Origin of the sequence: Bacillus cereus group sp. BfR-BA-01453, assembly GCF_022662915.1 — a bacterium.
Classification (GTDB): Bacteria; Bacillota; Bacilli; order Bacillales; family Bacillaceae_G; genus Bacillus_A; species Bacillus_A paranthracis.
This window is the reverse complement of the sequence record NZ_JAKUEN010000013.1, coordinates 1-57671: the sequence shown is the minus strand read 5'-3', so window position 1 is coordinate 57671 and position 57671 is coordinate 1. Positions and strand designations below refer to the sequence as shown.

Genomic DNA, 57671 nt, shown 5'->3' with positions numbered 1-57671 from the left:
AAAATGCTGAAACATTCCCAGTAAAAATTACTTATGACGGACAAGTATATGAAGACGAAGCTGTCCTTGTCATGGTTGGAAATGGTGAATATCTTGGTGGTATTCCATCCTTTATTCCGAACGTAAAATGTGATGACGGAACACTTGATATTTTCGTAGTCAAATCAACAGGTATTCAAGCATTTAAAGATTACATCGGAAAGAAACTATTTGAAGACTCAAATGAAAATGACATCTTCCACGTAAAAGCGAAATCCATTCATATTGAAACGAAAGAAGAAAAAGAAGTAGATACAGATGGAGAAAGCTCGCTTCATACACCTTGTCACATTGAATTATTACCAGGACACTTTACAATGATTTATAATCCTGCGGTTGTGTAAAGCAAAAACGAGTGCTAGCACTCGTTTTTTCTCTTCTAATCTAGTTATGTCGTTGAATCATTTCCTCTATTTCTTTAACTCTCTCTAAAGTAATTCCATTTCTTTGTTCGATCGCTAAAGGATGCTCGGTTGGCTCTAATTCAACATACGGTGCCATTCCAACTTCTCTTATATGTACATTTGTTTTTAAATTTAGTGTTTCTGGATAAACTGGTATTTCTACAGATAACCAACCAAAATAAGGATCACTATTTTCTCGGCCTCTCTCATCCCACTTTTCTAATACTTCATCATAACTTTCTTTACTAAGTGATACCCACACAGTCCATATGAATTTTTCGTGATAATCAGTGATAGGGATCTCTAAACATCCTCTAATAAAATAATGTTCATCATCCATTACACAAAGATCTGATGTTAAATGGAAGCGTTCCTCTCTTTCGTGGGGCGCTACCTCGTAATAATAATATGGTGCTTCACTTCCGTAGCATAGAGGTAGTGCAAAACGATGCATTTGTACTTTTTCTCCGGATTTTCTTCTTCTTTTCATTTGTTATTCTTTCTCCTATCCTTTTCAGTCACAATCAAACTCTATCCAATTTCTCCAATGCGTATTAGCATTTTCATTCACAATAACACTTGGATCTTTCTTCTCTATTGCAGCGGCTACTGATTGGAAGAATTCATTTTCACTTACTTTTTCGTCTTCAACATGTTTCCATTCTTCCGTTTCATACGCTACTTCCCAGTCGCCTTCTAAACCGAACTCTTCTAAAATTTCTTCTTTGTCCCACCACAATAATTTTTTAGCTTCCTCATTAGTAGCAAGCATACGCATGAAGTATGTTGGATAATGCTCTGTCGTTTGTACTTCTATTCCATTATTTATATAATCCTCTTCTGTAAATTCATATTCAAAATGATGCTCGCGAATTTTGAAACTGCCGTTATAAATATTCGGTATAAATTCACCTTCATCATCAAATAATTCATAATCTCCATCATTTAATTGCAAAATTCCATCATCACCAATTGAATGGTTTATTCTATCTCCATATACTTGAATATCATTACATACACCTAATGAACCTACACCGACAACCTGAAATACCATTAACCAATCTTTATTATCTTTAAAGAAAAGAGAGAATTTCACTTGTGAAATATCCATATATTCATTATCAAAGGCAGAAAATTCATAGTTACTTTGCTTTTTATCTAATAGTTTTAAAATATCTTTTTGCATATGTATCATCTTCACCCCGATATAAACAAAAATATTTTTTTAATTTCACTAGAGTATAACATAACCATACTTACCTGTGACATTCTAATAAAACTACTAAAAAATAGAAGAATGGCTTGTTTGCATACTCTAGTTCTTTTTATGTACAATGAAGGAAAGAAGTACCTTCATATAAGGGAGAGGACAAACTTTGTTCAACCAACAGTTAGTTAATTTACGCATTGATTTTGCATTTAAACAATTGTTTGGTACGAATGGTAGCGAAGATATTCTAATTGCATTTTTAAATGCTATGTTACAAGAGTCTTTAGAGTCGCCCATTGCTTCTCTACAACTAGAAGATCCACATTTACACAGGGAATATGAAGAGGATAAGTTATCTATTTTAGACATTTCAGCAACATTAGACACAGGAACAAAAGTCAATGTAGAAATACAACTCAATAATAATCACGATATGGTTAAACGCAGTTTATATTATTGGGGAAGACTATACACATCTCAACTACAAAAAGGGATGCCCTACAGTGCACTTCACAAAACCATCACCATAAACTTACTAAACTTCGTAATGTTTTCGGAACACCCAGCCTTCCATACAACAAGCATATTATGGAATACACAACAACAAAAACTCCTGAGTGACGACATTGAAATCCACATTGTAGAAATTCAAAAGTTAACAGAACAATGGCATGAAGAAAAAGTAAACCCGTGGAAAGATCCATTTGTTCGTTGGCTTTTATTGCTTTCAGCAAATGAGGATGAACACTTAACTAAACTATTGGAGGATATTGCTATGAACCAAGACCCTATTTTACAAAAAGCAATAAACAAGTGGGAACGTATGAGTCAAGATTCCTCTTTCCGACAAGCCTATGACGCAAGGGAGAAAGTTTTAATGGATGAAGCCGCAAAATTCGCCCATGCAGAGACAGAAGGAATAAAAAGAGGAATGGAACGAGGAATGGAACGAGGAATGGAACAAGGAATGAAAAAAGGACTTGAACAAGGTATTGAACAAGGGCGAAAAGAAGGAGTTCAACAGGGAAAAATTCAAATGATTAAAAGTATGTATGCCCTTGGTATACCACTTGAAACGATTGCTAAGGCAAGTAAATTAAGTGTACATGATATTGAACGAATTTTAGAAAATAAATAATGATAAAAAGGGGAAAGAGAACATAATTTTCACTATGTTCTCTTTAAGCAACAGAATTCAATTCAGTATAGATACATTTTCTTAATAAATAGTGCTAGGGTTTCTTAATGTTTTCTTAAAAAGAAGTTCAATAATCATAAAAAAAGCCTGCAGTTGTTCCACATTCCGCCTTTCATTATGTTTTCTTGAGAACATTTCTAAGTATAGAGCGCATTTCTTAATAAAAACTCGTACGGTTTCTTAACTTTTTCTTAATGTAGAGGAAACGTGGCACCACATCTAGGTACATGAAATTATATCGACAATTTTTTCAATATATCGACTTACCAACAAAAACTGACAGTAGAACCGCACAACAAAAGAGGCTGTTCCAAAATGTATTTTGGAACAGCCTCCTCTACTTACTAACTACCGCACTTCTTTTTACATAAAACAAACTGCCAATTAAAACGACAATTACGCCAAAATACACGCCATACTCTATCGCAACTGCTACAATTCTTTCAATATGTTGTCCGAATAAAGAACCGAGCACGAAATAAATGAGTGTCCAAACAAATCCTGTCGTATAAGAATACAAAGCATATATCCGAAATGACATGTTATTCATTCCAACTACATACGGTACAATATGTCTTACAACTGGTATGAAGTAACTTGTAACTAACGCATAATGACCATATTTCTCTACCATTTGTTGAGATTTCAAAAGATATTTCGCCTTTTTCTTTTTCATTAGCTTATGAAGTACTTTTGCACCAAATATTTTTCCTAATATATAACCCAAAGATAGCCCTGATACAACGCCTAAATACGTTAATAAAAATGCAGGAATGACACTTAATATTCCTAGTGACGATACAAATCCACCACTCATTACAATCATTTCATCTGGAATTGGCATACCGATAATACCTAACCATAAACAGAAAAATAATGCCCAATAACCGTATTGTTCAATATAAGATAATAATTCATGTAATTCCATTATGCATATGCTCTCCTTAGCTCTTTTTTACAGCTAAAGATGTAAGCTGGCGGGAAATTGAGCCACACTTTTTCTAGTGTAATTTTAGGAAAGAAGTGCTGGATAAATCCTTTTTTCACAAGTGAATATTGAAATGTAATAAATTCCCCATTCTCATGTATCGCTTCCATTACATTGTTTAAAATGCGTTTTGAAACTTCTTCTGGCAAAGAAGTGAAAGGCAATCCCGATAAGACGTAATCAACGCATTCTATATGGAACTCTTCCATATACTTCTTTATATTTTCAGCTGAACCGTGTACAACAATGACGTTCTGCTCATCTTTAAACTTTCTCTTTAACTCTTTGCAAAACACTTCATTAATTTCAATAAGAAGAAATATTGTGTCCTGCTTCTTTCTCTTCATAATCTCTTTCGTAAAAACCCCTGTACCAGGCCCTAACTCTACGATGCACTTCGCCTTATTAAAATCAATTACATCTACCATTTTCTTTGCTAATATTTTTGAACTTGGCGCAATTGCACCAGTATGTTTCGGATGTTTAATAAATTCGTGTAAGAATGTTATGAGTTGCATATAAACCTCTCCTCATTCGTTCGATAGTTTTTAACTTGTTTTTAAGTATAACTATCGTTTCTTAACAAAAATTGAGGAGATTTCTTAAGATTTTATGAAGAATAAAAAAACAGCTATCGCCTATAGCGATAGCTGCCCCTTTATTACTTCGCACTCACAATCTTATAATAAGAACGAACCGTTAAGAAGTAATATCCAATATAAATCGCGCCGTATACTCCGATACTAATTAGAAGCGGAATCATAATTTCAAATGGTAATATATTTGATAAACCTTTTAGTGCAAATAAGCTGTGTAAAATACCGATTACTAACGGAATCGCAAAGATAAAGCTTACTTGTTTTGCGATAGCTTTCTTCATTTCTTGCTTCGTTACCCCAACTTTATGAAGGACAATGTAACGATCACGGTCAGCGCTTGCTTCTGTTAATTGTTTAAAGTAAATGATTGAGCCTGTCGCTAATAGGAAGACTAATCCTAAGAATAACCCAATAAACATCATTAAGCCTGTCGTTTCAAGCCCCATTTGGAATCCTGTATAGAAATCGTTAAATGGTTTTAAAACTTCTGATTCAGCAGCTGGCATAATGCTTGCTAATTTTGTTGTTAGCTCTTTACTATTTCGCTCACCTTTTACATCAATATTTTTTACAGTGCGCGTTTCGTTTACTTGTTTCACTTGCTCATATGTTTTATCAGGAACGATTACAAATAATTCATTTAAATTTGTAAGGCTTCTATTATTCACACCTTTAATTTTTAATTCTTTTGCCTCATTTCCAACAGGGATTACAGCTGTATTTCCTGTATAAAGAGGACCAAAATCCAGTTTCTCAATATATAAGCTATCATATACGAAAGCTTCATTCGCACTTAAATTTACAGGTTCTACATCTAAATGTTTCACCTGTTTATTAAAGCTTGATTGAGAAATAAGCTGGTACTGATTCGTAACATTATAGTGTGTGTTCAGAACTTGATCAGCTCTTTCACCTTTAAATGTTCCTTTCACAGGAATCATTTCAACTTCTGATTCATATGTGACTGGATGATTATTCTTCTCTCCAGCAAGTATTTCATTTACTTTTTTATCTAATGCTGCATCTTTTTTCTCATAGGAATAACTATACGGTGCAGCAACTTTTGATTGCGTAAATGTGTTGTAATACATCGTAACTGACGTACCAACCGCTGTTAATGTAACTGCACTTAAAATAGCGATTGTCGCCAGTGATTTCGCATTTCCTTTAATACGATATAGTAACTGCGATGTCGTTACCATATTCATACCATTATAAAATGCTGACTTATTATTTCTTGCACGTTTCAATACAAATACTGTGAAGAACATGAACAGTAAATAAGTCCCTGCTACTGTCGCTAATAAAATATATAATGCAACGACCATAAAGTCTGCATACATAACTGCTTTCATGTACATTAGCGCTAAAAAATAACCTGAACCGATTAAGAAAACTGAAATGAATGCCATAATGACAGATCCTTTTGGCATTGTTTCTCCTTCACGTTCTGCACGGAAAAGTTCAATTAACTTAAAGCGATAAATTAAACGATATCCTTGAAGTGATGTATATAAAATAATCACAAAGAAAATAAGTGCTGTATCAATAATGGCAGCTATCGGTACTTCAAAATGAACATTTAAATTTAATCCCATCATATTTACTAATAACTCAAGGAATAATTTTGAAAGGACACTACCAATCGCAATCCCGATTACTAATGACATTAATCCCATTAACATATTTTCATAAAAGAGCATTTTACCAATTTGTCTTTTACGAATACCTAATAAGGAATAGAGTCCAACTTCTTTTTTACGTTTTCTTGTAAAGAAACCGTTCGAATATATAATAAACACCGCTACGAAAATAATAAGCATCACACTGGAAACTTGGAATGCCCCGCTAATTTTTTTAGAAGCTTCCGCTGCTTTTTCCATTTGTGAATTATATTGCAGTGCTTTAAATGTAAAGTAAATAACGATACTAAAAATCATAGATGCAAAATATACAAAGTAGTCTTTAAAGTTCCGCTGTATGTTGCGGAGGGCAATGCTAGATAAGGTCATCAGCCATACCTCCGGAAATAGAAGACATTACATCAACGACTTGTTGGAAGAACTGTTTACGCGTTAACTCGCCGCGGTGCAATTCTTTATATAACTCACCATCTTTAATGAAAATAACTCGTTTACAATAACTTGCCGCAAATGCATCGTGCGTTACCATTAAAATTGTAGAGTTATCATACTCATTTAACGACTTCATACTTTCAAGTAAATCTGTTGCTGATTTCGAATCAAGCGCTCCGGTTGGCTCGTCCCCGAAAATCATACTTGGGTTTGTAACGATTGCACGTGATGCCGCACAGCGCTGCTTCTGTCCGCCTGATACTTGATATGGGAACTGACTTAAAATATGATCAATACCGAATTTCTTTGAAATTTCAAGAACGCGGCGATCAATCTCACTCGCTTTCACTTTTGATAACGCAAGAGGTAACGCAATGTTCTCTTTTACAGTTAACGTATCTAATAAGTTATAATCTTGGAAGATGAAACCTAAATGATCGCGGCGGAATAACGCTAACTTATCATCATTCATTTTCACAATATCTTTTCCATCAATTAAAATTTCACCGTTCGTCGCATTATCAATTGTAGAAAGAACATTTAGTAAAGTCGTCTTACCAGAACCAGAAGGTCCCATAATTCCAACGAACTCACCTTCTTTTACTTGTAAGTTAATACCTTTTAACGCTGCAAATTTATTACCACCTGTGTCATATACTTTTTCAATATTTTTTGCTTCTAACACTGTTTTCATCTCGACATCCCTCATTTCATCTATTCTCTATTTTCACTATATACACTCTCTACTCTTGCCACTATCGATGTTTCTTACACAAACATGACAGTTATGTAAGACCAGTAAGCAAAGAAATCAAAATTTAACCTAATGAATCAAAGTACTTTGTTACTATAACATTGGGATATCATGCCATCCATTCATTCTCCTTACAGGAACATTACAATTTTGTAAGGTACAAAATGTACCCTACAAAGTTGTGCACGAAATGTCGGATGGAGCTATTTCGTTCCTGCTATTCTATGTACAGAGGAGGTCATCATATGGATTCACTTAAAAATATGAATGCTGCAATGCACTATATTGAAAACAACCTAACAAATGAAATTAATTTTAAAGAAGTTGCGAAGCTAGCTTACTGCTCGGAATATCATTTCAAAAGAGTGTTTTCTTTTCTAGCTGGCATATCACTATCAGAATATATTCGTTGTAGACGTCTTACTCTCGCTGCTTTTGAACTAAAAAATAGCGATGCAAAAGTCATTGATGTCGCTATCAAATATGGGTACAACTCACCAGATTCTTTTGCGCGTGCCTTTCAGAACTTGCACGGCATAACACCTTCAGAGGCCCGAAATAGTAGTCATTCCCTAAAAGCCTATTCACCAATGACCTTCCAATTATCCATTCAAGGAGGAAATGAAATGAACTATCGAATTGAAGAAAAAGAGCCATTTCGAATTATAGGTATTACAAAACGAGTACCGATCGTTTTTAACGGTGTAAATGAAGAAATCGCTTCTATGTGGAAAAGTTTAAACCCAGATTCTATTCAAACATTAAAGTCCCTTTCAAATATGGAACCTACTGGAATTATTAGTGCTTCTACTAATTTTTCTGAAGGAAGAATGGAGGAAAAAGGAGAACTCGATCATTATATTGGAGTAACCACAACAAAGGATTGTCCAGAGCAGTTTAAACAACTTGAAGTTGCTGCTTCAACGTGGGCTATATTCGAAGCTGTCGGTCCATTTCCTGATGCACTACAAAATGTATGGGGACGTATTTATTCTGAATGGTTCCCTTCTTCGAACTATGAACTAGCGGAAGGACCGGAGATATTGTGGAATGAACAGAAAGATACATCCTCTCCAAACTTTAAAAGTGAAATTTGGATACCGGTTTTGAAGAAGTGATAAAAAAACAAAGCTGCTCTTCCCTAAAAGGAAAAGCAGCTTTATTTACATTTTCAACTCTTCTTTATAAATGCTATATGACTTTATTGTTGATACGATAATACATATTAATATGATTCCAATCCCCATAAAAATATTAAATGGATCTGGAAGCAAAGCCCCGGCATATATACAAAGTGAACCTATTACAAATACCCTCGAAGCAAATCTATGTGTTTTTCTCCAAACTACAGGATTTTCTAATGTCCAGTCCATTCGAATGCCTACTAACCCGTTCGGCTTCGTTTGTTGCATGTAATTACCTAATACAAGAAACAATGTTCCAAGTCCAAAATTAAATGCAATTGAGCCCGATGCAATATAATTAGACGCTGCTAATAGTGCAAATATGTTACATCCAAATCCGATAAAGAGAATAGCATAATTAATCGCTGAAAGAACTTTGGATTGCTGTATAGACTTATCTTTTATGAATCCAAAAACTAGCCATATCATATAGAGCACTACCATACTACCTATCGAGAATGAACTTGCTTCTATTTTAGAAAAATATCCATCTACTACTCCTGCAGCATTATAATGGCGTGGAATTTGTTTTGGTAAATATGGCCATACAATATACCATCCAATTGCAATGCCACTAATTAAACTCCATGGTAATACGTGTCTTTTCATCCTCTCTCCCCCATAATTTTTTATTAGGCCCCTATTTCTTTTTTATAAGCAACATATGAATATCCCATCGTTAATCCTACTGCCCCGACAATAATTCCAATGATTAGGAAACCTTTCCACGCTACGGGGGCAAAAATACTTAAAATCATAATAACCCCTAATACAACAAACACTTTTCCGCTAAAACGGTGTGTCTTTCTCCATACTTCTTCGTTACTTAACGTCCACGGTGTTTTTATGCCTACAAAATAATTCGGTTTACATTGTGGTAAATAGTTGCCTATAACTATAAATAAAAGACCAACAAGAATATGCGGTGTACTATTCATTGGAATGTCATAGCCTAATCCAGCTCCAATTCCAATGATATTTACTAAAAATAATAAGATTAATACACTATAATTTATTACATTATACCCCTTAGAAAACTTATCATAATTCTTATACTTCGGATCTATCTTAGGCAATACAGTCAATAAAGCATATATAAAAACCATAATTGCCACATCAAAAATCATACCTCCCATTTTAGACATATGTCCATCTACTTCACCCGAAACATTCCAGTGACTCGGAACTTCTTCTGGTAAATTCGGCCAAGCAACGCACCATGCAATAATCGTTAAAGCAATTAATAATAACGGAAATACATGTTTTCTCATTTCCCCTCTTCCCCCTTATTCGTAAACGTAAACACCCAAGTTAACAAATCTTGAAAGACAGTTGTGTTTAAAGAGTACACAACGAATTGGCCTTTCTTTTCATCTTGAATAAGTTCAGCATTTTTAAGTGCGTTTAAGTGGTGTGAAATACTTGGTTTTGTCATATTGAAATGTTCAGCGATTTCACCAGCGGTTAGATCACCTTCTTTTAATAATTCCAAAATTTTTCGCCTTGTTGGATCTGCTAATGCTTTGAACGCTTGATTCAATGTCTTTCTTCCTTTCACTAATTAAACATTTAGATATTTATCTAAATGTTAAAATGATTTCAGTTGATTGTCAATTATATACGAGGCCCTTTTTACTTTTTACGCTTTTGCCCTATACTGTTTATTAGCTTATCTTTCAACATAATGAAAAGACTTGAAACACATGATACACTATAGCTACAATTGTTTTTTTAGGAGGAATATACATATGTATAAAATTTTAATCGTTGAAGACGATCCAAATATTTCATCATTACTGCAATCTCACATTCAAAAGTATGGCTATGAGGCTGTTGTTGCGGAGAATTTCGATGATATTATGGAATCGTTTAACGCAGTGAAACCACATCTTGTGTTACTTGATGTAAACTTACCGAAATTCGATGGGTTCTACTGGTGCCGCCAAATTCGTCATGAATCTACTTGTCCAATTATTTTCATTTCAGCTCGTGCTGGTGAGATGGAACAAATTATGGCGATTGAAAGCGGTGCGGATGATTATATTACAAAACCGTTCCACTATGACGTTGTAATGGCAAAAATTAAAGGTCAATTACGCCGTATTTACGGTGATTATGCGCCAAATATTTCTGAACGTATCGTTGAAGTAGAAGGTTTAAAACTATTCCCAGAACGTCCTGAAATTCACTTCGGATCTGAGCAAGTTCTTTTAACGAAGAAAGAAGCTATTTTAGCAGAAATGTTATTATCTAAATTCCCTCGTACAGCGAGCCGTGAAGATTTACTAGCTGCCCTTTGGGATGACGAGAGCTTCGTTGAAGAAAACACATTAAACGTAAACATTACGCGTCTTCGTAAAAAGTTCAATGAGCTTGGTATTGAAAATGCTATTGAAACAGTGCGCGGACTTGGGTATCGTTTTAACGCAACTTGGAGTGAATAAGCATGAAGCTATTTTTACGTGATCATTTTGCATTTTTTCTACTGTACATATTAAACTTCGGTATCATCTTCGTTCTTTATGATGCAGTAGATGGATTCCAAAACAATAAATTTTACTTCGTCGTTTTAAGCTTATATTTATTTATTTGTTTCCTCGCTTATCGTTACGTTCGCAATCGTAGAATGTACCATAGATTAAGTGAACAACCAGAAAAAATGGAAGATGCGTTTATTGAAAGAGCAACTGCTCCAATGCCTCACGGTGTAAATGAACTTGTGCGCACGCAATATCGTCTATTCCAAAAAGAACTACAATCGTATGAAGTAAAACAACAAGAACATCAATTATTCATTAACCATTGGGTGCATCAAATGAAAACACCCGTTTCTGTTATGCAACTTATGGTGCTCGAAATGGAAGATGAACATTTAATTCCGAAATTCAAAAAAGAATTAGAACGTCTAAACCAAGGACTGGATATGGCTTTATACATGGCAAGGTTAAATAACTTCCATGAAGACTTCCATGTTGAGACGATTTCATTAAAAGATACGGTAACGAAAAACATTAATGGATTAAAAGAACTATTTATCCGAAACGGAGTCTTCCCTGTTTTAGAAGTTCATTCTGATTTACAGGTTGCTTCTGATGCGAAATGGCTAAAATTTATCATCTATCAGTTAATGACAAATGCCGTTCGTTACTCTGGTGAGCGCGGAAAGAAAGTATTCTTATCCGCTTATCGAAACGGAAAAGATATTATTTTAGAAGTTCGTGATGAAGGTGTTGGTATTCCGCAAGAAGATATTCGACGAGTATTCGAACCGTTTTACACTGGGAAAAATGGTCGTACATTCGGAGAATCTACTGGTATGGGACTTTATATCGTAAGTAAAATTTGTGATTATTTAGGTCACTCTGTCAAACTAGATTCTGAAGTTGGGAAAGGAACGACGATTAAAATCATCTTCCACAACGCTGCAAATAATCAATCAGAACATGCGGAGAAGGTGACCGAAGCATGATCGTAACATATGCAAGCAAAATGTATGAGAACTCACTCTCATACATTTTTTGCAATAAAACTACTTCTATATCTTCTAACCGGAGGTATAATTTATGACCTTTTGGCAATTTGCATTTAAAAACGTCACGCGCAACTCGAGAGCTTATTTTGCTTACTTTGTAAGTAGTTCTTTTTCGATTGCCGTTTTCTTTTCATTTGCTGTTTACTTATTCCATCCGAAATTACAAAAATTTGGCATGGTCTCTGAAATTTCAGGATTAATGATATTTTCAGAAGTAGTAATTGTATTTTTCTCTTTCTTCTTTTTACTATATTCCATTGGTACTTTTTTAAAAGTTAGAAAAAAACAATTCGGCGTCTTGACCGTTTTAGGAATATCTAGAAAACAATTACACCGTCTCGTCTTCATGGAAAATATGTTAATCGGTATTTTATCTATCTTTTTCGGCATGCAGTTTGGACTTGTCTTCTCGCAATTTTTCTTATTAGTGACAGCAAAAATTACGCACGTACCGGGCATATATTTATACTTGCCTATTAACGCGTTTATTTTAACGACAATCGTCTTCCTTAGTCTTTTTATCGTTGTATCTACATTGACACCGATGCTCATTCGTACAAAAAAAGCGGTACACCTTTTAAAAATAAATAGTAAAAAACGAAAAGAAAGAAAACCGTCCATACTTATTTCTTTATTTGGTGCGATTTGTTTATTTGGTGGCTATGCGTTAGCTGGAAATCCTAAATATTTCGTATCAGTAAGCCCACAAATAGGTGTTATATATATGGTTTCAAGTATTTTCGTCATTCCAACGCTCGTTACAATCGGTACATATTTCTTCTTTTCACAAATTAGTTTCTTACTTATTTATATTTTAAAGAAAAGAAGAAAGTTTTATATGAAACAGATTAATATGCTTTGGATTTCTGATTTAGCAAACCGTATTCGAACGAATATTAATATGCTTTTTATTGTAGCAATGCTATCTACTATCGCTTTCACAATGATTACGTTTCTATATGGGTTCGGAAAATTTATTAAGCTAGACGTTAATCGAACTTCGCCTTTCCCAATTTCTTATTTTTCTTATGATGCGAATCCTTTTGTTACAGAGCATTTAAATTGGCTTGAGCAACAATTACAAAAAGAACATTTTCCTTATAAGAAAATAAAAGCTGATATATATAAAACACCACTAAAAGAAGATAAAGATGTAGCTATTTATGATGATGTATACGCAATTAAGCAAAGTGACTATAACAAGCTTGCGAATTCTTTACGAATGAAACAACTATTTATAAATGATAACGAAGCATATGTTTTAACGGGGACGTCTTATATCACTATATTCAATGAATTTGAGCAAAGCTATAAAAGAGATTACATTACACTCTCTAGTACAAATACGAAATTAAAAGTAAAAGGCTATGAACATATCAGTGCAATTCCATCTGACTTTTCATATCAAACGATCGTATTGCCTGATATTGTCGTGAACAACTTACCTAACACGGTAAAGCATATATCAGCATATAATTACAAAATTCAAAACTGGGAACAGACGTATGAGATTGCTGATAATTTTATAGAAAAAGTGCAAAAAGATCGAAACAAATTCCAGTATGAAGGACCTCTTATTCGATCCTTTGAATCAGCAGGATCGTTATATAGAATAACATCTGGTAGTGCTGCATACTTCTTAATCGGTACATTTTTAGGAGTTATTTTCTTCATTGGTGCTGGTAGTGTTCTTTATTTTAGAATGTATACCGATTTAACGAACGAACAAGAGAAATATATAACGATTTCTAAGATCGGTGTGACAGATAAAGAGATGAAACGATCTGCAACCATTCAGCTTAGTATTTTATTTTTCGTTCCGTACATTATGGCATCCATTCATACAATGTTCGCAACGAAAATGCTGCAAGATGTAATTGGCTTATCGTTGTTCAAAGAAATTTCAGCCGTTCTTATTATTTTTGGATTCGTTGAAATCGTATTTTTCTTATTCATTCGTTCACTTTATATGCAAAAGCTATCACAATATACTAATACACATTAAAAAGGTTATTACATAAAAAAGGTGGGATCTCTTCCCTCCTTTTTCATGCTCATTATATTAGGAGGTTTAGGTGAATGACATTTTGGCAGTTTGCATTTAAAAACGTCTCGCGGAACGCCAGAGCTTATTTCGCCTATTTTGTAAGCAGTGCGTTTTCCATTGCTATTTTTTTCTCATTTGCAGTTTACTTATTTCATCCTAAATTGCATATGACAGACGTAAATTATGCTCTGAACATATTAATGACAATTTCAGAAGTTGTCATCGTATTCTTTTCATTTTTCTTTTTACTATATTCAATCGGTACTTTCTTAAAAGTACGAAAAAAGCAATTTGGGATTTTAACAGTACTTGGCATCTCTCAAAAACAATTAAAACGACTCATATTTATAGAAAACATGTTAATTGGTGTTCTTTCTATATTTTTTGGCATTCAACTTGGACTTGTCTTTTCACAGTTCTTTTTATTAGTTACCGCCAAGATTACACATGTACCTGGCTTATATTTATATTGGCCTACAAGCGCCATTATTTTAACTATCATCATCTTTCTCGGACTCTTTATTCTCGTATCATCTTTTACACCGATGCTCATTCGTACGAGAAAAGCTGTACGTCTTTTAAAAGAAGGAACAAAACAAAAAGAAAGAAAAGCATCTGTGCTCATCTCTCTATTTGGTGCAACATGTTTAATATCTGGATATGCATTAGCCGCAAATCCATTATATTTTCTGTCGCTAGGTGATATCATTGGACTTTTATATGCCGTCTCTAGTATATTTGTCATCCCATCGCTTATTGCAGCTGGAACATATTTTTTCTTCTCGCAAATTAGCTTTTTACTCATTCGTATATTAAAAGCGCGAAGAACGTTTTATATGAAACGCATTAATATGCTTTGGATTTCTGATTTAGCATCACGTATTCGGACAAACATTAACATGCTTTTTATTGTAGCGATGCTATCAACACTCGCTTTTACAATGATTACATTCTTATACGGTTTTGGGAAATTTACAAAGTTTGATGCGATAAGGGAAAACCCTTTTCCTTTTACATATTTATCACATACTGAAAATACGTTAGCGGATGAGCATTTAAACTGGTTAGAGCAGAAGTTTAATGAAGAACACTTTACTTATACAAAATTTAAAACGGATATATATGAAGTATCTTCAGCTGAAAATAATACGCAACTCTATTACGCAATTAAACAAAGTGACTATAATGTACTTGCTAAAGCATTAAATTGGGAAAAACTCACGGTGAATAAGAATGAATCTTATATTCTTATGAAAGACTTAGATGATCAAGTTATTGGAACACTTCACAATAAAGAACAGAAAAATACTCTTACACTTACTCAAAACAATTTACAACTACACGTGAAAGAATATAAAAGTTATAGTCCATTCCCAAACAGCTTAATATACCAATTACTTATACTATCTGATGAAAATGTAGAAGCCTTATCGACCGTTTCCAAGCAAATGAGTGTATATAACTTCAAAGTTACAGATTGGGAAAAAGCACATAATATCGGTTCATCGTTTATAACAAAAATCCATAACGACAATGCAGCAATTCAAGCAGAGCACCCGCCTTTCCATGCAAGTGAAGCGAGCGATTCTCTATATAAAACAAAACTAAATGTCGCTTCATTTTTCTTAATTGGTACTTTCTTAGGTGTTATTTTCTTTATCGGAGCTGGCAGTGTTCTTTACTTCCGGATGTATACAGATTTAACAAATGAGCAAGAAAAATATATAACGATTACGAAAATTGGTTTAACGGAAACTGAAATGAAACGTTCAGCGACAATTCAGCTTGCGATTCTTTTCTTCGTGCCTTACATTATGGCATCCATCCATACGATGTTCGCGACAAAGATGTTACAAGAAGTTTTACATCTCTCGTTCTTCGCTGAGATTACAGTCGTACTTATGATTTTTGGAACAGTTGAAATTTTATTTTTCCTTTTAATTCGTTCCTTTTATATGCAAAAATTATCACAACACATTAAGTTTTAAAAGATAGAAAGGTGATTACTATGGAAGAAGTATTACACATAAAAAACGTCTCAAAAGTATATGAGGGAAAAGTCCCTCATACAGCTTTAAAAAATATAAATTTACATGTAGATAAAGGTGAATTTGTCGCTATCATGGGACCATCTGGTAGCGGTAAATCTACATTTTTAAATGTTATCTCAACAATTGATTCCCCTACTTCTGGTGATGTCGTTATTAACGGAAAAAAACCACACACATTTCGTAGGGAAAAGTTAGCTATTTTCCGCCGACAAGAGTTAGGCTTTGTTTTCCAAAACTTTAACCTATTAGATACACTAACAATCGGTGAAAATATCGTACTACCTTTAACATTAGATAATATTCCATTAAAAGAAATGGATGAAAAGCTTGATAACATTTCAAAAAAGCTTGGCATTGATCATATTTTAGACAAGCGTATTTTTGAAGTTTCTGGAGGACAAGCACAACGTACCGCAGTAGCACGTGCTGTTATTCATCATCCGTCACTTCTACTTGCCGATGAACCAACAGGAAACTTAGATTCAAAAGCGGCAATTGACGTAATGGAGCTATTTACAAAATTAAACAAAGAAGAAGATGCAACAATTTTAATGGTTACGCACGATCCGTTTGCAGCAAGTTATTGTAACCGTGTTATTTTCATTAAAGATGGAGAGCTTTACAACGAACTGCACCGCGGGCTATATCGCGAGAAGTTTTATCAAGAAATATTAGATGTTTTAGCATTATTAGGAGGAAGACGTGGATGACATTTTGGCAATTTGCATTTAAAAATGTCTCGCGTAATTCTAAAGCATATTTCGCTTATTTTGTAAGCAGTGCTTTTTCTATCATGGTTTTCTTTTCATTTACTGTGTACGCGTATCATCCGCGCTTACAAAATGTACAAAGCTTTCAAGATCGGGATCCTCTAATGAATTTAGCTAGTACAGCACAGCTTGTGATCGTTATGTTCTCGTTCTTCTTTCTCTTATATTCAATTGGAACATTTTTAAATGTACGGAAGCAGCAATTCGGGATACTCACGATTCTCGGTATTTCACAGAGACAATTAAAAAGACTGTTATTTACCGAAAACATGATAATTGGGATATTGTCTATCTTTATCGGAATTCAAGGTGGCCTAGTATTTTCTAACTTTTTCTTATTAGTCACTTCGAAATTAACAAGTGCGAAAGGTCTCTATTTATATTGGCCAACAGAGGCGATTATCGTTACAACCGTAACCTTTATCATTTTATTTTTAATCGTTTCTACGTTTACGCCGATGTTTATTCGTACTCGTAAAACGGCGCAACTCATTAAAGGTAACAAAAAAATGAAAGCTGAAAAACGGCCATCTATACTCATTTCTTTATTCGCTTTAATTTGTTTAGGGCTATGCTATTATATTGCTGGTTACCCGCAAGGCTATGTAACAGAAAAAAATGTGCAAAATGGATCTGTCTTTCTCATTATGTTGTCTATTGTACCGCTCGTAATAGTCGGGACATATTTATTCTTTTCACAAACATTTCTTCTTTTCATCTATATTTTAAAGAAGCGTAGAAAGTTTTATTTGAAACAAATAAATATGTTATGGATTTCAGACTTAGTTGCTCGTACTCGTAGTAATATTAATGTACTCTTTATCGTTTCTATGCTATCTGCACTTGCATTTACGATTATTATTGGATTATTTGCTGCTAATAATAATACGAAAGCATCGGTACTAGAGCGGTATCCAGTCCCCTTCACTTATACATCAGAAGGTGACAATTCCCTTGAACAAAAACATATTACTACAATTGAAACTGAGCTTACAAATAGCAATTTCGATTACAAAAAATATAAGTTTACAGTATTAAAAGATACAGCTTCAAAAGAAGATATTATGCTTATGAAGATGAGTGATTATAACGCAATTGCTAAACAATTGAAAAGACCGGAAATAACACTTGATTCTACACAAGTTTATATTATTTCTCGCTACTCACCAGAACTTCTCAATCTCGTATCTAATCCATTTGCAAAACAAAATACGATTACACTTGGATCTAATAAAAAAGAATTTCATATTAAAGGGTTTATTAATAAGGGGATCGAGCCATCCTTTGCATTCCCACATTTAGTTGTCTTACAAGATTATGTATTTAATAATATGATTCCTCATATTGAAACGACTATAATTTATAACTATTTCGTAGAGAATTGGGAAAATGCAATCGTTCCGACGAAAAACATTTTACGTACGATTAGTGATGATGCAAATGATTTCTTTGAAAAAACCAAAGAAGAACATGCCCAAATTCCTTTTTACATTCATACAGCTACGGATGAACTCATGTACGGTAAAGGAAATGCAGTTGCTCAATTCTTTATTTGGGCATTTCTCGGGTTTATTTTCTTTATCGGTGCGGCTAGTGTTTTATATTTCCGTATGTATAATGACTTAACAACTGAGAGACAAAAGTATATTACGATTACAAAACTTGGCTTAACTGAATCAGAAATGTTTCGCTCTGCAACGATTCAATTAGGAATTTTATTTTTCGTTCCTTACATCGTCGCTGGTGTTCACACGTTATTTGCGGTTAAGTTTTTACAAAGCATGTTTTCTTTCTCATTACTAAAAGAAACATGTATCGTACTCACCTTTTTCGGGATTATCGAAATCATTTTCTTCTTCTTAATCCGCTCTCTGTACATTAATAAATTATCACAGCACATAAAAATATGAATAAAATGGCCTTGTGCAATACGCACAAGGCCATTTTCAATAGTTTTTAATTAGCAGCAATATCCACCGTAGCCGCCAGCATAACCGCCGTAACCACCATAACCACAACCGCCGCCTCCGCCGAAGCAGCTAGCACCGATGATGATTAATAAAATAAACAATACGATTAGAAGCGCAAAACCGCCGCCGCACCCATGTCTGCGGTTACAATCATCATGTCTGTGTTCACACTTTTCGCTCATTACTCTATTCCTCCTTTAGTATCATTCATAACAAGTTCACCTTGCTCTAAATGAGGGGATTCCATTTATAGTATGTTTTCAGGGCGAATAGGAAGCTTGGCTTACTTAAAAACGGGCTTGTTTTGGCAATTGGGCTTCATCAAAAAAAGATACCAATTAAGGTATCTTCTAAATAAACATATTGAATAAAAGCGCAAAACAAAATGCAATAAATGATAACAATGTCTCCAGCACTGTCCACGTTTTAAACGTTTCCTTCACCGTTAATCCTAAATACTCTTTTACAAGCCAGAACCCTGCATCATTTACGTGAGAAAACATTAATGATCCCGCGCCTGTTACTATAACGAGCAATTCTAAATTTACACCTGACATATGCTGAATAACTGGTGAAACAATTCCTGCTGCTGTCGTTAATGCTACTGTTGCTGAACCTGTTGCGATTCGAATTAATCCAGCTACCATGAAAGCTAATACGATTGGTGATAACGATATATGTTCTGCCATTTGCGCAATCGCTGTTCCAACGCCGCTTTCAATTAATATTTGTTTAAATCCACCGCCTGCACCGATTATTAAAATAATGGAACCGACAGGTAATAAGCTTTCATCCGTTAATTTTTTAATCATCTTTTTATTAATACCTTGTCTCATGCCAAGTAAATAAAATGCTGCAAAACATGAAATTAGTAAAGCGATTACTGGACTTCCAATAAATACAAAAAATTCAGTCATCTTTTTCGGTAATGAAATATATGGTGCAACGACTGATAAAATCATCAAAACTACTGGCAGTAATATAATAAAGAATGAAACTTTACGACTCGGCAAATCAGTTGATACAGTCGTAACTCGAATAAGCTCTGGCTCATTCTCAGGTATAACCCTTTTATGTACCCACTTTGCAAATATCGGTCCTGCAATAATAGCCGTTGGTAGCGCGATAAGTAATGAATATAAAAGTACCTTTCCTAAGTTCGCGTTATAAATACCGATTGCTGTCATCGCACCTGGATGCGGAGGCACGAGCCCGTGAACAATCGATAATCCAGCAATGACAGGTAACGCAATTAATAATATATTTTTCTTCGTCGTTTTTCGGATGGAAATAACGAGTGGTAATAAAATGACAATCCCCACTTCAAAAAATACCGGAATCCCTATAACAAATCCTGCAAATAACATAGCCCACGGTAGTTTCTTCACACCGAAAAATCGAATAAAGAAATCTGCCACTTGCATGCCGGCCCCTGAATCGGACATCATTTTTCCTAAAATTGTACCGAGAGCTAAAATACCAACTAAATGCCCTAGTACACTACCGACGCCAGTTTCATAGGCAGTCACTATTTTCGTCAAATTCAATCCAGACATGATAGCTAAAAATAAACTCGCAACTGTTAAACTAATAAATGCATGCCACTTCCACCATGATACCCCTAAAATAACAATCGCGATTGCAAGTAATGTGACGATTAATAAGTATATATCCATCTCCCATTCCCCTTACTTTATAAAGTGAAACTTTAATCAGTGGGGGTTTTGTTCATCCCCACTGATTATTAGTTGAACCAATCGGACGTTTATGGACAGCCCGGCTCCCACCTAACTTCTTTGCTCCAACTGAATTTTGAGGTGGGAGTTTTACTGTCCGTTAATGCGGGATAAAAAAAGAGGGCGAATACCCTCTTTTTATACGTCATAATTCACTACATAATGCTGCATTTCTGTATTGTAGTAGCCTTCGCTATATTCAATTACTTCGCCAACTTCATCGTAAGAATAACGCATACGTTTTAATAACGCTGTGCCCTCTTTTTCACCTAACGCTTCTGCAACGAAACTAGGCGCAAGTCCAACAGCAAATTCATCTCTGAAGTTTTCTAAATGAATACCTCGGTCCTCGACTAAATCGTAAAGCGATTGCAAATCAAAATCCGATAAATCTGTACTTGCCATTTTCGCTGAGAAATAGTGCGTATAATGAATATACGGTGCATCATTTAACGCATATAAACGTTCAATACGAAAACTCTCTTTACCGAATAATCGAAATGGCACTGTTCCTTCTTCATTCTGAACGATTTCTGCTTTTAGCAATTTCTTCTGTACTTTATATCCTTCTTCCACTAACACTTCAGTAAATTTCTTACCCTTTGACAGTTTTGTCGCAGACGTGTTACGGATGACTTTCGTTCCTTTACCGCTTTTCTTTTCTAAATACCCTTCTTGAGCGAGTTCTTTAATCGCATTTCGTACTGTAATTTTACTCACCTTGAACTCTTCTTCTAACTGCGGTTCGGAAGGAATATTCGTATGAATTGCATATACACCATGCAATATTCGATCACGAATAATGTTTTTTATTTGTAAATATAATGGTCCTTTTTTCCTCGTTACGTTCACCGTTACACCCACTACCTTTCTACATCACCTACTGATGCCGTCATTGCCCGAAGTATATCCTTCTCTGATGACATTGGCGTATCACCGACGATTGTATGTGCAAGCATTCCAGCTGCTGACGCAAATGAAACAGCTTTCTCTGGTGCAAACTCTTCTATCTCGCCATGAATAATCCCGCTCGTATAAGCATCTCCAGCACCTATTCTATCATATACAGAAAACGTAAGTGTTTTTGCAAAAGTGAACGCACCATCTTTACATATAAATCCGCGAAGCGAGTGTGTATTATCGCTATTAATAGAGCGATGTGTACCAGCGATTGTAGCAATACTATACGTTTCAGCTACCTTTGGAATAAGATCAACAAGTTGCGCCTCTCGCTCCGTTTCGTCTGTTTTCATTCCTAAAACAAACATCGCATCTTTTTCGTTCATCATTACAATATCAGCTAGCCCTAACATTTCTTCATAATGCGGTTTCGCCTGCTCGTACCCATCTTTTCCCCAAAGTGATGGACGATAATTGCAATCAAAGACGACAGTTCCTCCGTTTTCTTTCACTGCTTTCGCTAAAGATTTCATATGATGACGCACCGTATCATTCATCGCAAGTGTAATCCCGCAAAAATGAACAATATCAATTTCCTTCGCGATTTCTTCAAATTGATACATTTCTTCACATGCCGTATTGAAGCTACTTTCTAATCGATTTGAATATGTAACGCGGCTTGCACGTGCTCCAAATCCATTTTCTAAAAAGTACATGCCGACATATTTGCCAGCTCTTGAAACAAGCGAGGTTTGCACGCCTAATTTTTGAATGTAAGATAATGCAGCATCTCCAACCGAGTTTTCCGGTAAAGTAGAAATAAGAAGCCCTTCATGCCCGAGATGAGAAAGTGCTGCAGCAACGTTCACACCTGTACCAGAAAATGAGTATTTTAATGTATTAGCTTGCGATAACAATTCATATCCTGGTACTTGCAGGCGCATCATTACTTCGCCGAATGCTGCAATTTTCTTACGCATATTGATCAACTAACTTCTTCACGACTGCTAATAATTCACGAACATCTTCTACTTTCGTATTGCCAGTTTCTTTATCAATAATAGAAGAGTACACATGCGGGATCACTTGCTCTACATTTGCTTCAAGCGCAATACGTACAATTGTTTCAAAGTTTTCTTTATCGATTCCGCCCGTTGGCTCTAATGCGAATCCTTCTTCCGCACAAGCTTTCGCAACTGCGCGATATTCTTCTTCATGAGCTAGCCCTTTCATCGGGAAGTATTTCAATGAATTTCCGCCCATATCACGTACAAGTGCGATCGCTGTTTTAATTGGAACGATTGCTTTTTCTTCTCCAGCTGCACTAATTGGACCAGTAGAAATATTTACGTACCCTACTTTTCCTGTTGGCGATACTAAACTATTAATCCAGCTATCTTTTCCGCCAAGATTTGCACGTGTCGCTCCAACTGAAGGGAATACTTGGTTAATATGGCTACCTGGATAATGTTTCGCAATTTCAGCTACAACTGCTGCTTGGCGATTATCTCCTGCTCCTAGTCCGATTGATACAGCGTCATCAATTTCTTTTCCATATGCTTTCATCGCTGTAACAGCTTCTTCTACTGTTGGATAATCTTTTGATAATACACCTACTACTACATAACCTTCTGCTGCTTCAAAAATATCTTTCGCATTTCGGGTATTGTTCGCTAATACATTTAATGCTACGCGGCCTTTATAAAAACGTTTTTGAATGTTTGTCATTTTAGTTTCCCCCTACAATTTCTCTCAATTTTTCTTCAATCACATGTATGTCATCACCTTGAAGTGGACGTGGATCGATATCAAAGAATCCTTGTCTTACTCCGTAATCACGTGTATAAATGGCAATTTCCCCTTCGCGTAATGCTGTTACGACGTCTTTTGCTGATTTATTTAACTCATTCTCGTTAATGTGAATGCGTGCTCTAAAGATTGCTCTTCCCGCTTCATCTTGAACGATCGTTACATTTACACCGTTTAATTCTTTTAGCGGCATAAGTACTTGTAACAACTCTTTTTCTTGCTCACTCTTATCTTCTTTTACTCCGTACTCATCAAGCGCTTGAAGTAAGCCAAATGTTGTTTCTTTCCCAACTTTCATACTTCTTCCGATGCAATGTAATTGCACTTTCAGCCACTCAATATATTTTCGTTTCCCGCCAACAATACCAGAAGTAGGTCCTTCAATCGCCTTTGAACCGCTATAAATGGCAAGGTCTGCATACTTCACATATTTTTGAATGTCTTCTTCAGCTGCCGCATCTACGATAAGCGGTACGTTATTTCGCTGCGCTACTTCCCATGCTTCTTCAACAGAAATCATATTTTTTTGCACGGCATGATGTGATTTTACATACAGAATCGCTGCTGTATTTTCACCAATCGCATCTTCAATATGCTCTGCTTTCCCTTCATTTGCGTAGCCAACTTCTACAAGTTTTCCTCCGCCTAAGTAAATCATCGTTTCAACAGGAGCACCATACTGAACGTTATGACCTTTTAACATAATCACTTCATTTTTCGCGATGACCTCTTGATGAAGTCTTTCACTTTTACGGCGATTTCCTTCTGTCACGATACCAGCGATAGAAAGTGCAATTCCGCTCGATGCTGAATTCACAACGACAGCTGCCTCTGCATCTAGAATTCTCGCAATATGGTCTCCCGCTTTATCTACTAAATCAGCAATTTCCACATAATTTTGTCCCCCATGTTTCATCGCATCCATAACTGTATCTGTCGGAGCGGATACACCTAAAATACTCATTCTACCGCTCGCATTTATTACTCTTTTTAATCCGTACTTAGCATTCAATGAATGACCCATTGACTACAACCCCTTTCGTATCAATTCTTCTTTCAGCAATGCGCTGATCCCCTTCTGAATCTATTAACGTAATCTTCTCATCTTTCACCGTAAATAAAGTTAAATTTGCAATATCCCCTTCTTGAATACGGCCAAGCTCAGGTTTCTTAAGCCATTCTGCCGCATGTTTCGTCACCGCATGAATCACTTCTTCTAGCGGATAACCTAAGTAAAGGAATTTCGAAAGAACATGAGCCATACTATACACTGGACCGTGCACGCGATTCTTCCGGTAAATATCTGTACTAATTGTATTAAAGGCAATATCGTGACGCTTTGCTGCCTCTGCTACTTTAAAAGAAAAACTAGCATTACCATGCCCAACATCTAAATGAACACCGCGCTTCACTGCATCTAGTAATACAGGTAGCGGTTTGCCTTCTTCATCAAATAAATTATTTTCTTTCCCGTTTAAGTAATGTGTAATCACATCGTCTTTTTCTAAAAGAGGTACAACTTCCTCAATGCGAGGAGGTGCTGAACCGATATGTACCATAATCGGTAATGATGTTTCACGGGATAAAGAGCGCGCTACATGTAGCGGTTCAATTCCACTATCACAAACGACGCTTTTACTCATTCTCGCCTTTAACCCAACGACTACATCTTTATACTTTTCTACTGCTTCTATTACTTTCTCTTTATCTATCCATTCCATGTTGGATAATTCATCAATTCGTTTCAAACCGATGCGAGAAATATTTAAAAAGGCAAATAAATTCGTTTTTGCCTGTTCTCTACTTTTTACTAAATCTGCAATGCGATCAGCACCGCAGCTGCCTGCATCAACAATTGTCGTTACCCCTTGCTTAACGCCAATTTCATCCACCTCATCGCCATACGGATCAAACTCTGGAAAAGCATGAACGTGCAAATCAATCCAACCACTCGATACGTAAGTACCTGAGTAATCAAGAACCTTTCCACCCTCGCCAGCACCAGCTTTCGTCACCTGTGCGATTTTATTATTTTCAATTACAATGTCAATCTCTTCCCCGTTCACACGTTTCACATTACGTAGTACGAATCGTTCTGTCATTGTACTTCCACCCTTTTCTATAAGAAGCCATAAGAATACGCTTACATTAAAGTTTCATTTTTTATATCTCTTTCACACGTTTAGCGTAACACAAAAAAAGGGAGAAGTAAATATAACGTTATAATGTTTAAAATTAAATAAAAAGATGCACCTCAAAAATGCTGATAGTACAAGAAATTATATCAACGATTCGACAAGGAATATTGATTTACCGACAAAAATGCCCATCCCTTTCTTATATACGAAAAGGCTGCTCCAAATCGGAACAACCTCTTTATCTATTCCTGAACCGTCACAATAACCCCATCCATATTATTCCCTGAAATTTCATACTGCTTATTCGCTGGAACATTCACTTTCCTATTCCCGGACACTTTATAATAAGAAACCGTATATTTCTTACCTTCCACATCCGTTGTGATTTCTTTTTTCTCTTTTAAGAAGTCCAAATATTCCTCTAATGTAATTTTCTCCTTTTGCATAATAGCACTATGCGGTAATCCTACATAACGTATATGCCACGGCTCATATTGAATGCCTGTAATATGACTTTTATTTTTCGGATAACGTAAAACAAACCCGTGCTTCCATACGTTCTCTTCAATCCATTTTCCTTCAGGCGCTTTTTCCATTTTCTTTTGCGTTGATCCAACATCGAGTGATAATCCTAAATTATGTTCACTGTATCCTGCTGGAAGTGCATAGTCTGATCCCATTTCTTTATATAACTTACTTTGCTCTTTAAAATCTCGATATCCGCTATTCATTAAAAAATGTTGTACGCCATCTTTTCCAGCTGCATCGACAACGTTCAAAAACTTTTTTACAACATCCTTTGATAAGCGAAGATTTCTATCAAATATGACGTAACCTCTTACTAATTCACTATTGTGATTTACATTTATAATATCAGACCTAATACTATCTTTTTTAACTGGGTAGTCTTTATTAACTAATAATAGATCCCCTTTATAAATTTGTTCTTTTGTAACCTCTACCTTTTTCATATTTTCATTCTTTACTGCACTATTTTCCCCGCCGATTTTCACATCAATTTCTTTTTGAAATAACGGTGATATATAAACGCCTACACAGATTGTGCATGCGATAAAAAAAGAAATAAATACCCACTTTTTCATTTCTAGTTCCTCCTTAACGTAACTTACGTCTAGAATAGAAAAAACTATTAAAATAAAAAGTGGGGTAAAGTTTAAATTTTTATTAAATTGTTACGTTCTCGTCTTTTGGCAATCGCACTTCAAACATTGTTCTAACTACATTACTTTCAGCAGAAATCATACCGTTATGCTGTTCAACAATATTTTTCGCAATAAATAGCCCAAGGCCTGTCCCGCCACGGTTCTCTGACCTCGATTTATCACCTGTATAAAACATATCAAAAAGATACGGTAAGTCTTCTTCTGGAATGCTATCTCCGTAATTCATAACTTGTACGACAACTTCTCCATTATCGATATACCCATTCAGATCAACAAATTGCCCATCATATCCGTAACGAACGGCATTTGTTAACAAGTTTTCAAATACTCTAGCTAACAATTTTCCATCACCGTTAATCGGCAAATGAGGATCAACATTCAATCTAGCTTCTAAATGATGTTTTTCTAATAACGGATACAATTCCTCCTCTAACTGTATAAGTAGCTCACTTATATCAATCGGCTTTTTATCCAGCTTTAACATGCCATAATTCATACGTGTAATTTCAAATAACTCATCAATTAAACTTTCCAGCCTTTGCGATTTCGTATACGCAATTGTGGAGAAATGTTTAATTTGTTCTTTTGTTAAATTCTCATCTTTAAGAATTAAATCTAAATACCCTAACACGGATGTTAATGGCGTTCTTAAATCATGAGCTAAGTTTACAACGAGCTGGTCTTTACTACTTTCAGCAAAGTCTCCTCTTTCCACCGCTTCTTTTAACTTTTCACTCGCAACATTTATTTCACGTGCGATCTCTCCAAACTCATCGTTTGATGAAATGCGCACTTCATTTGAAAAATCTCCGTTCGCCAAATGATGAATCCCGCTTGAAATCTCATCAAAGTATTTTAAGTATGGTTTAGTAAGGAAGAAGAAAAATATAATGGATAGCGGGATGAAAATAATTAAAAAGAAATTAACATCCCCAATTTGTTTTATCATGAAACGCACTTGAGCTAACGGATCCTCATAACGAACGACTAATTTGTAATAAATCCGTAACCCTTGATAAATGATATACGTTACGCCACCAGCAAATATCATACTTAACGCAAATAGCATAACCATCTTCGAGCGAAAGCTTCTCATCTTTTTAGCCATTGAAAGTATAACCTACTCCCCACACTGTTTTGATTAACTTGTTCTTTCTTTTATCTTCCCCAAGTTTTTTCCGTAACGTACGAATATGTACCATAACTGTATTTCCGCCTTCATAATAATCATCTGCCCATACTTGCTGAAAAATATTTTCTACATTGTACACTTTCTTCGGATGGCTCGCTAATAAATATAAAATATCAAACTCTTTCGGTGTTAATTCAACTTGTTCTCCGTACACATTTACCGTTCTTCGCTCAGGATCAATAGTAACTCCGCCTACCTGTAAAGCAGATTTATTCTCTGCTACTTTCGGCTGATTCAATGTAAGAAATCGGCGTAATTGTGCATTTACACGTGCGACTAATTCAATCGGTGTAAAAGGTTTCGTCATATAATCATCTGCACCTAATACAAGACCTGTCACTTTATCAAAATCCGAAGTTTTCGCACTCAAGAAAATAATTGGCATATGATGCTTCGCGCGAATTTGACGCGTCACCTCATACCCATCCATTTTCGGCATCATAATATCTAAAACCACTAAGTCGATTGGTTGCGTTTCAATAATATGAACAGCCTCTTCTCCATCAGCTGCTTTCACGACGTGGTACCCTTCTTTTTCTAAATGTATCTCAATTAAATCAGCAATTTCTTCCTCATCATCCGCTATTAAAATGGAAATGCGCTTCATTTTACTCCCCCTTTTCCCCCGCTATTTGCGGGCAGTAAGACTCCCACCTCAAAATTCGGGTGAATCAAATAAGTTAGGTGGAAGATCAACTGCCCATAAAAGCCCGATTGGTGCGGGCTAATAATCAGTGGGGATGCCCCACTGATTAAAGTTTCACTTTATACGCTCGATTGTAAACTAGTCTATCTAATTTGTACAATACGAAAAGGTTACTCGTGGGAGTAACCTTAGTAAATGAAATTTATATCAGCGATTATTGAAATATATCGACTTACCGACAATTAACGACAAAATTCGCCCGCTATTTGAAAGACTCAACCTACCGCTCCAAAACAATTCGCTGCTTCGTAATTTCAGCCAACCTTCCGCCGTCAACTTCATACTCAGTATCAACACTTTGCGGCACCATCACTTTCCCGCGCTCAAGCGTCACTTCCGGCGAAATAATATCCCTCTCCCAGTGCCTACTAGAGGCAGATATATCACCTGGAATCGTAAAGTTAGGCAGTGAGGCGAGGGCAACATTTTGTGCTCTTGAAATCCCCATCTCCACCATACCGCCGCACCAAACGGGTATGTTATGCTCCATACAATAATTATGAATTTGGATTGATTCTGTTAATCCGCCCACTCGCCCTGGTTTAATGTTAACGATTTGGCAGCTGCCAAGCGTAATCGCAACGCGTGCATCTTCTAAACTATGGATACTTTCGTCCAAACAAATTGGCGTTTCTATTTTCTTTTGCAACTGTGCATGATCAAGAAAATCGTAATCCGCTAGCGGTTGCTCAATCATCATCAATTGGAATTCATCTAGTCGTTTCAGACTCTCTGTATCCGCTAATGTATACGCTGAATTTGCATCAGCCATTAACGGGATATGCGGGAACTCTTTACGAATCTCTTTCAATAATTCATAATCATGCTCTGGCTTTATTTTCACTTTAAAACGCTCGTATCCTTCTTCCGCGTACTTTTCAATTTGTTTTAACATAACCGGAATTGTATTGATACCAATCACAACACCCACTTCAATTTCAGCCTTCGTTCCGCCAAGCACTGTCGCTAACGATTTGTTTTGACGCTTCGCATATAAATTCCAAACAGCCCCTTCAATTCCCGCCTTTGCCATTCGGTTTCTTTTTATATGCTGGAACAAACTTGGCACTTCATTCGGATGAGAAATTTCAGCCTTTAATAAATCCGGTAATAAAAAGTCTTGCAGTACATGCAGCGCCGTCTTCACTGTTTCTTCCGTATACCACGGTTCAGAAAACGCAACAACTTCGCCAAATCCAATGTACCCGTCCTCATCTTCTAATTCAATGACGATACTCTCACGCTTTTCATACGTTCCGTAGCTTGCAGCAAACGGGATGACGAGTGGCATTTCCGTTATATGAAGTGTCGCTTTTTTTATTTCCACTTACATCTCCTCCACTAATTGTCTTAACTCTCGTCTTAACAATTTTTTCGAAGCATTTCGTGGTAATTCCTCTAAGAACCACGCTTTTTTCGGCACTTTATATTTCGCTAATTTCTCCTGGCAAAAATGAAGAATTTCTTCTTCTGTTATCTCTCCGCTTTTTACAACAAAAGCAGCGGGTACTTGTCCCCATTTATCATCAGTCATACCGACAACACCAGCTTCCGCTACCGCCGGATGAGAAAGCAACACTTCTTCAATTTGAGCTGGATATATATTCTCTCCGCCAGAAATAATTAAATCACTGCGGCGATCTAATACGTATAAAAATCCTTCTTCATCTAAATAACCGAGGTCTCCAGTATGAAGCCATCCGTTTTGAATTGTCTCACGCGTCGCATCTTCACGGTTAAAGTAACCGCCTGTTACGTTCGGTCCTTTTACTACGATCTCGCCTTCCGCAAATGGCGATACTACGACGCCATCTTTTTCAATACGAAGTTGGCACTGAAATAGTGGTTTTCCAGCTGATCCTACTTTCGTTAACATATAATCTGCGGACAACGTACAAATTTGCGACGACGTTTCTGTCATACCGTACGTTTGATACACAGGAATTCCTTTTTCTACACACGTTTCTAATAATGGTTTCGGCGCTGGTCCTCCTCCAAGTAACATACATCGTAAAGAAGATGGATATGTCTCTCCTCCTAGTCTCTCTAATAAATCAGTTAACATTTTAGAAACGACAGAAATAATCGTTACACCTCTCGTTTGAAGTGCTTTATGAATAAAATCAGCATCATATTTCGGAACGAGTAAAATGCGCATGCCGTACATAATGTTTTTCATTAAAAGAGATAGCCCGCCAACGTGGAACATCGGCATACAAGCCAACCAGCAATCATCATCACGAAGCCCTAAATTAAGCGAAGAGCCAACCGCGCTTGCCCAATGATTGCCGTACGTTAAAATAACGCCTTTCGGTTTGCCTGTCGTCCCAGACGTATAAATAATCGTCATCGCTTCTTCTAAAGAGAACTCTTCTTGTATAGAGGCTTCCTCTTTTGGTCCATTCATTATGTTAGTGAATGAATAGACAGGAATATCTTTAGCCTCAAAATCTTGATCCGTCACTAAACAAATAACTTCAGCATCATCCATTTGCCAAAGTAGCTCTTCTCTTGAAAGACGCGTATTTAAAAGCACAGCTACTGCACCTACGTACGATAGGGCGTGAATAACTGTAATCATCTCCATACCATTTTTCATCAGAACAGCCACCTTTTGCCCACGCTTCACTCCTACATGCGTGAGGTGTCCACAAACAGATACTACTTTTTCATGTAGCTGCATAAAAGTAACTTTCTCTTCCTCTATTTCAATTGCAGTGCGATCTGGTGTTAAAAATGCACGTTGCATTAACCAATTTGGCATCGTCTCCATCATTCATTCTCCTTTCATGAAAGAAAGAGACTTGATATGACATCAAGTCTCTTAGTTGTTTTGTTTCCGGTTTGATCTTATCCAGCTGCTCCTCCTAGCCCCTTCCGTCTAAGAACCTTCCGCACGAGAAAGTAAAAAACACTTTCTGTGCGAAAGAACCTTAGCCTACGAGGCTAAACAGTCGGCTCCGCTTTTAAAACATCCAGCTACAGCAGCTAGAATGTTCGGTGGCTTCACTTCTTCCTACGAGGCAAAAAGCGCCTCTACGTCAGAAGCTCCATCCCCCTCACATTCTGAACGAGCTGCTTCCGCTTTTAGTTTGATCACGGGAAACGAGGGAATTGACCGAAGTCCGGACTGCGTTTTTCTTTGAATGCGTCACGACCTTCTTTTGCTTCGTCAGTTGTGTAGTACAATAACGTTGCATCTCCAGCTAGTTGTTGAATACCAGCTAGACCGTCTGTGTCTGCGTTGAATGCAGCTTTTAGGAAACGAAGTGCCATTGGGCTGTTTGCTAAAATTTCTTGTGCCCATTGTACTGTTTCTGCTTCAAGTTGTTCTAATGGTACTACTGTATTTACTAAGCCCATATCAAGCGCTTCTTGCGCGTTGTATTGACGGCATAGGTACCAAATTTCGCGAGCTTTCTTGTGGCCTACCATACGAGCTAAGTAACCAGCTCCGTATCCACCGTCAAAGCTTCCTACTTTAGGACCTGTTTGTCCGAATACAGCGTTGTCTGCAGCAATTGTTAAGTCACATACGATATGAAGTACGTGCCCACCACCGATTGCATAACCTGCTACCATTGCGATAACTGGTTTAGGAATTGCGCGAATTAGACGTTGTAAGTCTAATACATTTAAACGAGGGATTTGGTCGTCACCTACATATCCACCATGACCGCGAACTTTTTGGTCGCCGCCAGAACAGAATGCACGTCCACCTTCACCTGTTAAAATGATAACGCCAACATTTGCATCATCACGAGCATGTGCAAAAGCGTCGATTAACTCCATTACCGTTTTAGGACGGAATGCGTTATGTACTTCAGGGCGGTTAATCGAAATCTTTGCGATACCATTGTATGTTGAATAAATAATATCTTCGTAATTGCCTTCTTTTACCCATTCAATAGCCATTACAACTACCTCCTTGTATATTTCTGATCTCCTCTATAAGTGTAACTTCATTCTTAACTGAAAAAAGCATCACTGCATAGTTTTTAGAAATCCCTTTACTATTGTATCAAACTTTTCCGGTTGTTCCACATGAATTGCATGGCCAGCACCATCAATTTTGACAAATTTCGCGTCAGAGACGCATTTTTCGATATTTTTTAATATGCGAAAGAACTTTTCATCATGCTCACCGTTCATTAAAAGAACAGGCATTTTTAAGTTTTTCAGCTCATTCCACCATGAAGGCTGAGCCCCTGTTCCCATGCCGCGCAAGCTATTTGCAAGCCCTTTTTGATTGTTAGCAAGTCGCTCTTTTCGCACCGCTTCTTGTACGTTTTGTGCTAAACGTTTTTGCGTTTCAAACAGCGGAATACTTTCCCACATCGATACAAAACTTTCGATGCCTTCTCGCTCAATTTTCTGAGCAAGTCGCTCATCTTTTTCACAGCGTTCTTTTCGCTCATCTTCCCTTTCAAGCCCAGCTGTACAATTTTCTAATAAAAGAGAGCGTACATATTCTGGATATAGACACGCCATCGTAATCGCCAGTCTACCGCCCATTGAATAGCCAAGTATGTGCGCTTTTTCAATATGAAGATAATCTAGTAGTTCTTTCATTTGCAACGCTACATTTCGAATATTATAATGCGTCACATCTTCAGGGCTTTCCGTTTTTCCGTGCCCAACAATATCTACTAAAATGACTTGAAATTGCTCACTCCAAGAAGGAACGAAGGAACGCCACGTCTCCATGCTTCCCGTAAAACCATGAAGAAGTAGAAGTGGTTCCCCGCTTCCGACTACTTCATATTCATACGATACACTTTGCAGCGTTACGTTCATTTTGATTCACCTTGCAACGATGTAGTAATTACATCCTGTGTTTTTGCCCATAACGTACGGTGCAATGTTAAGTTTTCATCACGGTTCGTACAAATTTCTACAACGTGTAAACCTTCTTTCGTTGCACCCTTTTGTACTTCTTCTCGGAACTGCTCCCAGCCATTTACACGGCTAAATGAACCACCGTACATTGTAACAACATGCTCATAATCAAGCCCAATTGGAGTTCCAAATAATGATTCGAAATGTTCCTTTTTCTCATATTGTGGTAAGAATGAGAAAATACCACCACCGTCATTATTTACAACGACAATCGTTATGTTTAATTCATGTAATTTTGCGGCTAGTAGTCCATTTAAATCGTGATAGAATGATAAATCACCAATCACTAATACGAGCGGATCGCAAATCATGCTCGCTCCTAAAGCTGTCGAAATGATTCCATCAATCCCATTTACACCGCGATTTGCCATTACTTGAATGTCTTTATCCGATGTGAAGAAGAAAGAATCTGTATCACGAATTGGCATACTATTACTTGCAAATAACGTTGCCCCTTCTGGTAATACGCGGACAATATCTGTAATGACTCTTCCTTCAAATGCCGTATCATATGTTTCCATTTCACGAAGTGTTTCCTTCGTTTTTTCGTTTATATGTTGCCACATTTGGGACCAATCATTCTTTTTCATAACTGGCATTTTTTCTATTAGTGCACTGCAAAATGCAATATCACTCGCTTGGACAACTTCTGTTGCAACGAGAGCTGGATCTCTCCATTGTCCTGATTCGTCAACAACGATATGAACAGCTTTCGTTTGTTTTTTAATGAATTGCGTTAATGCTTTCGAAACAGGCATACCACCGAAGCGAATTATAACTTCCGGCTTCCACGTTTCTTTTAACAATTCATTTCGTAAAAATGTATCGTAACAGTCGATTACCATCGTTTTATCGTGGTGTCCACTACGAATGTTAGAAAGTGGATCCGCTAATATTGGATATCCCGTTTTTTCAGCTAGTTGCGTTGCAAACGTTGCGATTTCTGAATGACTATCATCTCCACAAATAATAAGCCCCTTTTCCATATGTGAAAGGCGCCCTACAAGAGAATCTACATATTCACTCGGCATCACCGCGTTCCCTCGCTGAACTACTCCTGTATATTCTCCGCGTCCTTTATCCCATAAACTTTCTAATGAGAAGTCCGGGATGAGCGGTTCGCGAACCGGAAAATTAAGATGAACAGGTCCTTGCGGTGCTAAAAGCGCGCTTGCTATCGTGCGCTGCGTTGTCATGCGAGCGTAATGATACATCGCCTCATTCGCTTCTGGAAGTGCCATCTCTGTAAATTGCTTCACAAACGTGCCGTATAAATTAATTTGATTCATCGCTTGTGGTGCACCGACATCTCTTAATTCATGCGGTCTATCTGCCGTTAAGACGATAAGCGGCACTCGCGAATGAAAAGCTTCACATACAGCTGGATAGTAGTTCGCTGCAGCCGTTCCTGACGTACATAATAATGCAACAGGACGTTTTTTCGCTTTTGCAATACCGAGCGCAAAAAATCCTGCAGATCTTTCATCTACATGTAAATATGTGTTCATTCCTTCATGTTGTTCCATTAGTAGAGCAATCGGCGTTGACCGTGAGCCTGGACTAATGACAACATCACATACATTTAGACGCGTCAGTTCATCCACGAACGCGCCTAAATAATATGATAATGCTTCTATATGATTGTTCATTTCATTAATTCCTCCAAAGCACCAAGCATCGGTCTAAACTTCAAACTTGTTTCTTCATATTCAAGTTGTGGTACTGAATCAATTACAATCCCGCAACCGGCGAATAAGGATGCTTTCTCGCCATTTAATAATCCGCAGCGAAGTGCAACCGCAAATTCACCATTTCCTTCATCATCTATCCAGCCAATCGGTGCACCATATAATCCTCTGTCTAACAATTCAACATCACGAATTAGTTTCATCGCTTCTAAACGAGGTGTCCCGCCAAGAGCTGGTGTTGGATGTAATTCTTCTACCATCGTTAAAAGACTCGCGTCGCCTTTTGCCTCTACAGGCGTATATAAATGAATTAAGTTTTTCGTTGTTAATAGACCGGGACTCTCCGGAATATTAACGGATTCGCAGTGCTCATTTAATACCGACCTGATCATGTTCACAACATAACCGTGTTCAGCTAAATTCTTTTCATCATGAAGAAGCGCATCACTATTTCGCTTACTTTCTTCTATAGATTGACCATGACCAGTTGAACCAGCAAGACACATTGAAGTAAACTTCTCATCTTCTTTACGAATTAATCTCTCTGGCGTCGCTCCTAAGAAGCATGCTCCTTTATAATCAAAAGAAAATACGTAACAATCTGGTTGCCCAATGCGAAGTGCTTCTAAAACAAGCGCAGAATCAATATGATGATCCATCTCTACTTTTAGCTCCCTCGCTAATACAACCTTCTGCACGTTCCCCTGCTTCATCTCATCTTGCACTTTCTCAATGGACTTCATCCAGCCTTTCGGATCCACTTCTACTTTAGAAGTAACTGTTAATTTCGATCCTTCTAGTGCACATTTACTCTCCTCAAAAATTTTCTCTTCTAAAGAAACAATTTCGTTATAAAGAGTTTCTGCACAATCTGTTGCTGAAACGAATGTATTCATTGTTAACCATGCTTTTTCATTTTTTACAGTTAATAAAAATGCCGGTAGTGAAAATGTCGTATCATCAAATTCTTTCCATAAATCTGTTTTCTCTTTTTCTTGGTCAAATGAAAATCCACCAAATAAAAGAGGACCTGTTCCAAATTCGTATCTTTCTCTTTGTACAAATGCTTTCTCTTTTACTTTATCCCACTCGTCACGAGCAGTTTGAAAGCGTTTGTGAGAAGCAGTTGCTATAGTGAAAACAGAACCAATTCCAGCAAATATTACATGCTGAGCTGGGTCTGCAAAATAACATCTATTTTCGAATGAGATTCTTTTTCCTGCTGCATAAAACAGAAGTGGATCCATCCAGTCTATTTTTTTTACAAAACTAACCAATATTTTTTCATCAGTTGCATGCTTAATGGCTGCACTTAGAACTTCCTGCAAGCCTTTTTGTTTCGTTTGAATCACAATTGTCTCCCCCCTATGGGCGAAAAATAGTCATAATTACGCTTGATTTTAAGATACACCTCAAACGAAAGGCCTGTCAACGTTTAGCATTTCTGAGAAATTCACCTTCTCTTCCTAGAAAATAAACGTTGACACTAAATGATGCTTTTTCTACACTTAGTTGTGTACAATATGTGACCAAAGGAGGATTCAACATGGAAATGAACGTCGAAACGAATTCCTCTCCTACGGCGCCAAAGCCAAGCAAGCAAACAGGCTGGCGCATTTGGTGGAGTTTACTACGTCCCCATACATTAACAGCAGCTTTCGTTCCTGTTTTCATCGGAACAGCCTATGCAATGCAGGTCGGAGGTATAAATCAAATACATCTCCCTCTTTTCCTTATAATGCTTCTTGCTTGTCTTCTCATTCAGGCAGCAACAAACATGTTTAATGAATATTTTGATTATAAAAGAGGACTTGATCACGAAGGTTCAGTTGGTATCGGCGGCGCTATCGTTCGCGATGGCATTCAGCCAAAAACAGTACTTAACTTAGCATTTGGATTTTTCGGTATCGCAATACTATTAGGTGTTTATATTTGTATGAATTCTAGCTGGTGGCTTGCTGCAATCGGTCTTGTTTGTATGGCCGTTGCTTACCTTTATACAGGCGGTCCACTTCCAATTGCATATACACCATTTGGAGAGTTAACAGCCGGATTATTTATGGGTGTCATTATTATTGGGATTTCATTCTTTATCCAAACTGGAACTGTAACATCAGAAGTCGTTTTACTATCTATTCCAAGCTCGATTTTAATTGGTGCCATTTTACTAGCTAATAACATCCGTGACTTAGATGGCGATAAAGAAAACGGTCGTAAAACGTTAGCCATTCTCGTTGGACGCGAGCGAGCGGTCGGTGTACTTGCTTCTATGTTCATCGTTTCCTACATTTGGACAATTGCTTTAATTATCGTGGGCATTGTATCACCATGGATGCTTATCGTATTTTTAAGTGCACCGAAAGCATTTAAAGCGACGAAAGGCTTTATCGGCAAAAGCATTCCAATGGAAATGGTACCTGCGATGATAGCAACAGCAAAAACAAATACAATCTTCGGTCTCCTCATGGGAATCGGATTATTGCTTGGATATTTCCTTTAAAAGGAGCTGCTAATGCGGCTCCTTTTTCATATACCAATTTCAGCTCATAATTCCTACTCGCAACGCTCATACTATGTAAAGAAACTGAATTGTAGGAAGGTGGACGACTATGTTAACTCCACAACAAATAAATCAATTTAAATCCGTTTTAGAAAAACAAAAGCAAGAACTAGAGCAAACGATACAAACACACGAAAATGAAGATCGTGCATCTGAACGTGAATCTGTTGGAGAATTATCTAGCTATGATAACCATCCGGCTGATATGGCAACAGAGCTATATGAGCGTGAAAAAGACTTCGGACTTATTGAACTTTGGCATAAACAGCTAGAGGATACGAAACATGCCCTGCAGAAAATAGAAGTGGGTACGTACGGCATTTGCGAAGTGTCTGGTGAAGAAATTCCATTTGAAAGATTAGAAGCAATGCCAACCGCTACAACATGCATCCAGCACGCGACAAATAAGCTAAATCTGAATACACGACCAGTCGAAGAAGAAGTTTTATCTCCTTCTTTCCACAAACATGATGAAGATCGTTCTGTTGAATATGATGCAGAAGATGCATGGCAAGATGTTGCTAATTACGGAACATCTGAAACACCATCTGATTTAGAAAGACAAGATTCGAAAAACTATAATGGCATGTACGTAAATAGCGAAGAAAACGTAGGCTACGTAGAGGATTTCGAAAACTTTATCGGTACGGATATGCATGGGAAAAATCTGCAAGTTTTCGCTACGGAAGAGCATGAAGAATATGAACAAATGCTTGATGACTTTGAAGAGCGTACCTTTAAGGGCGAATTATCTTCAAATGAATCGAGTTCCAAAGAATAAAAAAAAGCATTCCGAAAATCGGAATGCTTTTTATCGCTAGCTAATTAGTTTTTTGTAACGTTAGCAGCTTGTGGTCCACGGTTACCTTCAACGATTTCGAAAGAAACTTCTTGACCTTCTTCTAAAGTTTTGAATCCGTCACCTTGGATAGCTGAGAAGTGAACGAATACATCGTCTCCACCTTCAACTTCGATGAAACCGAAACCTTTTTCGCTGTTGAACCATTTAACTTTACCTGTTTGCATGTCATGTACCTCCTAAATAAAAATGAAACTATGAATCCACATGAAAAGGTGGATATAAAGGACATGAATGTATAACAAGCTTACAGCCTTTAATTCAACGTGCTTTATTTCCGTACCACATTATGTAGCTCAATAGTGATTTCACTATATCACGCTATATCCAAAACGTCAAATGAGAACACTTTCATTCCACCATTTTTTTATGATTTTAATATAGTGTTGAATTTCCATATTCATATTTTATCCCGCCATTTACGGGCAGCTTGATTGGCGGGAACTGCTAATCCGTTTTGGATGCTCCCACTTTATTTAAAAATTAACAAAACTAAAGTATTCTAATCCTGTTAAATTCTGTACAATATAAGTATCTATTACATACGAGGTGAAAAAATGAGAGCACATGAAATCGAGTATAAATTATACGGCGATGATATGCAGTTTGTTGAAATTGAGTTAGACCCAGAAGAAAGCGTTATTGCAGAAGCTGGCGCAATGATGATGATGGAAGATTACATCGAAATGGAAACAATCTTCGGTGATGGTTCTGGCCCATCTGGAGGTTTATTCGGAAAATTAATGGGCGCTGGTAAGCGTCTCGTTACAGGGGAAAGCATGTTTATGACTGTATTTACAAATACAGGTCACGGCAAGCGTCACGTATCCTTTGCTGCTCCTTATCCGGGTAAAATTATTCCTGTAGATTTAACAGAATATCAAGGGAAAGTAGTTTGTCAAAAAGATGCGTTTCTTTGTGCCGCAAAAGGCGTTTCTATCGGCATTGAGTTTACGAAAAAAATAGGAACTGGTTTCTTCGGTGGTGAAGGTTTCATCATGCAAAAACTTGAAGGTGATGGACTTGCTTTCATGCACGCAGGCGGAACTGTATACAAACGTGAATTAAAGCACGGCGAAAAACTTCGCATTGATACAGGTTGTCTCGTTGCCATGACAAAAGACGTTAATTACGATGTCGAGTTCGTTGGAAAAGTAAAAACAGCTCTATTTGGCGGCGAAGGTTTATTCTTCGCAACGTTAGAAGGACCTGGAACAGTTTGGATTCAGTCCTTAACACTTAGCCGCTTAGCAGCACGTCTGACAAGCCCAGCAGCGCAAAGCACTGGTGAAGGTAGCGTTTTAGGTGGACTTGGTCGTTTATTAGATGGAAAAGAGTAAATAGGGCCCTTATAGGGCTCTTTTTATTTAGGTGGACTATACAAACCACTTCGAATCATATAATACTCCATCACTTCGTTAAGCCACACTTCTTCTCCTTGAAAACTCACCAATTGAATAGCCTTCTCTTTTGCTTATCTTACACTCCTCCTAACAGTATGTTTACAAAAATCATACTCCCTCACGTAACTGTAGTTTCAAGGTTTTTTTCTAAAAGAATGAATCAAGTCCCTCACTGCATATATTGAACTATACCTTTTCTTAAGGAGGCTCCCTTAATGCGTACTCCTTTATCCTTTGATAAAGATACTGCCATACTGTTAGCTTCTTGTTGTGAGTTAACGTATGAACAATATAAACAAAATGGGATTTTTGAAATACCAGATGGTTTTCAATATGTACAAGGTTTTCAAGGAAAAACCATTCAAACGACAGAATGGTTCGGATTCATACTAGAATCTGAGGATACCGTTATTGTAGCTTTTCGCGGGACACAAACAGATACAGACTGGATTATCGATTCACTCGTTAACCAAAAACCATATCCATATGCTTTAAATAGCGGAAATGTCCATAACGGCTTTCTTTCCATTTATGAATCTTGCCGAGATTCTATTATGGATATGCTCGTATCATTACCAGCCCATAAGAAACTTCTTGCAACAGGTCATAGTTTAGGCGGCGCGCTCGCTACACTACATATACTCGATGCGCGTATAAACACTGCCTTCGCACAGTACGGTCTGTATACATTTGCCTCCCCAAAAGTGGGAGATATCGCCTTTCGGAATTATTATAAACTGCAAGTAGCTAGTAGCTTTCGTTTCGTCAATTTATTTGATGTCGTTCCACTTCTTCCTCCTCGAAACATAAATTTTAATGACCAAGACTGGGAATATGCACACGTTCATCACAACATGACTTTTACAAAAAACACAAAATCGATTGCAAATAATCATGCCATGACAACATACAAAACATGTCTGACTTCTCATTTTTAACCAGTAAACAATTGGAAATAAAATATCCTTATAATATAATAATATATGAAATTATTTTTGGATGAGGGGACCTTACATGCTAAAATTTATCTTTGCACTTTTTCTCATTGTAATTTTTACGTTTACAGGTTTCTTTACATTTTCATACTTTGCGACAGGAGAATATGATGGAACAGGTATCATATATACTGCGATCCCATTTCTTTCTTAAGCAAAAAAGAAAACCGAGCTTAATGAGTTTAAGCTCGGTTTATTTATTAGTGTTAAATTTTGTCGGTAAACCGATATATCTTAAAAATCGCCGATATAAATTTCATATAATCTTTTCCAACGTAGCAATCTCTTTAAATTTGCGTAACTGTATTACCAATACCCCAAATCTCATTACTATACTGTAAAATCGTTCGATCGCTCGCAAAATGACCAGATTGTGCAATATTTAAAATCGACATTTCGAGCCACTTCGTTCGGTTCTCATAAGCTCTACCAACAGCTTCTTGCTTTTCCGCATATGGGCCAAAATCTCGCAGGACGAAATATTCATCATTTTGAATAACAAGAGAATCGTAAATTGCTTCAAATTCAGCTCCCGACTGTGCAAAGAAACCATTCGTTAACTGGTCTACTACCTTCTTAATGTGCCCATTGTGGTGATAATAATCACTTGCACGATATCCACCATTTTGATAGTAATGAAGAACTTCTTCGGCTGTTAAACCGAAAATGAAACAGTTATCATCACCGACTCTATCTTTTATTTCAATATTCGCTCCGTCTAACGTGCCGAGCGTAATCGCACCATTCATCATAAATTTCATATTGCCTGTTCCGGATGCTTCTTTACTCGCTGTTGAAATTTGTTCACTTACATCGGCCGCTGGGAATATATCTTCCGCTACAGACACTCGATAGTTTTCTAGAAAGATAACTTTCATATATTGGCTTACGTACGGATCGTTATTCACTTTCCTTGCAAGTTCGTTTATTAATTTAATAATTTTTTTCGCATAGTAATAGCCAGGTGATGCTTTCGCTCCAAAAATAAAAGTACGCGGATAAAATGTAAAACTAGCATCCTCTTTCAAACGGTTATACAAATATAAAATATGAAGAACATTTAATAATTGTCGCTTGTAAGCATGTAGCCTTTTTACTTGCACATCAAAAATAGAATTAGGATCAATTGTAATCCCCATTGTATTATGAATACGCTCTGCTAAAATCTCTTTACGCTCTTGTTTTACCTCTGCAAATTTCTCTTGGAAACTCGCATCGTATTGAACTAATTGTAGCTCTTGAAGCTTAATCGGTGCTTTCTTCCACTCTGTTCCAATCGCCTCTGAAATAAGGTTTGTCAGCTGTGGATTCGCCTTCATTAACCAACGTCTATGAGCGATTCCATTCGTTTTATTATTAAACTTATCTGGATAAAACTCGTAAAACAATCGCATTTCACGTTGTTTTAAAATCTCCGTATGAATTTTTGCTACACCGTTTACGCTATGGCTACCGACAATTGCTAAATGAGCCATTTTCACAAGATCATGCGCAATAATCGCCATCTCTTCAATGCGATGCCATTCATACGGATAACGTTCCCAAAGCTCATGACAGAAACGTTCATTGATCTCTTCAATAATCATATAAATTCTCGGTAATAACGGTTTAAAAATGTGAATTGGCCATTTTTCAAGAGCTTCTGATAACGTCGTATGATTCGTATAAGAAATCGTTTGCGTTGTTATGTGCCAAGCTTCTTCCCATGCTAGTTTTTCTTCATCTAATAAAATACGCATCAGTTCTGGAATCGCCAAAACTGGATGGGTATCATTAATATGAATCGCAATTTTCTCATGTAATTGACGAAGGTCACCATATCTTTCTCTATGCATACGAACAATATTTTGCAAGCTTGCTGATACGAGAAAATACTGTTGTTTCAAACGAAGTATTTTCCCCTCATCATGCGTATCATCTGGATATAAAAACTCCGATACCGCCTCTGTTTCACGCTTATATTTCAAAATATCTTTGCAATTTTGTGGGAAAGGAACTGGTTCCGCATTCCAAAGTCTAAGTGTATTTACAGTACTCGTCTCATAACCTACTACTGGAACGTCATATGGTACGGCCATAATTACTTCTGCATTTGTATGCCTGAATTCTAAACGCCCATCAATGTAGAGCGTTTCAACATTGCCGAAATAACTTACTTCTACAGCTTGATCATGCCTTCTTACTTCCCATACATTTTCATGAAGAAGCCACTGTTCTGGAAATTCAACTTGATAACCATCAACAATTTTTTGATCAAATAAGCCGTGTTTGTAACGAATTCCGCACCCATGACCTGGTAAGTTTAAAGATGCAAGTGAATCAAGGAAACAGGCTGCTAACCGTCCAAGTCCACCATTTCCAAGACCTGCATCTGCTTCCACCTCTTCTAATTGTTGCAACGAAATTCCAAGCTCAGAAAGCCCTTGCTCACATACATCCTTGATGCCTAAATTTAATATGTTACTTCCAAGCAAACGTCCAAGTAAAAACTCAATGGATAAGTAATACATTTGCTTTCGCTCTCCAGACCGATAACTTTCATTCGTTGCAATCCATTGACTATTCATATACTCACGTACCATGTACCCAAGCGTATTGTATTGATCACGAGTTGTAGATTCTTTGAAACTTTTACCATACATCGTCTCTAACTTTTCTAGAAAAGCTGATTTGAAACTTTCAACATGAGTAAACATCTCTTCACCACCTACATGTTATTCCATGAGACTTTTATACAATTTCTTATAAGCAAGAGCTGATTTCTCCCAGCTATAATCTTCAGTCATCGCTTGTTTTACAAGCCTATCCCATACCGGTTTATCCTGATAAAATTCAATTGCACGACGAACTGTGTGCAACATGTCATGTGCATTAAAGTTCGTGAAACTGAAACCATTTCCTTCTCCAGTTTCTTCATCATAAGATTGTACCGTATCATTTAATCCGCCTGTTTCCCTTACAATTGGAATCGTACCATACGCTAATGCGATAAGTTGTCCAAGGCCACACGGTTCAAACAGTGATGGCATTAAGAATAAATCACTTCCCGCATATACTTGGTGAGCTAATTCTTCATTAAAGCCGATATACACTTTTACCTTCTCAGGATACTCATATGCCATCCACTCAAAGAATTGTTCATATTCAGAATCGCCTGATCCTAAAATAATACATTGTACATCTTCTTCCATTATTTCACGGAATACAGTACGTACTAAATCAAGACCTTTTTGCTTCGTTAATCTCGTTACCATTGAAATAATTGGTGTATCTTCTTTTTCTGGCAAACCAAAATAACGCTGTAACGCGCGTTTATTTTCATTCTTTTCATATAATGAATCCGCATCGTACTGAGCAGTAATATACGAATCCGTTTCTGGATTGTACACGCTCGTATCAATTCCATTTACAATGCCGCTTAGCTTATCATTATATTTTCGCAGTAATCCATCTAACTTCTCACCGAAAAACTCATATTGGATTTCCTCTTTGTATGTCGGGCTAACCGCTGTAATTTGATCAGAAGCGATAATACCGCCCTTCATAAAGTTCACATTTCCATAAAACTCTAACTGCTCACTATGAAAATATTCATCACCAAGTTCTAGCAAGTCGTACATCACTTCAGGAGGAAATACACCTTGGAACTGCAAGTTATGAATCGTATATACTGTTTTAATATGCTCATATAACGGGTTATCTTGATACTTTTCACGTAATAAGAAATTTACCATAGCTGTATGCCAATCATGGCTATGAAGAACATCCACTTCGAAATCAAGATGCGGGATACACTCTAATACTGCTTTCGAGAAATAAGAAAAACGCTCTCCGTCATCATAATGACCATACAGAGAATCTCTCTTAAAATAATATTCATTATCTATTAAGTAATACGTAATCCCGTCTTGCTCACCTTTTAAAATTCCACAATATTGATTTCTCCACCCAAGCGGGACGTTAATTACTTTATGTAGCGTACATCCATCCCTTAATTTTTGCGGAATAAGACTATAATTCGGGAGTATAATGCGAACGTCCACACCTAATTTTTTTAGCTCTTTTGGGAGCGCACCTGCTACATCAGCTAATCCTCCCGATTTAACAAATGGTACACATTCTGATACTGCAAATAAAATATTCACTTGTTGTCCCACTGCACGAAAAGCTTATACTACTTCCCTTGCAGCTTCCTCCCTTCGAGTTTTCATTTAAATTAAAACTTGAATCAGTGGAGGAAAAACCCCCACTGATTTCTTAAGAATAACTATTAATCGTACTGTTTTGAATGCTTCCTTTTTCTACAACGTATGGCTCATCGGCAGTTCCTTTTAAAACAACACCGTCACCAATTTTCACATCTTTATCAATAATAACACCGTCTATTATACAATTATCTCCAATTTGGCTCTTTTGCATAATAATGCTATTACGAACAATTGAACCTTTTCCAATTTTAACAGAACGGGAGACAACGCTATTTTCTACTTCACCTTCAATAATACTGCCGTTTGCAATCATTGTATTTTTCACAGCTGCACCCTTTACATAACGAGTTGGTGGTTCATCTTTTACTTTCGTAAAGATCGGTGCTTCTTTCTTAAATAGTTGCTTCCAAATAGCAGGTTGCAAAATTTCTAAGCTATGTTTATAGTAACTTTCAATCGAATCAATAATAGCTACATATCCTGTATGCTCATATGTAGCAATATGTAGTGATTTTCCGCGCTTTTCTCTCACTACATCGAATAAGCTATATTGCTCCACATCTTTATATGACTCAAATAAATCTAACAATAATTGTTTCTTTAACACGTATGTTTGAAGCGAAACCCCTTCATGGCAAACTTCCGTAATATCAGCTGCCGTATGTATATGTCGCTCTAACACTGCTTGAAAATGTAATGCTGTTACGAGATGGCTATTCGTAATCACGACGTACTCTTCTCTGCTTCTTAGAAAATAATCAATATGTCTTCTAAAATGTGCAAAAGATCCAAATTCATCTTGATCACATTGGCAATTTGGCGGGAATAAAAACAGTCCGTCTCGTTTTCTATCTAAATCCCACTGTTTGCCTGAACCAACGTGATCCATTAGTGAACGGTTTTTATGGCTTGTAAAAACTGCCACACTATGAATATTAGAATTCACCATATTTGAAAGCATGAAATCAATGAGTCGATAACGGCCCCCAAACGGTAACGCCGCTAGTGAACGATGCCCTGTTACTTTCTTTAAGGAAGGAAAACTTCCCGTTGCATTAATAATTCCTAACATTTTTTCTCCCATTCATTTCATCCCCCTTTTCTATTTCCCTTCAGCAATGAGTACTACATCGTCAACATTTTTTTCCGGACGAATAATTGTTCCATCTTCAATAACCATTTCCGATCCAACAATTGCCCTTTCAATCACAACATTTTTGCCAATCTTCGCTCCTGGCATAACGACAGAATCAATAACCATACTACCTTCTTCCACCGTCACCCCTTGGAATAATACAGAATGCTTCACGTCCCCTTCGATGACGCATCCTTCGTTAATAAGTGATTCTTCTACTCTTGCCTTTTCAGCAATATATTGAGGCGGTTCGTTTGGATTAACAGAATAAATACGCCAGTCACGGTCGTTTAAATTCAGTGATGTTTCATCGCGCAGTAAATCCATATTCGCTTCCCATAAGCTCTTCACTGTACCAACATCTTTCCAATATCCTTCAAACGGATATGCCATCAACTTCTTCCCTTCATCTAATAAAAGCGGAAGCACATCTTTTCCGAAATCATTACTAGATTCAGGATTTCTTGCATCCATTTCTAAATACTCTTTCAAAATAGCCCAGTTAAAAATATAAATTCCCATTGATGCAAGATTACTTCTTGGAAATTGCGGTTTCTCTTCAAATTCAACAATCTCCATCTCTTCGTTCGTATTCATAATGCCAAAGCGACTCGCCTCATCCCAAGGCACTTCAATAACAGAAATCGAAACGTCCGCTTCTTTCTCAATATGGTAATCTAGCATTTTACTGTAATCCATTTTATAAATATGGTCGCCTGATAAAATGAGAACATACTCTGGCTCATATTGACTTAAATAGTTTAAGTTTTGATAAATGGCACTTGCCGTACCTGTGTACCACTTCACACCTGAAGACTCCGCATAAGGAGGTAATACTGTGACTCCACCACTTACTCGGTCTAAATCCCACGCATTGCCAATTCCGATATAATTATGAAGTTCTAGTGGTTGATATTGCGTTAAAATCCCAACCGTTTCAATACCAGAATTCGCGCAGTTACTTAGCGTAAAATCAATAATGCGATATTTACCACCAAATGGAACAGCTGGCTTGGCTAAATTTTTTGTTAATGCACTTAATCGACTACCTTTTCCCCCTGCTAGTAACATTGCTACGCACTTTTGTTTTTGAGCCATCTTGTTTTTTGCTCCCCTTTCTCGTCTTCACTGGTCGTAATATGGATACGCCAAATGGTGGAATTGTAATTTCTACATGTGCTGCTTGATTATGAAACGGTTCTTGAATCGCTTTCAGACGTTTCTTATTTACTTGCCCTGACCCGCCATATTGCTCAGCATCACTATTTAAAATCTCGTTATAATACTCGAAATCTGGTACACCTACTTTATAGTTTTCATATGTAGCTTTCGTAAAATTACATACGACAACTAACGCATCTTCTTGTTTATCCCCTTGGCGAATAAATGAGAAAATACTTTGCTCATGATTATTAGCATCTATCCACTGAAATCCTTCAGGCGAATGATCAAGCTGCCAAAGTGGTTTAGAGCGCTTATACAATGCTATGAGCTCTTTAAAGTAATCATGCATATAACGATGCATTTCAAAATCATGTAAATTCCAATCTAAATCTTCAAGGTCTTTCCACTCATCAAACTGTCCAAATTCTCCTCCCATGAAAAGTAATTTCTTTCCTGGGTGAGTAAAGAAATATCCATATAATAAACGAAGTTGAGCAAACTTATCCCAGTACTCTCCTGGCATTTTATTTAATAACGACTTTTTCCCATGAACGACTTCATCATGAGAAAGCGGTAATATGAAATTTTCAGAGTAAGCATATACTAAAGAGAACGTCATTTTCTCATGAATATACTTCCTGTACTCAGGCGCACACTCCATATATTTCAGCACATCATTCATCCAGCCCATATTCCATTTGTAATTGAATCCAAGTCCCCCTTCATACGTTGGGGCTGTTACAAGTGGCCAAGCTGTTGAGTCTTCTGCTGTCATAAGAAAATCTTCATCTTCTGCGAACACCGCTTCATTTAACTCTCGTAAAAATGAAACAGCGTGCTCATTACTTTGCTCCTGTCCTTCTTTATTCCAGTACAGCATGTTTGCAACTGCATCCACTCTGAAACCATCAATGTGGAAATATCTCATCCAAAATAATGCATTTGAAATTAAGAAATTACGTACTTCCCTCTTTCCTAAATCGAAATTGACAGTTCCCCATACTGGATTTTCTTGCACATCTTTATCTTTATATTCATAAGTCGGTGTCCCATCAAACAAATATAAACCGTGAGCATCTTTACAAAAATGCCCCGGCACCCAATCTAAAATGACACCGATTCCATATTTATGACATTCATCGACAAAATGCATCAAATCATGTGGCGTGCCGAATCTACTCGTTGCTGCATAATATCCCGTTCCTTGATATCCCCAAGAACGATCATATGGATGCTCAACAAGCGGCATAATTTCAATATGTGTAAATTGATGTTCTACCACATAAGGAATGAGTTCTTCTGCCATTTCCCTGTAAGAATACAGTGTTCCATCTTCTTTCTTTTTCCAAGAACCGAAATGTAATTCATAAACCGTCATCGCTTCTTTATAAACTGATTTTTTCTTTTTCTTACGACTCCAGTTTTTATCATTCCATTCGTATCCCTTTATATCAAAAACTACAGATGCCGTATTCGGTCTTACTTCTGCATACACAGCATACGGATCTGCCTTGAGAATGACATCACCAGCCATCGTTTCAATCGCATATTTATATATTTCTCTTTCTTCTATATGCGGTATAAATAGGGACCAAATTCCCTCTTCTGTCACTTGCAGCATCTTATGTTGCTCATAATCCCATTCATTAAAATCTCCAACAACACTCATTGCTTTCGCATGAGGAGCCCATACTGTAAATCGTACACCTCGCATCTCATCTTCCGTCACAATATGTGCGCCAAAGATGTTATAACTGTCATAGTACTTTTCTGTATGAAACTCATCTCGTTTCACTTCTTCACAATTTATTACACTCAATATGCTCACCTCACTAAGATGACAGAATTTTTTATACTTTACCAATTCTGCGAAAAACTGAAATATCCTTGTTCATTTATAAAAAATATACGTTTTTTTCTTAAAAATGTTGAATTTTTTTCACATTTCTATATAAAATATCGAATTTTGACGAATATTCATTGAAAACGCTTCATTTTTCACTAGTCTTTTATCTTACTATTTATTTCTCAACCTCTATTTTATTAGCTTTACCCTCTTTTTCATCCTATTTTCCACTTAAAATCGCAACAAAATAATCTGTCATAAAAAAATGTTTCTCAACATTTTTCGTCACAATTGTATTGAAATGGAAAATTTATAAGCATATACTTGTTCTCAATAAAGAACACAGACTTTTCGTAACTACAATTCATAGCGGACTACTATGTTTACTTATTTATCCTTGTTACGAACAGTCGCTATAAAAATTTAATTAGGGGGCTTTCTTATGTCATTAAAACAAAAGGTTGGAATGGGAGTTGTCACAGCAACGCTTGGCTTATCCCTTACATTCGGCGGTGTATTCGCCTACTTCAATGATTCAGAAACATCTAGTAACTCATTTCAAGCTGGAACACTAGACCTTTCTATTAATCCAAGTGTAATTGTTAATGTGAAAGATTTAAAACCAGGCGACTTTATTGAAAAAAATTTCACGCTTGAAAATAAAGGGTCATTGGATATTGCAAAAGTAGCACTTGAAACATCCTATGAAGTTACAGATGTAAAGAAAAATAATGATGGGGAAGATTTAGGCGATCACATCATCGTCAAATTTTTAGTGAATGATGGAAAGCCATCTAATCCAAACGATGATCATGAAATTTTGTGGGAAACAAAACTATCACAATTAAAGACTATGAAACCTGAGGATGTGGCTACTTCTTTAGAACGTCATAACTTAATAGACGGTATTAAATCTGGTGAAACAGATTATTTACACGTGCTCTTCTCCTTTGAAGACAACGAACAAGATCAAAATAAATTCCAGGGCGATTCCTTACAGCTAAACTGGACATTCCATGCAGAGCAAACACCAGGCACGGAGAAATAAATTTTAAAATATAAATTATCGGAGGCTTATACATGAAAAAGAAAAATCGTTTTGTTACCGGAATTGTAACGGCTGGCGTTCTATTTTCAACTGCCCTTCCGTTCAATGTACTGGCTGAAAATCCTATTAACCAAATTGACTCTTCAAACGCCCAGTCTTTACTATCAAAACTTTCTAAAGAACAGCGCCAGGCATTACAAACGTTAGATGCTAACCCTGGTTTTACTATCTCGCCAGATATTAATACGAGTAGTTCTGAACCAGTAAATATCATTGTAGAATTTCAAACTGCGCCAGTAAAGATTAATGAATTAAAACAAAAAGAAAAAGGATTACAAGCTGCTCCTGAAAATATAAAGGCACGTATTGATCAAGAACATGAGGAATTTCAAAAAGGACTAAAACGCCTTTATCACTTCAGTCCATCAGTAAAGTCAGGGAATTTCCAGTCTGTACAAATTAAACGTTCTTATAAACATGCGATAAATGGTGTTGCGCTGACGTTACCTGCAAATACAGTAGAAGAATTGTTACGAATTGGCGTTGTAAAGCGTATTTGGAAAGATTATGAAGTGAAACTAAATTTACCAAAACAATCTGAGCAAAAAGCACCTCAAAAACTAACAGATAGTATTCCGCAAATTGGGGTCGATAAGTTACATAGCGAAGGCATTACCGGAAAAGGAATTAAAGTTGGTGTATTAGATACAGGTATTGATTACAATCATCCTGACCTAAAAGACGTGTATAAGGGCTATCGCGCAAAACCTGGCGAAGACTCTAGCAAGGTAGATCCAAACTCCGTAAAAGGTTGGGACTTTATTAATAACGATGCAGATCCGATGGAAACAACTTATACAGAGTGGCAACAATCTGGCGCTCCTGAATTTGATGATCGTGGCTCTTCCTTCTACACCGCGCATGGTACTCACGTAGCAGGTATCGTTTCTGCGCAAAAGAAAAACACATCAGATTCCGCAGTAAAAGGTGTTGCACCTGACATTGAACTGTATAACTATCGTGTACTCGGTCCATACGGAAGCGGAGATAGTTCTGGTATTATTGCTGCAATCGATAAATCTATTTCTGACGGCATGAATGTTATTAACTTATCGTTAGGTGACGATAGCAACAATCCGCTTGATCCAACGTCTATCGCTGTTAACAACGCAATGCTTTCTGGCGTTGTTACAGTCGTTGCCGCTGGTAACTCTGGACCAAATCCAGCGACACTCGGATCACCAGGTGCCTCTCCATTTGCTATTACAGTTGGAGCAAGTGATAGCTCTATTTCCTTACCAAAACTATCAGGTCATGCTGGGCAATTACAATTCCCTAACCTCATTTTATTCGGCAAAAACTTCACTGATAAAATAGAAGATTTCAAAGGACAATCTCTCCCTATTGAATCTGTAGGAATCGGTACGCCTGACGAGTTTAGTAAAAAGGATGTAAAAGGAAAAATCGCTCTCGTTGCACGTGGTACACTGTCATTTGACGAAAAAATTGCTAACGCAAAACAAGCCGGTGCAAAGGCCGTTATTATTTATAACAATGTGGACGGAGAAATTCCTTTCTACGTTGGTGAAAGCACAAAGTATATTCCAGCATTCCGCCTAACGAAAGCAGATGGAGAAAAACTAAAAGCTCAAATTGAACAAGGCAAAACATCCTTAACTTTCGATGAAATTAATTACATTCAAACAGAAGGCGATCATCTTGCAGACTTTAGCTCACGCGGCCCTGTTACATCAAATGATGATATTAAACCTGATATTACAGCGCCTGGTGTTGCTGTACTTTCAACAGTACCTGAATATATTAATGACCCACAAGAGGGCGAAAACTACGATGTTTCCTATGAACGTATGCAAGGAACATCCATGGCATCTCCTCATATCGCTGGCGTTGCTGCTCTTATTCTGCAAGAACATCCAGAATACTCTCCATTCGATGTAAAAACATCTCTTATGAACACGGCTGACGATTTAAAAGAAAAGTATTCCGTATATGAAGTTGGAGCAGGGCGAGTAGATGCTTATAACTCTGTTCATACGGAAACAAGTTTTAAAGTGTTAGATACGACAAAAACAATTGTAAATGATGAAGTGATTGAAGTACCTGAAGAAACTGGATCCATTGCATTCGGTAAGTACTATCAAAAAGACGGGGAATCAATTGAACAAAAACGAAAAATTAAAATTGAAAATCGTAATAAACAAGATAAGAAAGAATTTAAAACAGAAATTTCTTATACACCAGCATCTTCTGCCATTAACGATGCTACCGCAAACGGTGTAAAAGTTTCTACTGCTGAAACAATTACGATTGATGCTGGTAAATCAGATGAAATTGAAGCAAAAATTAATATTCCAGCTGGCGTGAAGCAAGGACGATATGAAGGATATATTCATATTACAAATACGAAAAATAAAGAAGAAACGTATCAAATTCCATTCTCTATTCGTGTATCAGAACATGGTATTGAAAATGTCTTATTATCTAGAAAAACGATTTCAACTGATACATCTAAATTCAACCCTTACCGTGAATCGTATTTGCACGGGGCATTCCAATTAAATAGCGAACTTGAAACGTTAGATCTTATCGTAAAAGATTCGAAAACAAATAAAGCTCTCGGCTTCATCGGAACACTAAACACGAGTGGACTAAAAACGGATGTGTATTACTACTTAGAATCCTTCTTTAACGGAAAAGTGTATCCTTTTACAAATGATCCTGCAAAACCAATTGGTGATGAGAAAATCGACTTACCGGAAGGTGATTACACAATTGAGTTTGTTGGCTATGATAAAGCTGGCAAAGCACGGGTGAAAGGTGATTATGTCGTAATTGATAATACACCGCCAGAAGTGAAATTAACTGGATTACAGCCTGGTATTTATGAATTAAATGAAGAAAACTATACAGTAGAAGACGGTAAAAAAGCACTATGGATTAAAGGAAATGTATATGATTCTAACGTTGACTACTTAAAAGGAAAAGGATTTAACATTACGCAAGAAGCGAACGGTGTTATGTATTATGATTATTCTCCATACTTGCACAAATTTTTACCGATTACGGAAAATGGTGACTTTAAAATTGGCATTACTCCTGAATCCTTTAAGGTGGAAGGTCCAATGAATACAGGCTTATATATTTTCGATTATGCAACTGCAGGTCCTGACTACCCGAGCGGCGTAAATAATTATTGGTTTATCCCGCAAGGTGCTCAATATGCGAAAGCTAGTTATGATAAAAAAGAATTATATAAAGGGGACGAGTTCACAGTAACCCTAAATGCGAAACACGTAAAACAATTCGTTGCTGGGGAATTTAACGTAAAATTCCTAGAAAAGAACTTCAAATTTGCAAATGCGAAATTGAATCCTGCTTTTGAAAAACTCCTTTCTGAAAAAGGGGCAACCGCAAAAGTAAATGAACCGAAACTAGAAGAAGGTTCTGTTACAGTAGGCGGAGCTATTGATGATAAAAACTTCGCTGGATTAGATGGTGACTTCCCGTTCATTGATGTAACGTTCAAAGTAGAAAACGATGAGTTTTATGAAGCAAATGCTCAATTAGAGTCACCAGTGTTTGTATACTGGAAGCCAGGAGAAACAGAGCCAAATAGAATGCGCGTCCTTCAAGATCAATCATTCTCAGTAATGTCCTTAAACTCACTAGTAGAAGGAAATATTAAGCCTGGTGCATTCTTAAATGAACGTGGATATTTAGATGAGAAATTCGATTATACAAAGCTTGGCGTAAAAGTATATGCGACTGATTCTTACCGTCATAAGTTTGAAGGCTCACTAGATAAATACGGATACTTCAAACTAAATGGACTTCCTGTTAATAAACGCGACTACAACTTATACGTAGAGGTTCCAGGGCATTTAACAAGCCGACTAATAACGAAACTTGGTACTGAAAAAGACGGTAAGCTACTTGGCCAATATTATTATGCACGCCTTGATGAAAACCTTGCCGGTGATGTAAATGGCGATAAAGTAATTGATATAAAAGATGCTGAAATTATCGCTAGCAACTATGGTAAAAAAGGAGTATCTGTGAAAGACGGTGACCTAAATAAAGATGGTATTGTTGACGAAAAAGATATTCGCTTCGTTGAAAAGAACTTCTTGAAGAAAGGTCCTGATGCATCTAAATCACAAACACCTGTTGAAAAATCAAAAAGCGGTACACTGGCAGATATTTTAAAGAAATTGGGATTAACGCCTAAAAAATGATAATAATAAAGAGCACTCTACGCAAAGTAGAGTGCTCTTTTCTATAAACGATCCTGATCCAGCAAAAGGGGTATATTGGGGATATACAAGGGAAACCGGAAAAGGAATTTATATTAAATTATATATAAATCCAGAAGTAAGAAGTAGTTCCCCACTTCTGGATTATTTAGCAATTATTATTATAGTACTGGTGCCATTGTTTCTTTTAATACTTTTACAGAATGAGCAAATTTCGCTTTTTCATCCTCATTTAACTCAAGCTCTACGATTTCACGTACACCTTCACGGTTAATTACAGCTGGAACACCTACGTAAGCATCTTTCTCACCGTATTGACCTTCAAGGTATGCAGATACAGTTAATACGCTGTTCTCGTTGTTTAAGATTGCTTTAGTTACACGAAGTAGTGACATACCGATTCCGTAATAAGTTGCACCTTTACGCTCAATGATATGGTAAGCTGCATCACGTACGTTTTCGAAGATTTTGTCTAAGTCTTCTTGTTTGTACTGTTCGTTGTTAGCTAAGATTGTTTCTAGTTTTTGTACACCGATAGTAGCGTGACTCCATACTGGAAGTTCAGTGTCACCGTGTTCACCAACGATGTAAGCATGAACGTTACGTGGATCTACATCTAAGTAGTCACCTAACATGTAACGGAAACGAGCAGAGTCTAAAGTAGTACCAGAACCAATTACGCGCTCTTTTGGTAGACCAGATTCTTTCCAAGTTACGTAAGTTAAAATATCAACTGGGTTAGTTGCGATTAAGAAGATTCCATCGAATCCGCTATCCATAATACCGCGAACGATTTGTTTAAAGATCTTTGTATTTTTCTCAACTAAGTCTAAACGAGTTTCACCTGGCTTTTGTGGTAATCCAGCAGTGATGACTACTAAATCTGCATCTTTACAATCTGCATAGCTACCGCTCCAAACTTTTGTTGGTGATGGAGAGAATGGTACCGCATGGCTTAAGTCCATTGCTTCCCCTTCTGCTTTTGCTTCATTAACATCTACTAATACGAATTCTTCAGCTACACCTTGGTTGATCATTGAGTAAGCGTAACTACAACCTACAGCTCCTGTTCCTACTAATACTACACGATTGATACCTTTTTTCATGGTAATTTCCCCTCTCTATTGTTCACATATATTTTTTATGATTGTTTAAGTAATTAATTAAAATACTAATTTAATGTTGTTTAACTTCTTTACACTCATATTGTAGCACGTATTATTGTGAATTACTTCACAAATTATGACCTATTTGTGAACTTTTTCACATAGAGTGTAAAGTTATTAGATCAGGTATGGAATCCATTTCAATGGAGGCGTTTTCTTTAGATTGTGAAAGGGATTTTCTTGTGGTTTTGTCGGTAAGTGAAATTATATCGGCGATTTTTACAATATATCGACTGTAACTCCAAATATATCAGCGATTATTGAAATTTATCGACCGTAACTCAAATTATATCGGCGATTTTTGCAATATATCGACTTACCGACAAAACTCGACAATAATGACAACATAAAAAAGCTGTCTCCAGTAGATCACCTATTGAAAGACAGTTTCTTCTATTTATACTATTTGTTTTCCGTGGTAGCACCTAATACAGCAATTTCAATATTAAAAAGCTCAATTAAAGCATCCTTTAGTTGAGCGCCCCATATTTCAATTTTTATTATTCAACTGTATCTAATAACTCTACAACTAATTCCTTAGAATCTTCCCAGCTATGATATATTTCTAAGTGCCATTTCATTAATGACCTTGAGTATCCCTTTTTTTCTATCCAAAGTCCACTTTTACACAACAAAAAAGAGATAGCAGATTATGCTATCTCTTTTAATATGACCCGTACGGGATTCGAACCCGTGTTACCGCCGTGAAAGGGCGGTGTCTTAACCACTTGACCAACGGGCCAATTACTGGCAGAGAAGAAGGGATTCGAACCCTCGCACCGCGTTCGCGATCTACTCCCTTAGCAGGGGAGCCCCTTGAGCCACTTGGGTACTTCTCTATAAATATGGCTCCGCAGGTAGGACTCGAACCTACGACCGATCGGTTAACAGCCGATAGCTCTACCACTGAGCTACTGCGGAACAATTATGGTGGGCCTAAATGGACTCGAACCATCGACCTCACGCTTATCAGGCGTGCGCTCTAACCAGCTGAGCTATAGGCCCATAATTGAAAAGCGGGTGAAGAGAATCGAACTCTCGACCAGAGCTTGGAAGGCTCTTGTTTTACCACTAAACTACACCCGCATTAAATTGTAAATGGTGAGCCATGAAGGACTCGAACCTTCGACCCTCTGATTAAAAGTCAGATGCTCTACCAACTGAGCTAATGGCTCATTTTGAAAGTGGTGCCGGCTAGAGGACTTGAACCCCCAACCTACTGATTACAAGTCAGTTGCTCTACCAATTGAGCTAAGCCGGCTTGCGACTTCAAAATGGTGGCTCGGGACGGAATCGAACCGCCGACACGAGGATTTTCAGTCCTCTGCTCTACCGACTGAGCTACCGAGCCTTTATGTAAAAATGGCGGTCCCGACCGGGGTCGAACCGGCGATCTCCTGCGTGACAGGCAGGCATGTTAACCACTACACCACGGGACCTTGGTTGCGGGGACAGGATTTGAACCTGCGACCTTCGGGTTATGAGCCCGACGAGCTACCAGACTGCTCCACCCCGCGACGATAAAATATTTAATTAAGAAAAAATGGAGGAGGTAGAGGGATTCGAACCCCCGCGCGACTCTCGCCGCCTGTCGGTTTTCAAGACCGATCCCTTCAGCCGAACTTGGGTATACCTCCGAGATATAAACTTCTAATGGTGGACCTTGTAGGACTCGAACCTACGACCGGACGGTTATGAGCCGTCTGCTCTAACCAGCTGAGCTAAAGGTCCTTTATGGTAGCGGCGGAGGGGATCGAACCCCCGACCTCACGGGTATGAACCGTACGCTCTAGCCAGCTGAGCTACACCGCCATAAATGATATTAAAATAAGTGGAGCCTAGCGGGATCGAACCGCTGACCTCCTGCGTGCAAGGCAGGCGCTCTCCCAGCTGAGCTAAGGCCCCATGTTTTTGGGAATATCGGGAAGACAGGATTTGAA

Annotated in this window: 48 protein-coding genes and 14 tRNA genes (1 of these 62 running past the window's edge); 16 read left to right on the top strand and 46 right to left on the bottom strand. The window is 37.1% G+C overall.

Annotated elements, in window-relative coordinates; translation table 11 throughout:
• Positions 1–383: the 3' portion of a diacylglycerol/lipid kinase family protein gene (locus tag MR070_RS21185; protein WP_242261955.1), read on the top strand. The gene continues 520 nt to the left of window position 1, outside the view; only the last 383 of its 903 coding nucleotides appear in the window; the start codon falls outside the window, past its left edge; its stop codon occupies positions 381–383.
• A gap of 40 nt (positions 384–423) precedes the next feature.
• Here the strand turns inward: MR070_RS21185 and MR070_RS21180 are convergent, their stop codons facing one another.
• A complete protein-coding gene (locus tag MR070_RS21180; RefSeq protein WP_242261954.1) occupies positions 424–933 on the bottom strand; it encodes a DUF2199 domain-containing protein in 510 nt (169 codons plus the stop codon).
• A 24-nt stretch (positions 934–957) separates the two neighbouring features.
• Positions 958–1629: a DUF7003 family protein gene (locus tag MR070_RS21175; RefSeq protein ID WP_242261953.1), complete on the bottom strand. Its 672-nt coding sequence runs from the start codon at positions 1627–1629 to the stop codon at positions 958–960.
• Positions 1630–1819: 190 nt separating this feature from the next.
• On the opposite strand from MR070_RS21175, the gene MR070_RS21170 reads away from it, so the two are divergent.
• Positions 1820–2791 carry an Rpn family recombination-promoting nuclease/putative transposase gene (locus MR070_RS21170; protein ID WP_242261952.1) on the top strand — a complete coding sequence of 324 codons (972 nt, stop codon included), beginning with the start codon at positions 1820–1822 and terminating at the stop codon, positions 2789–2791.
• 397 nt (positions 2792–3188) lie between these two features.
• On the opposite strand, the gene MR070_RS21165 is transcribed toward MR070_RS21170, so the two are convergent.
• From MR070_RS21165 to MR070_RS21150, 4 genes are all read right to left on the bottom strand, one after another.
• Complete coding sequence (locus MR070_RS21165; protein ID WP_242261951.1) at positions 3189–3779, bottom strand: DedA family protein; 591 nt, start codon at positions 3777–3779, stop codon at positions 3189–3191.
• Positions 3779–4357, bottom strand: coding sequence for a class I SAM-dependent methyltransferase (locus MR070_RS21160; protein ID WP_070807043.1), 579 nt, complete (start codon positions 4355–4357; stop codon positions 3779–3781). Before MR070_RS21160 ends, MR070_RS21165 begins: the two co-directional genes overlap by 1 nt.
• A gap of 143 nt (positions 4358–4500) precedes the next feature.
• Positions 4501–6450, bottom strand: coding sequence for an ABC transporter permease (locus MR070_RS21155; protein WP_070807044.1), 1950 nt, complete (start codon positions 6448–6450; stop codon positions 4501–4503).
• Positions 6437–7207: an ABC transporter ATP-binding protein gene (locus MR070_RS21150; RefSeq protein ID WP_000859654.1), complete on the bottom strand. Its 771-nt coding sequence runs from the start codon at positions 7205–7207 to the stop codon at positions 6437–6439. The genes MR070_RS21155 and MR070_RS21150 overlap by 14 nt, the downstream gene beginning before the upstream one ends.
• Positions 7208–7512: 305 nt before the next feature.
• Here MR070_RS21150 and MR070_RS21145 point away from each other — a divergent pair, with 305 nt between their 5' ends.
• Positions 7513–8385 (top strand): AraC family transcriptional regulator, encoded by an 873-nt coding sequence (locus MR070_RS21145; RefSeq protein WP_070807045.1) that lies wholly within the window; start codon positions 7513–7515, stop codon positions 8383–8385.
• 45 nt (positions 8386–8430) lie between these two features.
• Here MR070_RS21145 and MR070_RS21140 read toward each other — a convergent pair whose 3' ends face one another.
• From MR070_RS21140 to MR070_RS21130, 3 genes are read right to left on the bottom strand one after another with little or no spacing between them, the layout of a single operon-like run.
• On the bottom strand, positions 8431–9060 hold the full coding sequence (locus MR070_RS21140; protein ID WP_000820682.1) for an SdpI family protein: 630 nt from the start codon (positions 9058–9060) through the stop codon (positions 8431–8433).
• 23 nt (positions 9061–9083) lie between these two features.
• A complete protein-coding gene (locus MR070_RS21135; protein ID WP_001225596.1) occupies positions 9084–9722 on the bottom strand; it encodes an SdpI family protein in 639 nt (212 codons plus the stop codon).
• Complete coding sequence (locus MR070_RS21130; RefSeq protein ID WP_001070541.1) at positions 9719–9991, bottom strand: autorepressor SdpR family transcription factor; 273 nt, start codon at positions 9989–9991, stop codon at positions 9719–9721. Before MR070_RS21130 ends, MR070_RS21135 begins: the two co-directional genes overlap by 4 nt.
• A gap of 208 nt (positions 9992–10199) precedes the next feature.
• On the opposite strand from MR070_RS21130, the gene MR070_RS21125 reads away from it, so the two are divergent.
• From MR070_RS21125 to MR070_RS21100, 6 genes are all read left to right on the top strand, one after another.
• Positions 10200–10895, top strand: coding sequence for a response regulator transcription factor (locus MR070_RS21125; protein WP_000276737.1), 696 nt, complete (start codon positions 10200–10202; stop codon positions 10893–10895).
• A 2-nt stretch (positions 10896–10897) separates the two neighbouring features.
• Positions 10898–11920 carry a sensor histidine kinase gene (locus MR070_RS21120; protein WP_000765331.1) on the top strand — a complete coding sequence of 341 codons (1023 nt, stop codon included), beginning with the start codon at positions 10898–10900 and terminating at the stop codon, positions 11918–11920.
• 94 nt (positions 11921–12014) lie between these two features.
• Positions 12015–13988, top strand: coding sequence for an FtsX-like permease family protein (locus MR070_RS21115; protein WP_000145041.1), 1974 nt, complete (start codon positions 12015–12017; stop codon positions 13986–13988).
• Positions 13989–14062: 74 nt separating this feature from the next.
• On the top strand, positions 14063–16018 hold the full coding sequence (locus MR070_RS21110; protein WP_000144899.1) for an ABC transporter permease: 1956 nt from the start codon (positions 14063–14065) through the stop codon (positions 16016–16018).
• A 20-nt stretch (positions 16019–16038) separates the two neighbouring features.
• The gene (locus MR070_RS21105) at positions 16039–16791 is read left to right on the top strand and encodes an ABC transporter ATP-binding protein (RefSeq protein WP_000393249.1); all 753 of its coding nucleotides are present in this window, start codon (positions 16039–16041) and stop codon (positions 16789–16791) included.
• The gene (locus tag MR070_RS21100) at positions 16788–18761 is read left to right on the top strand and encodes an FtsX-like permease family protein (RefSeq protein WP_166688774.1); all 1974 of its coding nucleotides are present in this window, start codon (positions 16788–16790) and stop codon (positions 18759–18761) included. Before MR070_RS21105 ends, MR070_RS21100 begins: the two co-directional genes overlap by 4 nt.
• Before the next feature lie 50 nt (positions 18762–18811).
• On the opposite strand, the gene MR070_RS21095 is transcribed toward MR070_RS21100, so the two are convergent.
• The 16 genes from MR070_RS21095 to MR070_RS21020 all read right to left on the bottom strand — a co-directional run bounded on the left by MR070_RS21095 (position 18812) and on the right by MR070_RS21020 (position 36425).
• Positions 18812–19003, bottom strand: a complete 192-nt coding sequence (locus tag MR070_RS21095) for a YjcZ family sporulation protein (RefSeq protein ID WP_001290392.1) — start codon at positions 19001–19003, stop codon at positions 18812–18814.
• 168 nt (positions 19004–19171) lie between these two features.
• Positions 19172–20497 (bottom strand): gluconate permease GntP, encoded by a 1326-nt coding sequence (gene gntP / locus MR070_RS21090; protein WP_242261950.1) that lies wholly within the window; start codon positions 20495–20497, stop codon positions 19172–19174.
• 198 nt (positions 20498–20695) lie between these two features.
• Positions 20696–21421, bottom strand: coding sequence for a GntR family transcriptional regulator (locus MR070_RS21085; protein ID WP_000539273.1), 726 nt, complete (start codon positions 21419–21421; stop codon positions 20696–20698).
• Complete coding sequence (locus tag MR070_RS21080) at positions 21421–22437, bottom strand: sugar kinase (protein WP_001227473.1); 1017 nt, start codon at positions 22435–22437, stop codon at positions 21421–21423. Before MR070_RS21080 ends, MR070_RS21085 begins: the two co-directional genes overlap by 1 nt.
• The gene (gene dagF / locus MR070_RS21075; RefSeq protein ID WP_000181938.1) at positions 22430–23185 is read right to left on the bottom strand and encodes a 2-dehydro-3-deoxy-phosphogluconate aldolase; all 756 of its coding nucleotides are present in this window, start codon (positions 23183–23185) and stop codon (positions 22430–22432) included. Before dagF ends, MR070_RS21080 begins: the two co-directional genes overlap by 8 nt.
• Before the next feature lies 1 nt (position 23186).
• Positions 23187–24290, bottom strand: coding sequence for a DgaE family pyridoxal phosphate-dependent ammonia lyase (locus MR070_RS21070; RefSeq protein ID WP_138320879.1), 1104 nt, complete (start codon positions 24288–24290; stop codon positions 23187–23189).
• Positions 24268–25368 carry an amidohydrolase/deacetylase family metallohydrolase gene (locus tag MR070_RS21065; RefSeq protein WP_138320877.1) on the bottom strand — a complete coding sequence of 367 codons (1101 nt, stop codon included), beginning with the start codon at positions 25366–25368 and terminating at the stop codon, positions 24268–24270. Before MR070_RS21065 ends, MR070_RS21070 begins: the two co-directional genes overlap by 23 nt.
• A 278-nt stretch (positions 25369–25646) precedes the next feature.
• Positions 25647–26507 carry a M15 family metallopeptidase gene (locus tag MR070_RS21060; protein WP_138320875.1) on the bottom strand — a complete coding sequence of 287 codons (861 nt, stop codon included), beginning with the start codon at positions 26505–26507 and terminating at the stop codon, positions 25647–25649.
• 82 nt (positions 26508–26589) lie between these two features.
• Entirely contained in the window at positions 26590–27696 is a 1107-nt protein-coding gene (locus tag MR070_RS21055; RefSeq protein ID WP_070807055.1) for a sensor histidine kinase, read from the bottom strand.
• A complete protein-coding gene (locus MR070_RS21050; RefSeq protein WP_070807056.1) occupies positions 27689–28387 on the bottom strand; it encodes a response regulator transcription factor in 699 nt (232 codons plus the stop codon). The genes MR070_RS21055 and MR070_RS21050 overlap by 8 nt, the downstream gene beginning before the upstream one ends.
• 319 nt (positions 28388–28706) lie before the next feature.
• Positions 28707–29813: an o-succinylbenzoate synthase gene (menC, locus tag MR070_RS21045; RefSeq protein WP_242261949.1), complete on the bottom strand. Its 1107-nt coding sequence runs from the start codon at positions 29811–29813 to the stop codon at positions 28707–28709.
• The gene (locus MR070_RS21040) at positions 29814–31259 is read right to left on the bottom strand and encodes an o-succinylbenzoate--CoA ligase (RefSeq protein ID WP_197225481.1); all 1446 of its coding nucleotides are present in this window, start codon (positions 31257–31259) and stop codon (positions 29814–29816) included.
• Between the two features lie 323 nt (positions 31260–31582).
• Positions 31583–32401, bottom strand: coding sequence for a 1,4-dihydroxy-2-naphthoyl-CoA synthase (menB, locus tag MR070_RS21035; protein WP_000963876.1), 819 nt, complete (start codon positions 32399–32401; stop codon positions 31583–31585).
• 69 nt (positions 32402–32470) lie between these two features.
• Entirely contained in the window at positions 32471–33283 is an 813-nt protein-coding gene (menH, locus tag MR070_RS21030; protein WP_138320866.1) for a 2-succinyl-6-hydroxy-2,4-cyclohexadiene-1-carboxylate synthase, read from the bottom strand.
• Positions 33280–35034 carry a 2-succinyl-5-enolpyruvyl-6-hydroxy-3-cyclohexene-1-carboxylic-acid synthase gene (gene menD / locus MR070_RS21025; protein ID WP_044793637.1) on the bottom strand — a complete coding sequence of 585 codons (1755 nt, stop codon included), beginning with the start codon at positions 35032–35034 and terminating at the stop codon, positions 33280–33282. The genes menH and menD overlap by 4 nt, the downstream gene beginning before the upstream one ends.
• Positions 35031–36425, bottom strand: coding sequence for an isochorismate synthase (locus MR070_RS21020; RefSeq protein ID WP_044793638.1), 1395 nt, complete (start codon positions 36423–36425; stop codon positions 35031–35033). The genes menD and MR070_RS21020 overlap by 4 nt, the downstream gene beginning before the upstream one ends.
• Before the next feature lie 194 nt (positions 36426–36619).
• Between MR070_RS21020 and MR070_RS21015 the strand changes: the two genes are divergently transcribed.
• Both MR070_RS21015 and MR070_RS21010 read left to right on the top strand, forming a co-directional pair.
• Complete coding sequence (locus MR070_RS21015; RefSeq protein ID WP_000425747.1) at positions 36620–37573, top strand: 1,4-dihydroxy-2-naphthoate polyprenyltransferase; 954 nt, start codon at positions 36620–36622, stop codon at positions 37571–37573.
• A gap of 109 nt (positions 37574–37682) precedes the next feature.
• The gene (locus MR070_RS21010) at positions 37683–38414 is read left to right on the top strand and encodes a yteA family sporulation protein (RefSeq protein ID WP_242261948.1); all 732 of its coding nucleotides are present in this window, start codon (positions 37683–37685) and stop codon (positions 38412–38414) included.
• Between the two features lie 44 nt (positions 38415–38458).
• Here the strand turns inward: MR070_RS21010 and cspD are convergent, their stop codons facing one another.
• Positions 38459–38659: a cold-shock protein CspD gene (gene cspD, locus MR070_RS21005; protein ID WP_001193054.1), complete on the bottom strand. Its 201-nt coding sequence runs from the start codon at positions 38657–38659 to the stop codon at positions 38459–38461.
• A gap of 390 nt (positions 38660–39049) precedes the next feature.
• On the opposite strand from cspD, the gene MR070_RS21000 reads away from it, so the two are divergent.
• The 3 genes from MR070_RS21000 to MR070_RS27090 all read left to right on the top strand — a co-directional run bounded on the left by MR070_RS21000 (position 39050) and on the right by MR070_RS27090 (position 41044).
• Positions 39050–39832, top strand: coding sequence for a TIGR00266 family protein (locus MR070_RS21000; protein ID WP_001201256.1), 783 nt, complete (start codon positions 39050–39052; stop codon positions 39830–39832).
• 278 nt (positions 39833–40110) lie between these two features.
• The gene (locus MR070_RS20995) at positions 40111–40833 is read left to right on the top strand and encodes a lipase family protein (RefSeq protein ID WP_001260122.1); all 723 of its coding nucleotides are present in this window, start codon (positions 40111–40113) and stop codon (positions 40831–40833) included.
• 76 nt (positions 40834–40909) lie between these two features.
• Entirely contained in the window at positions 40910–41044 is a 135-nt protein-coding gene (locus tag MR070_RS27090) for a hypothetical protein (RefSeq protein WP_000911070.1), read from the top strand.
• 133 nt (positions 41045–41177) lie between these two features.
• On the opposite strand, the gene glgP is transcribed toward MR070_RS27090, so the two are convergent.
• From glgP to glgB, 5 genes are all read right to left on the bottom strand, one after another.
• Positions 41178–43586, bottom strand: coding sequence for a glycogen phosphorylase (gene glgP / locus MR070_RS20990; RefSeq protein WP_139896297.1), 2409 nt, complete (start codon positions 43584–43586; stop codon positions 41178–41180).
• Positions 43587–43604: 18 nt separating this feature from the next.
• Positions 43605–45035, bottom strand: a complete 1431-nt coding sequence (glgA, locus tag MR070_RS20985) for a glycogen synthase GlgA (RefSeq protein ID WP_242261947.1) — start codon at positions 45033–45035, stop codon at positions 43605–43607.
• A gap of 112 nt (positions 45036–45147) precedes the next feature.
• Positions 45148–46182, bottom strand: a complete 1035-nt coding sequence (gene glgD, locus MR070_RS20980; protein WP_000504147.1) for a glucose-1-phosphate adenylyltransferase subunit GlgD — start codon at positions 46180–46182, stop codon at positions 45148–45150.
• Between the two features lie 18 nt (positions 46183–46200).
• Positions 46201–47331 (bottom strand): glucose-1-phosphate adenylyltransferase, encoded by a 1131-nt coding sequence (gene glgC, locus MR070_RS20975; protein ID WP_000057612.1) that lies wholly within the window; start codon positions 47329–47331, stop codon positions 46201–46203.
• A complete protein-coding gene (glgB, locus tag MR070_RS20970; protein WP_000111375.1) occupies positions 47279–49216 on the bottom strand; it encodes a 1,4-alpha-glucan branching protein GlgB in 1938 nt (645 codons plus the stop codon). Before glgB ends, glgC begins: the two co-directional genes overlap by 53 nt.
• Before the next feature lie 469 nt (positions 49217–49685).
• Here glgB and MR070_RS20965 point away from each other — a divergent pair, with 469 nt between their 5' ends.
• Both MR070_RS20965 and MR070_RS20960 read left to right on the top strand, forming a co-directional pair.
• Positions 49686–50291, top strand: a complete 606-nt coding sequence (locus MR070_RS20965; RefSeq protein WP_242261946.1) for a CalY family protein — start codon at positions 49686–49688, stop codon at positions 50289–50291.
• A 32-nt stretch (positions 50292–50323) separates the two neighbouring features.
• Positions 50324–54547 carry a S8 family serine peptidase gene (locus tag MR070_RS20960; protein WP_242261945.1) on the top strand — a complete coding sequence of 1408 codons (4224 nt, stop codon included), beginning with the start codon at positions 50324–50326 and terminating at the stop codon, positions 54545–54547.
• Between the two features lie 179 nt (positions 54548–54726).
• On the opposite strand, the gene MR070_RS20955 is transcribed toward MR070_RS20960, so the two are convergent.
• The 15 genes from MR070_RS20955 to MR070_RS20885 all read right to left on the bottom strand — a co-directional run bounded on the left by MR070_RS20955 (position 54727) and on the right by MR070_RS20885 (position 57636).
• Entirely contained in the window at positions 54727–55671 is a 945-nt protein-coding gene (locus MR070_RS20955) for an L-lactate dehydrogenase (RefSeq protein ID WP_000715338.1), read from the bottom strand.
• Between the two features lie 730 nt (positions 55672–56401).
• Positions 56402–56473 (bottom strand) — tRNA-Glu (locus tag MR070_RS20950).
• 6 nt (positions 56474–56479) lie between these two features.
• Positions 56480–56570: transfer RNA gene (locus MR070_RS20945), tRNA-Ser, on the bottom strand.
• A gap of 7 nt (positions 56571–56577) precedes the next feature.
• A tRNA-Asn gene (locus MR070_RS20940) sits at positions 56578–56652 on the bottom strand.
• A gap of 7 nt (positions 56653–56659) precedes the next feature.
• Positions 56660–56736, bottom strand: a tRNA-Ile gene (locus MR070_RS20935).
• A gap of 10 nt (positions 56737–56746) precedes the next feature.
• Positions 56747–56817, bottom strand: a tRNA-Gly gene (locus MR070_RS20930).
• 13 nt (positions 56818–56830) lie between these two features.
• A tRNA-Lys gene (locus MR070_RS20925) sits at positions 56831–56906 on the bottom strand.
• A gap of 10 nt (positions 56907–56916) precedes the next feature.
• Positions 56917–56992 (bottom strand) — tRNA-Thr (locus MR070_RS20920).
• A gap of 14 nt (positions 56993–57006) precedes the next feature.
• Positions 57007–57082, bottom strand: a tRNA-Phe gene (locus MR070_RS20915).
• Between the two features lie 12 nt (positions 57083–57094).
• A tRNA-Asp gene (locus tag MR070_RS20910) sits at positions 57095–57170 on the bottom strand.
• Position 57171: 1 nt separating this feature from the next.
• Positions 57172–57248: transfer RNA gene (locus MR070_RS20905), tRNA-Met, on the bottom strand.
• Between the two features lie 27 nt (positions 57249–57275).
• Positions 57276–57368, bottom strand: a tRNA-Ser gene (locus MR070_RS20900).
• Positions 57369–57385: 17 nt separating this feature from the next.
• Positions 57386–57462: transfer RNA gene (locus tag MR070_RS20895), tRNA-Ile, on the bottom strand.
• Positions 57463–57466: 4 nt separating this feature from the next.
• A tRNA-Met gene (locus MR070_RS20890) sits at positions 57467–57543 on the bottom strand.
• A gap of 20 nt (positions 57544–57563) precedes the next feature.
• A tRNA-Ala gene (locus MR070_RS20885) sits at positions 57564–57636 on the bottom strand.
• Positions 57637–57671 lie beyond the last annotated feature (35 nt).

Bases quoted from the DNA above. Each gene is read 5' to 3' on its own strand.
- MR070_RS21180 (WP_242261954.1), bottom strand. From the start codon at position 933: ATGAAAAGAAGAAGAAAATCCGGAGAAAAAGTACAAATGCATCGTTTT.
- MR070_RS21175 (WP_242261953.1), bottom strand. From the start codon at position 1,629: ATGCAAAAAGATATTTTAAAACTATTAGATAAAAAGCAAAGTAACTAT.
- MR070_RS21165 (WP_242261951.1), bottom strand. From the start codon at position 3,779: ATGGAATTACATGAATTATTATCTTATATTGAACAATACGGTTATTGG.
- MR070_RS21160 (WP_070807043.1), bottom strand. From the start codon at position 4,357: ATGCAACTCATAACATTCTTACACGAATTTATTAAACATCCGAAACAT.
- MR070_RS21155 (WP_070807044.1), bottom strand. From the start codon at position 6,450: ATGACCTTATCTAGCATTGCCCTCCGCAACATACAGCGGAACTTTAAA.
- MR070_RS21150 (WP_000859654.1), bottom strand. From the start codon at position 7,207: ATGAAAACAGTGTTAGAAGCAAAAAATATTGAAAAAGTATATGACACA.
- MR070_RS21145 (WP_070807045.1), top strand. From the start codon at position 7,513: ATGGATTCACTTAAAAATATGAATGCTGCAATGCACTATATTGAAAAC.
- MR070_RS21140 (WP_000820682.1), bottom strand. From the start codon at position 9,060: ATGAAAAGACACGTATTACCATGGAGTTTAATTAGTGGCATTGCAATT.
- MR070_RS21135 (WP_001225596.1), bottom strand. From the start codon at position 9,722: ATGAGAAAACATGTATTTCCGTTATTATTAATTGCTTTAACGATTATT.
- MR070_RS21125 (WP_000276737.1), top strand. From the start codon at position 10,200: ATGTATAAAATTTTAATCGTTGAAGACGATCCAAATATTTCATCATTA.
- MR070_RS21120 (WP_000765331.1), top strand. From the start codon at position 10,898: ATGAAGCTATTTTTACGTGATCATTTTGCATTTTTTCTACTGTACATA.
- MR070_RS21115 (WP_000145041.1), top strand. From the start codon at position 12,015: ATGACCTTTTGGCAATTTGCATTTAAAAACGTCACGCGCAACTCGAGA.
- MR070_RS21110 (WP_000144899.1), top strand. From the start codon at position 14,063: ATGACATTTTGGCAGTTTGCATTTAAAAACGTCTCGCGGAACGCCAGA.
- MR070_RS21105 (WP_000393249.1), top strand. From the start codon at position 16,039: ATGGAAGAAGTATTACACATAAAAAACGTCTCAAAAGTATATGAGGGA.
- MR070_RS21100 (WP_166688774.1), top strand. From the start codon at position 16,788: ATGACATTTTGGCAATTTGCATTTAAAAATGTCTCGCGTAATTCTAAA.
- MR070_RS21095 (WP_001290392.1), bottom strand. From the start codon at position 19,003: ATGAGCGAAAAGTGTGAACACAGACATGATGATTGTAACCGCAGACAT.
- gntP (WP_242261950.1), bottom strand. From the start codon at position 20,497: ATGGATATATACTTATTAATCGTCACATTACTTGCAATCGCGATTGTT.
- MR070_RS21080 (WP_001227473.1), bottom strand. From the start codon at position 22,437: ATGCGTAAGAAAATTGCAGCATTCGGCGAAGTAATGATGCGCCTGCAA.
- dagF (WP_000181938.1), bottom strand. From the start codon at position 23,185: ATGACAAACATTCAAAAACGTTTTTATAAAGGCCGCGTAGCATTAAAT.
- MR070_RS21070 (WP_138320879.1), bottom strand. From the start codon at position 24,290: ATGGGTCATTCATTGAATGCTAAGTACGGATTAAAAAGAGTAATAAAT.
- MR070_RS21065 (WP_138320877.1), bottom strand. From the start codon at position 25,368: ATGACAGAACGATTCGTACTACGTAATGTGAAACGTGTGAACGGGGAA.
- MR070_RS21060 (WP_138320875.1), bottom strand. From the start codon at position 26,507: ATGAAAAAGTGGGTATTTATTTCTTTTTTTATCGCATGCACAATCTGT.
- MR070_RS21055 (WP_070807055.1), bottom strand. From the start codon at position 27,696: ATGGCTAAAAAGATGAGAAGCTTTCGCTCGAAGATGGTTATGCTATTT.
- MR070_RS21050 (WP_070807056.1), bottom strand. From the start codon at position 28,387: ATGAAGCGCATTTCCATTTTAATAGCGGATGATGAGGAAGAAATTGCT.
- MR070_RS21040 (WP_197225481.1), bottom strand. From the start codon at position 31,259: ATGGAGACGATGCCAAATTGGTTAATGCAACGTGCATTTTTAACACCA.
- menB (WP_000963876.1), bottom strand. From the start codon at position 32,401: ATGGCTATTGAATGGGTAAAAGAAGGCAATTACGAAGATATTATTTAT.
- menH (WP_138320866.1), bottom strand. From the start codon at position 33,283: ATGAACGTAACGCTGCAAAGTGTATCGTATGAATATGAAGTAGTCGGA.
- menD (WP_044793637.1), bottom strand. From the start codon at position 35,034: ATGAACAATCATATAGAAGCATTATCATATTATTTAGGCGCGTTCGTG.
- MR070_RS21015 (WP_000425747.1), top strand. From the start codon at position 36,620: ATGGAAATGAACGTCGAAACGAATTCCTCTCCTACGGCGCCAAAGCCA.
- MR070_RS21010 (WP_242261948.1), top strand. From the start codon at position 37,683: ATGTTAACTCCACAACAAATAAATCAATTTAAATCCGTTTTAGAAAAA.
- cspD (WP_001193054.1), bottom strand. From the start codon at position 38,659: ATGCAAACAGGTAAAGTTAAATGGTTCAACAGCGAAAAAGGTTTCGGT.
- MR070_RS21000 (WP_001201256.1), top strand. From the start codon at position 39,050: ATGAGAGCACATGAAATCGAGTATAAATTATACGGCGATGATATGCAG.
- MR070_RS20995 (WP_001260122.1), top strand. From the start codon at position 40,111: ATGCGTACTCCTTTATCCTTTGATAAAGATACTGCCATACTGTTAGCT.
- MR070_RS27090 (WP_000911070.1), top strand. From the start codon at position 40,910: ATGCTAAAATTTATCTTTGCACTTTTTCTCATTGTAATTTTTACGTTT.
- glgP (WP_139896297.1), bottom strand. From the start codon at position 43,586: ATGTTTACTCATGTTGAAAGTTTCAAATCAGCTTTTCTAGAAAAGTTA.
- glgD (WP_000504147.1), bottom strand. From the start codon at position 46,182: ATGGGAGAAAAAATGTTAGGAATTATTAATGCAACGGGAAGTTTTCCT.
- glgC (WP_000057612.1), bottom strand. From the start codon at position 47,331: ATGGCTCAAAAACAAAAGTGCGTAGCAATGTTACTAGCAGGGGGAAAA.
- MR070_RS20965 (WP_242261946.1), top strand. From the start codon at position 49,686: ATGTCATTAAAACAAAAGGTTGGAATGGGAGTTGTCACAGCAACGCTT.
- MR070_RS20960 (WP_242261945.1), top strand. From the start codon at position 50,324: ATGAAAAAGAAAAATCGTTTTGTTACCGGAATTGTAACGGCTGGCGTT.
- MR070_RS20955 (WP_000715338.1), bottom strand. From the start codon at position 55,671: ATGAAAAAAGGTATCAATCGTGTAGTATTAGTAGGAACAGGAGCTGTA.